Source organism: Sulfolobus sp. E5-1-F (assembly GCF_009601705.1).
Taxonomy (GTDB): domain Archaea; phylum Thermoproteota; class Thermoprotei_A; order Sulfolobales; family Sulfolobaceae; genus Saccharolobus.
Window position 1 is genome coordinate 1,911,065 of the sequence record NZ_CP045687.1, and the last position, 57,671, is coordinate 1,968,735.

The 57,671-nt window shown below is 33.1% G+C and carries 63 protein-coding genes and 2 tRNA genes (2 of these 65 running past the window's edge); 29 read left to right on the forward strand and 36 right to left on the reverse strand.

Annotation, left to right across the window (positions count from 1 at the left end; genetic code table 11):
• From GFS03_RS09910 to thiI, 3 genes are all read left to right on the forward strand, one after another.
• Positions 1-412: the final stretch of a transporter gene (locus GFS03_RS09910; RefSeq protein ID WP_153423924.1), read on the forward strand. It extends 632 nt beyond the left edge of the window; the window shows 412 of its 1,044 coding nt (coding positions 633-1,044); its start codon lies off the left edge, out of view; the stop codon is at positions 410-412.
• 93 nt (positions 413-505) lie between these two features.
• Positions 506-2,875 (forward strand): hypothetical protein, encoded by a 2,370-nt coding sequence (locus GFS03_RS09915; RefSeq protein WP_153423926.1) that lies wholly within the window; start codon positions 506-508, stop codon positions 2,873-2,875.
• A 259-nt stretch (positions 2,876-3,134) separates the two neighbouring features.
• The gene (gene thiI, locus GFS03_RS09925) at positions 3,135-4,253 is read left to right on the forward strand and encodes a tRNA uracil 4-sulfurtransferase ThiI (RefSeq protein WP_153423929.1); all 1,119 of its coding nucleotides are present in this window, start codon (positions 3,135-3,137) and stop codon (positions 4,251-4,253) included.
• A gap of 110 nt (positions 4,254-4,363) precedes the next feature.
• Here the strand turns inward: thiI and GFS03_RS09930 are convergent, their stop codons facing one another.
• From GFS03_RS09930 to GFS03_RS09985, 12 genes are all read right to left on the reverse strand, one after another.
• The gene (locus tag GFS03_RS09930) at positions 4,364-5,398 is read right to left on the reverse strand and encodes an inositol-3-phosphate synthase (RefSeq protein ID WP_153423931.1); all 1,035 of its coding nucleotides are present in this window, start codon (positions 5,396-5,398) and stop codon (positions 4,364-4,366) included.
• A complete protein-coding gene (nuoN, locus tag GFS03_RS09935; protein WP_153423933.1) occupies positions 5,391-6,785 on the reverse strand; it encodes an NADH-quinone oxidoreductase subunit NuoN in 1,395 nt (464 codons plus the stop codon). Before nuoN ends, GFS03_RS09930 begins: the two co-directional genes overlap by 8 nt.
• Positions 6,785-10,171 (reverse strand): proton-conducting transporter membrane subunit, encoded by a 3,387-nt coding sequence (locus GFS03_RS09940; protein WP_153423935.1) that lies wholly within the window; start codon positions 10,169-10,171, stop codon positions 6,785-6,787. The genes nuoN and GFS03_RS09940 overlap by 1 nt, the downstream gene beginning before the upstream one ends.
• Position 10,172: 1 nt before the next feature.
• The gene (locus tag GFS03_RS09945) at positions 10,173-10,460 is read right to left on the reverse strand and encodes an NADH-quinone oxidoreductase subunit NuoK (protein WP_153423937.1); all 288 of its coding nucleotides are present in this window, start codon (positions 10,458-10,460) and stop codon (positions 10,173-10,175) included.
• Between the two features lie 2 nt (positions 10,461-10,462).
• Complete coding sequence (locus GFS03_RS09950; protein ID WP_153423939.1) at positions 10,463-10,966, reverse strand: NADH-quinone oxidoreductase subunit J; 504 nt, start codon at positions 10,964-10,966, stop codon at positions 10,463-10,465.
• The gene (gene nuoI / locus GFS03_RS09955) at positions 10,947-11,450 is read right to left on the reverse strand and encodes an NADH-quinone oxidoreductase subunit NuoI (RefSeq protein WP_153423941.1); all 504 of its coding nucleotides are present in this window, start codon (positions 11,448-11,450) and stop codon (positions 10,947-10,949) included. The genes GFS03_RS09950 and nuoI overlap by 20 nt, the downstream gene beginning before the upstream one ends.
• Positions 11,438-12,496 carry an NADH-quinone oxidoreductase subunit NuoH gene (nuoH, locus tag GFS03_RS09960; protein ID WP_153423942.1) on the reverse strand — a complete coding sequence of 353 codons (1,059 nt, stop codon included), beginning with the start codon at positions 12,494-12,496 and terminating at the stop codon, positions 11,438-11,440. The genes nuoI and nuoH overlap by 13 nt, the downstream gene beginning before the upstream one ends.
• Positions 12,496-13,728: an NADH-quinone oxidoreductase subunit D gene (locus GFS03_RS09965; RefSeq protein ID WP_153423944.1), complete on the reverse strand. Its 1,233-nt coding sequence runs from the start codon at positions 13,726-13,728 to the stop codon at positions 12,496-12,498. The genes nuoH and GFS03_RS09965 overlap by 1 nt, the downstream gene beginning before the upstream one ends.
• Complete coding sequence (locus tag GFS03_RS09970) at positions 13,706-14,200, reverse strand: NADH-quinone oxidoreductase subunit C (RefSeq protein WP_153423945.1); 495 nt, start codon at positions 14,198-14,200, stop codon at positions 13,706-13,708. Before GFS03_RS09970 ends, GFS03_RS09965 begins: the two co-directional genes overlap by 23 nt.
• Positions 14,197-14,586: an NADH-quinone oxidoreductase subunit A gene (gene ndhC, locus GFS03_RS09975; RefSeq protein WP_153423946.1), complete on the reverse strand. Its 390-nt coding sequence runs from the start codon at positions 14,584-14,586 to the stop codon at positions 14,197-14,199. The genes GFS03_RS09970 and ndhC overlap by 4 nt, the downstream gene beginning before the upstream one ends.
• Before the next feature lie 79 nt (positions 14,587-14,665).
• The gene (thyX, locus tag GFS03_RS09980) at positions 14,666-15,448 is read right to left on the reverse strand and encodes an FAD-dependent thymidylate synthase (RefSeq protein WP_153423947.1); all 783 of its coding nucleotides are present in this window, start codon (positions 15,446-15,448) and stop codon (positions 14,666-14,668) included.
• 127 nt (positions 15,449-15,575) lie between these two features.
• Positions 15,576-15,908, reverse strand: a complete 333-nt coding sequence (locus GFS03_RS09985; RefSeq protein ID WP_153423948.1) for a DUF2175 domain-containing protein — start codon at positions 15,906-15,908, stop codon at positions 15,576-15,578.
• Positions 15,909-15,948: 40 nt separating this feature from the next.
• Here GFS03_RS09985 and GFS03_RS09990 point away from each other — a divergent pair, with 40 nt between their 5' ends.
• A complete protein-coding gene (locus tag GFS03_RS09990) occupies positions 15,949-17,133 on the forward strand; it encodes a hypothetical protein (protein WP_153423949.1) in 1,185 nt (394 codons plus the stop codon).
• Here the strand turns inward: GFS03_RS09990 and GFS03_RS09995 are convergent.
• From GFS03_RS09995 to GFS03_RS10005, 3 genes are read right to left on the reverse strand one after another with little or no spacing between them, the layout of a single operon-like run.
• A complete protein-coding gene (locus GFS03_RS09995; protein WP_153423950.1) occupies positions 17,120-17,824 on the reverse strand; it encodes a Rossmann-like domain-containing protein in 705 nt (234 codons plus the stop codon). The two genes, GFS03_RS09990 and GFS03_RS09995, sit on opposite strands and share 14 nt — an antisense overlap.
• A 14-nt stretch (positions 17,825-17,838) precedes the next feature.
• Positions 17,839-18,924, reverse strand: a complete 1,086-nt coding sequence (locus GFS03_RS10000; RefSeq protein WP_153423951.1) for a sugar phosphate nucleotidyltransferase — start codon at positions 18,922-18,924, stop codon at positions 17,839-17,841.
• A gap of 33 nt (positions 18,925-18,957) precedes the next feature.
• Positions 18,958-19,593, reverse strand: a complete 636-nt coding sequence (locus tag GFS03_RS10005; RefSeq protein WP_153423952.1) for a superoxide dismutase — start codon at positions 19,591-19,593, stop codon at positions 18,958-18,960.
• A gap of 64 nt (positions 19,594-19,657) precedes the next feature.
• Between GFS03_RS10005 and GFS03_RS10010 the strand changes: the two genes are divergently transcribed.
• Positions 19,658-21,565 (forward strand): hypothetical protein, encoded by a 1,908-nt coding sequence (locus tag GFS03_RS10010; protein WP_153423953.1) that lies wholly within the window; start codon positions 19,658-19,660, stop codon positions 21,563-21,565.
• A 5-nt stretch (positions 21,566-21,570) separates the two neighbouring features.
• Here GFS03_RS10010 and GFS03_RS10015 read toward each other — a convergent pair whose 3' ends face one another.
• The 4 genes from GFS03_RS10015 to GFS03_RS10030 form a co-directional block, all read right to left on the reverse strand.
• A complete protein-coding gene (locus tag GFS03_RS10015) occupies positions 21,571-21,789 on the reverse strand; it encodes a sulfurtransferase TusA family protein (protein ID WP_009990607.1) in 219 nt (72 codons plus the stop codon).
• A 64-nt stretch (positions 21,790-21,853) separates the two neighbouring features.
• On the reverse strand, positions 21,854-22,648 hold the full coding sequence (locus GFS03_RS10020; protein WP_181443755.1) for a thioredoxin family protein: 795 nt from the start codon (positions 22,646-22,648) through the stop codon (positions 21,854-21,856).
• Between the two features lie 7 nt (positions 22,649-22,655).
• Entirely contained in the window at positions 22,656-24,308 is a 1,653-nt protein-coding gene (locus GFS03_RS10025; RefSeq protein WP_153423955.1) for a helicase C-terminal domain-containing protein, read from the reverse strand.
• Between the two features lies 1 nt (position 24,309).
• Positions 24,310-24,603 carry a hypothetical protein gene (locus tag GFS03_RS10030; RefSeq protein WP_153423956.1) on the reverse strand — a complete coding sequence of 98 codons (294 nt, stop codon included), beginning with the start codon at positions 24,601-24,603 and terminating at the stop codon, positions 24,310-24,312.
• A gap of 218 nt (positions 24,604-24,821) precedes the next feature.
• Here GFS03_RS10030 and GFS03_RS10035 point away from each other — a divergent pair, with 218 nt between their 5' ends.
• Positions 24,822-25,175 carry a Rieske (2Fe-2S) protein gene (locus GFS03_RS10035; RefSeq protein WP_153424580.1) on the forward strand — a complete coding sequence of 118 codons (354 nt, stop codon included), beginning with the start codon at positions 24,822-24,824 and terminating at the stop codon, positions 25,173-25,175.
• Here the strand turns inward: GFS03_RS10035 and GFS03_RS10040 are convergent.
• From GFS03_RS10040 to GFS03_RS10085, 10 genes are read right to left on the reverse strand one after another with little or no spacing between them, the layout of a single operon-like run.
• Positions 25,136-25,798 carry a type I 3-dehydroquinate dehydratase gene (locus GFS03_RS10040; protein WP_153423957.1) on the reverse strand — a complete coding sequence of 221 codons (663 nt, stop codon included), beginning with the start codon at positions 25,796-25,798 and terminating at the stop codon, positions 25,136-25,138. The two genes, GFS03_RS10035 and GFS03_RS10040, sit on opposite strands and share 40 nt — an antisense overlap.
• Positions 25,795-27,039: a 3-phosphoshikimate 1-carboxyvinyltransferase gene (aroA, locus tag GFS03_RS10045; RefSeq protein WP_153423958.1), complete on the reverse strand. Its 1,245-nt coding sequence runs from the start codon at positions 27,037-27,039 to the stop codon at positions 25,795-25,797. Before aroA ends, GFS03_RS10040 begins: the two co-directional genes overlap by 4 nt.
• Positions 27,008-27,814: a shikimate kinase gene (locus GFS03_RS10050; protein WP_153423959.1), complete on the reverse strand. Its 807-nt coding sequence runs from the start codon at positions 27,812-27,814 to the stop codon at positions 27,008-27,010. Before GFS03_RS10050 ends, aroA begins: the two co-directional genes overlap by 32 nt.
• Positions 27,784-28,959, reverse strand: a complete 1,176-nt coding sequence (aroC, locus tag GFS03_RS10055) for a chorismate synthase (RefSeq protein WP_153423960.1) — start codon at positions 28,957-28,959, stop codon at positions 27,784-27,786. Before aroC ends, GFS03_RS10050 begins: the two co-directional genes overlap by 31 nt.
• Complete coding sequence (locus GFS03_RS10060) at positions 28,937-29,746, reverse strand: shikimate dehydrogenase family protein (RefSeq protein WP_153423961.1); 810 nt, start codon at positions 29,744-29,746, stop codon at positions 28,937-28,939. The genes aroC and GFS03_RS10060 overlap by 23 nt, the downstream gene beginning before the upstream one ends.
• A complete protein-coding gene (gene aroB / locus GFS03_RS10065; protein WP_153423962.1) occupies positions 29,731-30,795 on the reverse strand; it encodes a 3-dehydroquinate synthase in 1,065 nt (354 codons plus the stop codon). Before aroB ends, GFS03_RS10060 begins: the two co-directional genes overlap by 16 nt.
• Positions 30,792-31,787: a 3-deoxy-7-phosphoheptulonate synthase gene (gene aroF / locus GFS03_RS10070; RefSeq protein WP_153423963.1), complete on the reverse strand. Its 996-nt coding sequence runs from the start codon at positions 31,785-31,787 to the stop codon at positions 30,792-30,794. Before aroF ends, aroB begins: the two co-directional genes overlap by 4 nt.
• Position 31,788: 1 nt before the next feature.
• Entirely contained in the window at positions 31,789-32,829 is a 1,041-nt protein-coding gene (locus GFS03_RS10075; protein WP_153423964.1) for a chorismate mutase, read from the reverse strand.
• Positions 32,830-33,771: a transketolase family protein gene (locus tag GFS03_RS10080; protein ID WP_153423965.1), complete on the reverse strand. Its 942-nt coding sequence runs from the start codon at positions 33,769-33,771 to the stop codon at positions 32,830-32,832.
• Entirely contained in the window at positions 33,740-34,564 is an 825-nt protein-coding gene (locus GFS03_RS10085; RefSeq protein WP_153423966.1) for a transketolase, read from the reverse strand. Before GFS03_RS10085 ends, GFS03_RS10080 begins: the two co-directional genes overlap by 32 nt.
• Here GFS03_RS10085 and GFS03_RS10090 point away from each other — a divergent pair.
• The 12 genes from GFS03_RS10090 to GFS03_RS10145 all read left to right on the forward strand — a co-directional run bounded on the left by GFS03_RS10090 (position 34,467) and on the right by GFS03_RS10145 (position 42,273).
• Positions 34,467-35,510, forward strand: a complete 1,044-nt coding sequence (locus GFS03_RS10090) for a HesA/MoeB/ThiF family protein (RefSeq protein WP_153423967.1) — start codon at positions 34,467-34,469, stop codon at positions 35,508-35,510. The two genes, GFS03_RS10085 and GFS03_RS10090, sit on opposite strands and share 98 nt — an antisense overlap.
• A complete protein-coding gene (locus tag GFS03_RS10095) occupies positions 35,510-36,406 on the forward strand; it encodes a lysylphosphatidylglycerol synthase domain-containing protein (RefSeq protein ID WP_153423968.1) in 897 nt (298 codons plus the stop codon). Before GFS03_RS10090 ends, GFS03_RS10095 begins: the two co-directional genes overlap by 1 nt.
• Positions 36,379-37,458, forward strand: a complete 1,080-nt coding sequence (locus tag GFS03_RS10100) for a DHH family phosphoesterase (protein WP_153423969.1) — start codon at positions 36,379-36,381, stop codon at positions 37,456-37,458. Before GFS03_RS10095 ends, GFS03_RS10100 begins: the two co-directional genes overlap by 28 nt.
• On the forward strand, positions 37,427-37,672 hold the full coding sequence (locus GFS03_RS10105) for a KEOPS complex subunit Pcc1 (protein ID WP_153423970.1): 246 nt from the start codon (positions 37,427-37,429) through the stop codon (positions 37,670-37,672). Before GFS03_RS10100 ends, GFS03_RS10105 begins: the two co-directional genes overlap by 32 nt.
• Positions 37,673-37,713: 41 nt before the next feature.
• Positions 37,714-38,250 carry a 50S ribosomal protein L16 gene (locus GFS03_RS10110; protein ID WP_153423971.1) on the forward strand — a complete coding sequence of 179 codons (537 nt, stop codon included), beginning with the start codon at positions 37,714-37,716 and terminating at the stop codon, positions 38,248-38,250.
• Positions 38,247-39,248: a diphthamide biosynthesis enzyme Dph2 gene (dph2, locus tag GFS03_RS10115; RefSeq protein WP_153423972.1), complete on the forward strand. Its 1,002-nt coding sequence runs from the start codon at positions 38,247-38,249 to the stop codon at positions 39,246-39,248. The genes GFS03_RS10110 and dph2 overlap by 4 nt, the downstream gene beginning before the upstream one ends.
• A 5-nt stretch (positions 39,249-39,253) precedes the next feature.
• Entirely contained in the window at positions 39,254-39,823 is a 570-nt protein-coding gene (locus GFS03_RS10120) for an exosome complex RNA-binding protein Csl4 (protein WP_153423973.1), read from the forward strand.
• Positions 39,813-40,091 (forward strand): DNA-directed RNA polymerase subunit L, encoded by a 279-nt coding sequence (locus GFS03_RS10125; RefSeq protein WP_153423974.1) that lies wholly within the window; start codon positions 39,813-39,815, stop codon positions 40,089-40,091. The genes GFS03_RS10120 and GFS03_RS10125 overlap by 11 nt, the downstream gene beginning before the upstream one ends.
• Positions 40,088-40,360 carry a DNA-directed RNA polymerase subunit M gene (locus GFS03_RS10130; RefSeq protein ID WP_153423975.1) on the forward strand — a complete coding sequence of 91 codons (273 nt, stop codon included), beginning with the start codon at positions 40,088-40,090 and terminating at the stop codon, positions 40,358-40,360. The genes GFS03_RS10125 and GFS03_RS10130 overlap by 4 nt, the downstream gene beginning before the upstream one ends.
• Before the next feature lie 18 nt (positions 40,361-40,378).
• The gene (locus GFS03_RS10135) at positions 40,379-40,714 is read left to right on the forward strand and encodes a transcription factor S (protein ID WP_153423976.1); all 336 of its coding nucleotides are present in this window, start codon (positions 40,379-40,381) and stop codon (positions 40,712-40,714) included.
• A gap of 43 nt (positions 40,715-40,757) precedes the next feature.
• Positions 40,758-40,847 (forward strand) — tRNA-Arg (locus tag GFS03_RS10140).
• 70 nt (positions 40,848-40,917) lie between these two features.
• Entirely contained in the window at positions 40,918-42,273 is a 1,356-nt protein-coding gene (locus GFS03_RS10145) for an MFS transporter (RefSeq protein WP_153423977.1), read from the forward strand.
• 284 nt (positions 42,274-42,557) lie between these two features.
• Here GFS03_RS10145 and GFS03_RS10150 read toward each other — a convergent pair.
• Positions 42,558-42,632: transfer RNA gene (locus GFS03_RS10150), tRNA-Arg, on the reverse strand.
• 377 nt (positions 42,633-43,009) lie between these two features.
• Between GFS03_RS10150 and GFS03_RS10155 the strand changes: the two genes are divergently transcribed.
• From GFS03_RS10155 to GFS03_RS10180, 6 genes are all read left to right on the forward strand, one after another.
• Complete coding sequence (locus GFS03_RS10155) at positions 43,010-44,818, forward strand: ribosome biogenesis/translation initiation ATPase RLI (RefSeq protein ID WP_153424739.1); 1,809 nt, start codon at positions 43,010-43,012, stop codon at positions 44,816-44,818.
• Between the two features lie 31 nt (positions 44,819-44,849).
• Positions 44,850-45,998, forward strand: coding sequence for a fructose-1,6-bisphosphate aldolase/phosphatase (gene fbp, locus GFS03_RS10160; protein WP_153423979.1), 1,149 nt, complete (start codon positions 44,850-44,852; stop codon positions 45,996-45,998).
• 10 nt (positions 45,999-46,008) lie between these two features.
• A complete protein-coding gene (locus tag GFS03_RS10165) occupies positions 46,009-46,248 on the forward strand; it encodes a 30S ribosomal protein S17e (RefSeq protein ID WP_153423980.1) in 240 nt (79 codons plus the stop codon).
• A gap of 1 nt (position 46,249) precedes the next feature.
• Complete coding sequence (locus GFS03_RS10170) at positions 46,250-46,501, forward strand: hypothetical protein (protein WP_153423981.1); 252 nt, start codon at positions 46,250-46,252, stop codon at positions 46,499-46,501.
• 125 nt (positions 46,502-46,626) lie between these two features.
• Positions 46,627-46,908, forward strand: coding sequence for a hypothetical protein (locus GFS03_RS10175; protein WP_153423982.1), 282 nt, complete (start codon positions 46,627-46,629; stop codon positions 46,906-46,908).
• A gap of 26 nt (positions 46,909-46,934) precedes the next feature.
• Positions 46,935-48,557: an ATP-binding protein gene (locus tag GFS03_RS10180; RefSeq protein WP_153423983.1), complete on the forward strand. Its 1,623-nt coding sequence runs from the start codon at positions 46,935-46,937 to the stop codon at positions 48,555-48,557.
• On the opposite strand, the gene thsB is transcribed toward GFS03_RS10180, so the two are convergent.
• On the reverse strand, positions 48,554-50,212 hold the full coding sequence (thsB, locus tag GFS03_RS10185; RefSeq protein WP_153423984.1) for a thermosome subunit beta: 1,659 nt from the start codon (positions 50,210-50,212) through the stop codon (positions 48,554-48,556). The two genes, GFS03_RS10180 and thsB, sit on opposite strands and share 4 nt — an antisense overlap.
• 55 nt (positions 50,213-50,267) lie before the next feature.
• Positions 50,268-50,780, reverse strand: coding sequence for a TFIIB-type zinc ribbon-containing protein (locus tag GFS03_RS10190; protein WP_153423985.1), 513 nt, complete (start codon positions 50,778-50,780; stop codon positions 50,268-50,270).
• A gap of 1 nt (position 50,781) precedes the next feature.
• On the opposite strand from GFS03_RS10190, the gene GFS03_RS10195 reads away from it, so the two are divergent.
• From GFS03_RS10195 to psmB, 3 genes are read left to right on the forward strand one after another with little or no spacing between them, the layout of a single operon-like run.
• Positions 50,782-51,204, forward strand: a complete 423-nt coding sequence (locus tag GFS03_RS10195; protein WP_153424581.1) for a hypothetical protein — start codon at positions 50,782-50,784, stop codon at positions 51,202-51,204.
• Positions 51,205-51,210: 6 nt separating this feature from the next.
• A complete protein-coding gene (gene hisS / locus GFS03_RS10200) occupies positions 51,211-52,491 on the forward strand; it encodes a histidine--tRNA ligase (RefSeq protein WP_153423986.1) in 1,281 nt (426 codons plus the stop codon).
• Between the two features lie 35 nt (positions 52,492-52,526).
• Positions 52,527-53,117 (forward strand): archaeal proteasome endopeptidase complex subunit beta, encoded by a 591-nt coding sequence (gene psmB / locus GFS03_RS10205; protein ID WP_153423987.1) that lies wholly within the window; start codon positions 52,527-52,529, stop codon positions 53,115-53,117.
• Here psmB and GFS03_RS10210 read toward each other — a convergent pair.
• Positions 53,114-53,512, reverse strand: coding sequence for a DNA-directed RNA polymerase subunit G (locus GFS03_RS10210; protein WP_153423988.1), 399 nt, complete (start codon positions 53,510-53,512; stop codon positions 53,114-53,116). The genes psmB and GFS03_RS10210 overlap by 4 nt on opposite strands.
• A gap of 46 nt (positions 53,513-53,558) precedes the next feature.
• On the opposite strand from GFS03_RS10210, the gene GFS03_RS10215 reads away from it, so the two are divergent.
• Entirely contained in the window at positions 53,559-53,999 is a 441-nt protein-coding gene (locus GFS03_RS10215; RefSeq protein ID WP_153423989.1) for an Lsm family RNA-binding protein, read from the forward strand.
• Positions 53,996-55,504 carry a tRNA guanosine(15) transglycosylase TgtA gene (tgtA, locus tag GFS03_RS10220; protein ID WP_153423990.1) on the forward strand — a complete coding sequence of 503 codons (1,509 nt, stop codon included), beginning with the start codon at positions 53,996-53,998 and terminating at the stop codon, positions 55,502-55,504. Before GFS03_RS10215 ends, tgtA begins: the two co-directional genes overlap by 4 nt.
• On the opposite strand, the gene GFS03_RS10225 is transcribed toward tgtA, so the two are convergent.
• The 3 genes from GFS03_RS10225 to GFS03_RS10235 all read right to left on the reverse strand — a co-directional run.
• On the reverse strand, positions 55,472-56,194 hold the full coding sequence (locus GFS03_RS10225) for a proteasome assembly chaperone family protein (RefSeq protein ID WP_153423991.1): 723 nt from the start codon (positions 56,192-56,194) through the stop codon (positions 55,472-55,474). The two genes, tgtA and GFS03_RS10225, sit on opposite strands and share 33 nt — an antisense overlap.
• Positions 56,187-56,633: a PUA domain-containing protein gene (locus tag GFS03_RS10230; protein ID WP_153424582.1), complete on the reverse strand. Its 447-nt coding sequence runs from the start codon at positions 56,631-56,633 to the stop codon at positions 56,187-56,189. The genes GFS03_RS10225 and GFS03_RS10230 overlap by 8 nt, the downstream gene beginning before the upstream one ends.
• A 64-nt stretch (positions 56,634-56,697) precedes the next feature.
• Positions 56,698-57,671: the 3' portion of a proteasome-activating nucleotidase gene (locus tag GFS03_RS10235; RefSeq protein WP_153423992.1), read on the reverse strand. The gene runs 208 nt beyond the window's last position; 974 of the gene's 1,182 nt are visible here — the last part of the coding sequence; its start codon lies beyond the right edge, outside the window; it ends in the stop codon at positions 56,698-56,700.

A 57,671-nucleotide genomic window follows, 5' to 3' on the forward strand; every position in this document is an offset into this window, starting at 1 on the left:
TCTACTGGGAGAGAATAACGCAATCGAGGAAACAATAATCGCTTATTCTATTTCGTTTATAGCATATATAATCATGCCAATTTTTAGGAACATTAGAATTTCATCGTTACTAAGTTCTCTACTAATCGGAATTTTAGGATTTATGTCATTTATTGCACTAAAAGTATGGTTATTCATACCTTTTACAGTATTAGGATTAGGTCTTAATTCGTTATTGCCTATTATAATTAGATCAATAAAAGTTGAAGTAAGAAAAATAGGGCCTAGTATGAACCTAGCCTCATTAAGTGGATTTCTAATACCTTCTTTAGTTAGTATTGGAGATATAGAAATAAACTCAGCGATATTAACGCTAATATCCTCAATTTCACTTGGAGTCATAGTATACAAAAATCTTAAGATTGCAACCTAGGTTTAACACAAATCAAGAATTGATTTTAAATGCAAATAACTAGATTTGGGTAAAAACTTTTTAAATAAGTTTCAACTTTCTTCTCGATCCAAAATGGCAGACATGAAAACTATTGCATTCTCTATAGTAACAATAATTTTAATTGTAATAGCCGCTATAGGTTTTTATGAATATTCAGTAGCTAACTCGAGATACTCTAGCGTATATAATGAGTATCAAAGTGTGAATAGTCAGTACATGGCATTACAAGGAAATTATACCAAATTAAATCAAACATATTCACAACTAGCCTCTCAATACAAAGTATTAGAAGGCATGTATAACGCAGTGCTAGCTGAGGCTGAGAATAATTACACCTTGTACAAGCAGGCAGAGAATAACTATACTTATTATAAGACCTTATATGAACAAATGCTACAACAAATAAGTAAGTTAAATGTCTCGGGATATAAACCCGGTGCGGCTCTAGCTACGGTATTACAGTTCTATGACGGTATTGCAATAGAATCTCCATCTGATGTTTTACCGTTCTTAGCACCTAACTTTACTGCATATATAATGGGACAGCCATTCGCAGGAACATACAACTTGACTATGTTTAATACAACTTGGTTAGCTAACTTCTTCGGAACTTATGAAACAGTATACTTTTACACTACAGCATTACCTACTGTAACACAAGTTAATGGAAATACGTTTAATATAACTGACGTTGTACAATACTTTGTAGCACCTACAGCAGACCCAGTATATTTACAAGTTTTTAACGCTAGCAATACGATAATGGTGCAATACATACACGGAATTCCGGAAATTACTAAACTAGTATGGAAAGGAAATGAAGTTTCTCCATCAACTGTAATTGCAGGGTATCCATCTCAACACTCAATGCAAGCGAATCAAGTGCTTGAGGAATTCTTGTCGCAAATGAACGCATTAGGAGCAGAATTTCCAAGTAGTACAATAGTGCAGAACTTCGCACCAAATGCACAGTTAGTGTTAATTGGTCAATTACCTTCAGTATTTAAAGTGGGAACTTATACTGGAGTTTCTAATATAGCAAATGTTTTCAATACTTGGGATCAATACTTCATCTTTGCCTTAACATATGTGCAAAATCTATTACCTAACGGAACAGCTATTCCACCAATAGTTAAAGTATATTTATCTCCCTCAAATGCATCTGCTGAAGTTATAGCTAACGACACAGTATTCTTTGGATTTGTAAATCAAGGCCAACCTAACTTCCCAATGATTTATGATCTACATGTTGCAATAACTGCATATTTTGTTTACAACACCACTACAGCAAGCTGGCAAATAACTAAGGAAGTCTGGAACTCAACCGAAATTAATGCATTATCTGATACAATTTATTATAACTTAAATGAGCCAATCATGAAAGTTAATGGAGAAGAAACTGTGACTGTAAACGCTACTAGCGGTCAAGGATATACATTACAAGTTGGTAATATTATAGTCATAGTTAAACCAAATACTTATGCAGAGTTAGCAAATGGCACAATGTTATCTGTATATAACTTCTCATTAGTAACCTTTAGTCTAGAAGCAATATACTCACCTCCTACCGCATTAAACTTAACACCACTTTATGCATTTGCATTTGCTGTTAACAATCAGATAACACCAAGTATTTCATTAGTAACAATGAGTAATGGAAAAGTTGTAGCGCAACCACCGATAACAGTTGTATGGGGAGCTCCGAATACTTGGACTTCATGGACCTGGTTTGGTGGAGTATTCAATGGTACTGCGTACATAGGTGGAAGCTATAAGTTTGTAGATCATTGGTTGTATGGAAATGATGTAATGGTAAATATACAATTCTTTAAACCAGTTATATGGATATTTGAATCTGCGCCAAGACCAATTGCACAGACACCTAAACCAGTACAAGTGAGTGTAGGTAGCGCATATGGGCTAACTCCAGTTAACGTATATAGCTACGAAATAAATGGCACACAAGGAGGAGTAGCAGTAGCTGGTAATATGATAGTTGCAATACAGCCAAACACTAAGATAGTAACGCCTAGTGGCAACTTGACAGTATTTAATTTCTCAGTAGTATTTTACAATCCAGCAAATGGAGGAACAGCACCAAATGGACAAGTACCGATTTTAGCATTTGCCTATGCTATAAATGGAAATGTAACATTTAGTTATTCATCAATAAACTCTCTCACTGGGCTAGCAAATCCATTTATAACTGTGATATTTACGCCAAGCCAGAATGTAACAATGTGGACATGGGGAGCTAAGGGATATATATTTAAAGATCCAATAATAGTCGGTAACGGTGTAGTGATTAACTTAACATTCTTTAAACCAGTACCATGGATATTAACAGCACCGGAAATATCTTCTTCATCAAGCACATCAATGAGTACGTCTTCTTCAACTTCTACCACTACTACCTCCACATCTACTCCATACTGGGGATAAGTATTAAAGCCAGATACTTATCACATAAAGATAAATAATCTTTTTTCTTTGCATACTCCTTTTTATATTATGATAATTATTACGGCTATGAATAATAATATCGTAGAAGGACTTGTAAGTGCTAGATGTGCAGTTGGTTACTATAAGGTAAAGATAAAAGTTGATGGATTTAAAATCGTTGATTCTGAGTGTGAGTGTGGACAAAAATTTTGTAGGCATACAATACAATTATATTTGCACTACATAAGAGTGAGGAATAATGATAATCATAATAAGGCCATCGGGTGAAATTGCACTAAAATCTCCCAGATCCAGAAGAAATTTTGAGCATACTCTAGCCAATAATATAAGAAATATTATAAAAGAAGGAAAAATATGGAAATCACAAGGTATATTATTTTTGGAAGTTAATGATGATAATAAGAACATAGAAGAGCTTAGTAAGGTATTTGGAATAGCCTCCTTTTCACCAGTTATATTAATTAAATCCTATAATAATTTAGAAGATATAGTAAATGAAGCTAAAGAAGTCTTTTCTGAAATAGTTAAAGGTAAGATTTTTGCTGTAAGAGCTAAAAGAATAGGTTCTCATAATTTTACCAGTTTAGATATCCAAAGAAAAGTTGGTGAGGCGCTATATCCATTTTCTAGAGGGGTTAATTTAGAGAATCCTGAAGTTGAGGTATTCATAGAAATTAGGAATAATATAACGTATTTTTACCATAAAATTATTAAAGGTCCTAAAGGTTTACCTGTTGGAGTCGCTGGAAAAACTGTTGTCTTATTTTCTGGGGGAATTGACTCGCCAGTAGCCACATGGATGATGATGAAAAGAGGCTCAATTCCCATTATTTTAAACTTCAATTTAGGTGGAAACATACATAGGAAATTTGTATTAGAGGAATTAAGTATACTTAGAAAATGGAGTGGAGGACATAAATTAAAACTATTTATCGTAAATGGTACAGATGTGCTAATTAAATTATCACAGATTGAGAAAAGAAATCGTGTAGTTATGTTAAAGCGAGTAATGTATAAAGTGGCTGAAAGATTATGCGACAAGACTAACGCTAAATCGATAACTACCGGGGAATCCCTATCACAAGTATCATCACAAACTATGACTAATTTATACGTAACCGAATATGGCATAAAATATCCAATTTTTAGACCTTTAATTGGGTTTGATAAAGAAGAGATTATTGAACTCGCAAGGAAAATTGGAACTTACGAATACTCAATTAAGCTACCAGAATATTGTGCAATATCAACTAAAGCTAGGACGTCTATAGAACTTAATGAAGTATTAAAGGATGAGGAGAAAATAAACATTGATTACGAGAAAATACTTGAAAACTCAGATGTAATTGAACTATGATCAGCCCTCACACGCGCACATCATTAATCAGTCCGGGGTTCTCACATCACTTAAACTACCTTAAACGACAAAGTCCATTTTCATTCTTTTACTATTAAAAAATAAGGCTTCTATCCTAAAAGCTTATTTAAAAGAGAATCCAATGATTTTTTAGCATCTAAAATACTCTTAGCCTTTTCAGGAGGATCCTTAAAGTAATAATAACAAACCTCATTAACGGCACCGCTGATACCGTGCTGTACTAATAGTTTTGCAATTCTTATCAGATCTATTAAAGGAGCCACTGCATTAAAAGAATCATATGTCTTCAGAGAAATATCAATTCTTACTGGGATTCCAATTCCGTATAGGCCTTCAATTACCATATAACTTACTCTTCTATCTTTTAGAAATTCTACATAATCAGATGTCCCAGCTACGACCTCAGCCCCGTTTGCGTATGAAGAAATAAGAGACGACTTTATACTTTTTTTAAGGTCTTTTCTCCAATCTTCTAACGTAACTAATGCTTCTGTAGATCCGGCAATGTCTATTTGATAAGACTTCAAAACCTTTACACCTCTATTTTTTAAAAATTCGATTATCCCGACATGTGTTATAGTTCCTCCTATTTGACTTAATAAGTCGTCCCCTAGGATTACAAGACCTTTTTCCCTAAATTGATCTTTAAATTCCTTTGCGGTTGGAGAAGGAGTGGAGTTTATGAAAGAAGAACCAGCCTCTAATGATGCAGTAGCATAAAAACTGCTCGCCTTTGTAGCTCCAGTAGGTAATAAGTTCAATACTACATCTACTTTTTCTCTCTTTAAGATATCCACTACATCAACCGGTTCCTCTTCAGATTCCTCAATAATGTTTGAAAGAATTCCAACTCTTCCATCTAGTGTAGGACCTCTCATTACAATAACATCGCTCCTAACTTCTACATACTTATCAACAACATTTGGTTTGGTAAAAATTGCTTCCCTGAGCTTCTTATTTATTTTCCTCTTATCGATATCAAAAGCCGCTACTATATCTATATCATATGGTTTTATTGGAAGATCCAATATTCCATATATCTCCTTCCCGTTTTTAGCTAATTCTATAGCTTGTACCAATGCAGAAGCTACATTGCCTACTCCAATTAATGCAATTCTAACCAATCTGACTCACCAATATCTGGAACACAATTGGAATAACTATACCTAATATTGTACTTAAAATTGCCGAGACTACTGCTATGTCTCTCTCTGAGCTTTTTACAACCTCAAACTTTCCTTCTCTAAAAACTTCTCTGATTATTGGTATATAATATCCTGCGGATATCGCACTATTAAGAACAGCTATTATGGTAAGCCAAGGATAGGTAAACGAACTTTCGAATAAGAATAATTTGCCCCAAAATCCAAAAAGTGGTGGTATTCCAAGCAGACTTAGTATAAGAACCACTATAGCAAAAGCTAATGGCTTATCTTGAGATGATATGCCTCTAAGCCCAGAAATGTCAGAAGTTCCAGATATTTTCTCTACGTGACTTACTATACCAAATAGACCTACCTGGGCAATTCCATAAGCGAGAGACTGTACCAGAATACCGATAATGGCTATAGCTGGAGATATCGTAAACATCGCAAAACCTATTAAAATATACCCAACTTGTGTTATTGAACTAAACGAAAGTATTGCTGCAACATCTCTCCTTGAAAAAGCTGTTATATTTCCTACTAACATACTGCCTATTGAAATAACTATGAATATCACTACTTCTACTATGTTAGGATCTGATAGATATACTACTCTAAATAAAGGAATTATACCTACGAGCTTACCAACACTCGAAATGAACGCTACTGATATTCTATCAGCATCTGTATAAACATCTGGTAACCAGGCTTGAAATGGAAAAGCTCCCATCTTAAATAGAAATGCTATTGAAATGAAAGATATAGCGAAAAAGAAGAGATTAGGATATATTACAGATGTAGTAAATATTAGAGAACCAGTTGAAACTAGATATGAAGCAAAACCAATAATCATTATTGAACTTGACAATAATCCCATGATAAGATATTTAATACCAGCATCAACTGACATATAATCCTTCCTAAGCATAGTTATCGCATAACTTGCGGCAGATGATATTGCCCAAGTGGTTAGAATAATAATGATATTGTTAGCAAAGGACATATAGAATAAACCTAGTAAGGATAATAGCATTAACGATAACATAGAGGAGCGTGTAGACCAAGATATTATATGATCTTTACTTAATAAAATGCTAAGTATACCTATGCTAAACACGGTTATTGAAAAGAAATAACCAGGTACGTCTATAAATAAAGACTTAGAGAATAAGGTATAATTTACAATACCAGCTACCCAAGAGTAAACTAAAAATACTAAGCTAATCCCTACTAGCACTGCAGAAAGTATCAGTGATAATCTAAACCTACTTTCACTAACACCATTATCTATAAATAAAACTGAGATTGAGGAAAATAAAATCAAAATTGATGGTATTAGAATTGGTAAATAATAATCTAAGTTCATTATCCAATCACCCCGAATATAACCAAAACAATAATTAAAAGTAAAACTATACCCCATGCATATAACATGATATAATCCCCAAGGATGTGATCCTCAACCGCATTATATATTCTTGAGCCAAAGCTAATCACAGATTTAGGTAATTTCTCGTTTAGTCCTATGTCAACAATCCCTCTCTCAAAGTTTTCAAATAAAGCATTAGCAAAACCTTTAAAGAGATATCCAAATTTGTCAAAAGCTGGATTTACGTACCAACCGTAATATGCAAAATCTATCAGAAACATTACAGAACTTAAGTTTAAACGTCTAGTATAAACAGCAAAGGCTATTATCCAACCTATTATAGATAATAATAAGCTAATTAAATCTATATCGGAAAATTGTATAACATTAAAGAAACTCGCTAGATTAAAGTAAAATATACCTAATATTACTGATGCTAATATTAAGAATGCAGGGCTTATAATCATTAAAGTACTCAAGTGTCCATGTTCATGACTTTCATGCGCCTCACCTTTCCACATGAACGTTCTCGCAATATATCTTAATATATAGATTGAGCCTAGGAATTCTAGAATTATATATAAGTAAAATATCATGGATGAAGCACTACTAGCTAAATTACCTATAATATTGTGGGCCCAAAACCCTATTAAAGGTGGCAGATTAGCTAAATTTAGCGCAGCAATTAACTGCAAAACAAATACAGAAGGAATTTCCTTGTATAACAATGGTTTTGAAGCTACATACCTACTTTCCGTATAATGTATTACGGAACCTGCATTCATGAAGAGAGACGCCTTATAGATTCCATGTGCAAACATTTGTATAAGTCCTACTATTATTCCTAAACTCACATTTCCAAGTAGAGCACCTAAAGAAGATGAGAATATCATCAACGATATTTGATCTGCCGTAGAATAGGCTAAAATCACCTTCTGTTCGTTTGAGGCTAGAGCGTTTATACTTGTATATAACGCTGTAAATAAGGTTATCCCTACCATTATTGCGAAGAACAGAGAAGTGTTAGTAGTAAGTGGTATAAATTGATAAGTAAGGAATGTAAGGATAGCCCCTAAATTAACCATAGTAGCTGCGTGTATTAGAGCACTTACCGGCGTTGGACCCGTCATAGCAGTCAATAACCATTGTGTGAAAGGAAATTGCGCACTTTTAGCAAGTCCCCCTAAAAACAATATTAGTAATATTAACCACCCGTCCGGACGCGAAGCTAAAGTAGACAGTGCAGAAAATACAGTAGATAATACATTTGATATAGGATATAGGATATAATTGTAACCTGATAGCGAAAGCAAATAACCTAATACTGCTAATAAGCCAACATCACCTATACGAGTGAAAATTAAAGCTCTAATTCCGCTAGTGGTTGGTTTAGAAATGTTTTCAATTCCAAATATTCTTCTTCCAAAATCTCCAACTACATTCCTTTCATTATCATCTAACCAATAGCTAATTAGACCATAGGATGCTAGGCTAGTTCCTTCCCATCCCGCGATAAATAGTAAAACATTATTTGCTAAGACAACAGATAGCATTGATGTCACGAAAAGCCCAAAGAAACCCCAATATCTTCTTAAAACGTTATCCTCTCTCATATATCCTATACTATATAATGCTATAAAGAATGATAGCGATGATACGAAAAGGGACAAAATGGCTTGAAGTAAGTTTGCACTAAATTGCAAATAACCGAATGAGTATGATAACTGAGGATGACCAAATAATGGTTGTCCTAAATTATTTACTAGCAAAAACGCAGATAACACCATTGAGATACCTATTGTTAATACTACTATTGCTCCTCTCAAATCTTGATTAAATGACTTCGGAGTTACCAGTGCGATTAATGAACCTATGACTGGCAAGAATGCTATTAACGGTAAAATTATAGAATTTGAAAAGAGTAATGTAAATGTTAAGGATGGACTTATATACTGAGGAATAAAGAAGGTAATTATACTCAGTGCTCCAATTAATAGCATTGGAATTGAATACTCTTTTAGATTGTCAAGATTCTTATTTTCCTTTTTGCCAGCATAAACAGTCTTGAACAGGTAACCTATATAAGCTGAAGAGGTGCCTATTGCAATCATTATAAAGGCTACTATTATCACAAACGCTGATAATCCTATCTTATCTAATATCGTACCTACTGAAAATATTAATAATGCTTCGCTTATTAAACCAATAGTTGGAGGTAGACCTAAGAGATTTAACGTCCCTATAAACGCCATTGTGGAGTGAATAGGGGAGGACAGATAAAGCCCGCCTAGTTTTTCAATATTCCTTTCATTTAGTTCAGTTATCGATGCACCAGCACTCATGAATAGAATAGCTTTTCCGAATCCATGAGAAACATAAATAAGGATACTTGCCAATATTCCTAAAGGCAATGAAGTAATAGAACTTGATAATCCTCCCAAAAAGGCAATAGAAGCGCCTAATAACATATAACCCATTTGAGAAACACTGGAATAAGCTAGAAATCTCTTGAAGTCTTTTTGAGCCAAAGCGTTAATTCCACCATAAATCATTGTTATGAGGGCCCACGCTATAAATATAGGAGCTATGAAGGACATAGTAGGGAATAGATAATAGTAAATGATAACTACGAATATTCCCAAACCAACCATATTTGGACTTAATAGTACTGAAATGGGGGTTGGAGCTTCGCCATGAGCATAAGGTAACCATATATTAAAACCAGCCTGAGCACCTTTTATAAACATTCCAATAACCGCTATTATAAACACCAAAATGGAGTAAGGTATTGCGGAATAGTTCGCAAAAGTATAGGCATTTGTATAAATATTCATCGAGCCCGAAGTAAGACCTATTATTATGATTGAAGCCAAAAGTAGTATTGTACCAATATGCGTCCATATGAAATACATAAGACTTATCCTACGTCTATCACCGTAGCCATAAAGTGCTATTAACAAAAATGAGGAGATTAATGAAATCTCCAAAAATATGTATAGCTCCAATAAATTAGTGGATAATACAGTATATAGCATGGAAAGACTAAAGAGAGTGTATAAAGCATAGTAAAGACCCCAATTATATCTATTATCTTCCTTGAACTTATGTTCCATATACCTTAATGAATATACAGTAGTCAACAAGGTAATTATTAGAATAGTAATTAGAAATGGATAATTAATATTGTTTATAACAATTCCAAAATCTTCTATATATTTTGAGACAAAGATATACTCATAACTTCCTTTTAAAAATAAAAATGGAATATTAATAGCAATCGAGAGCAGACTTACAATAAATGAAGCTATTCTTGATCTAATAAAAAATATTGAGACTGCCAATATGAATGAAATTATTAATAATATAAAAGAGAAATAAACCATTTTATTCCACCTCCAGTTTATCTTTTTGCCTATAATATAAGATAACAGCTGCGAACGCGACTACAACTTCTGTTAAGGCCATACCTATTGAGAAAAGAGAAAATATTACAGGCTTGTAGACCATACCCACAACACTAGAGTAGGAGAAAACAAATAAAATTGATGCATTTAACACAATCTCAGACGATAATAACACTCGGATAATATTTGATGTTGAGGACAAACCATATATGCCTATCCCTATCAAGAGGCCAGATATTATAATACCCAATAAACCAAGATCCATCATTTCTAATCCCTCCTAGCTAAAGCTATTGCTTCAATTAATGTAGTTAATAGAGCTATGATAAGTATAATCAATGGAAACCAATAGTTTTCTAAAAGATCATTAGCTAGTAATTGGAAATTAATTGGTTGCAATGCTGCTGGAGAAACCCTAAAATTAGATATAAAAATTGTAATTAAGAATAGAAGAGTCACTGCTCCTCCAGCCAATATTCCCAATGATCCTCTACGAATCCTAACTTCTAAATCCTTAAACATGACTAGCGAAATAGCTAGGAAAGTTACAGTAGCTCCCACATAAAGGAGAATGTGAAACACTGAGTATATACCATAAGTTGAAGGTGCTATTAACGCTATTAATGCAGCTATGCTTAAACCTAGAAATGCTAGACTTACAGCACCATAAAATACGTTCTTAGCTCTAATTATGTATATAGAAAACGCTATTGCCATAATCCCAAAAAACCCAAACAGTATATATTGTAGTATTTCACTCGTCTGCAGGTACATATTTTATCCCCTTTTTCTCATCTACTACTGCTTTTACTTTTCTCACTGGCTTATTTTCTAGTGGAACCTCATCAACATCTACGTTAAATCTATCAGGATCAAAAATTAGTTGTTTTCTAGAATTAAAAACTAGATCATGAACTCTAGTTTCTTTTAACGCATCTACTGGACATACGTCTACGCAGAAACCACAGAATACACATCTACCATAATTTATTTGAGGGAATTTCTTTCCACTTTCCGTAACCATTTTCATAGCATCCGCTGGACATATTAATGCACATAAAGTACAGCCTATACATACATCTTTGTAAAGTCTGATCATTCCTCTATATCCTGTAGGAAGAGTGAGACTATCCTCAGGGTATTGCAGTGTTATTCTTTTAGGTTTTATAAAGTACTTTATACCCGTAGCTATTGACTGTATATGTTCTGCAAATAAACTTGCTATATTTTCTTTCTTATATTCTTTCACCTTATCCATAGATAACCCACCACCACACCTAATATCAAGGAAGCTAAGGCAAGAGGGAAGAAATATTTCCAACTTCCCCTTAAAGCCTGATCTATCCTATACCTCCCATAAACTGCTCTAAGAAAAACAGAGAAAAATACTACTATTGCGGCTTTAAAAACTGTAAATACAGCACCGGCAAATCCACTAAATGGTAGCCAACCACCTAAGAATAAATCTACAAAAAGAATTGCATATACTAAGTTCGCTACATAAGACCCTGCCATAGTCAATACGAATAGAAAACCACTATACTCTGTGTACGGACCTATAACTAATTCAGTTTCAGCTTCAACTATTTCGAAGGGAAATCTTGAAGAACCTATTAACATTGCAACTAAGAAGACGAATGCCGCGATAGGATTAGCTATAAACCCTGGTATTCCTGAAGTTACGATCTTAGCAACGTCAAGCGTATGGTACTCTAATGCTAACGCAAGCGTAGAAATTATAATTAAAACATCATAAGATACTGACAGATAAGCTTCCCTTATAGATCCTACTACAGCAAATCTATTGTTAGTATTCCATGCCAAGAATATAACAAGAATTGGATATAAAGATTCCAGTGCGATTATTCCTATTAAATTATACTCGATAAAATATGGAACTAAAACTCCTTGATGAATCTGGCTGTCATAAAATATGTTATGATACACTGATAATATGGAACCTTGAGATGGTATAGTAGAAATTGGAAGAAGGGCCATAGGCAAAAACGCAAATATTAACACTAGGATCGGGGATAGTGCATAGAGTGTCTGATTTACTCCATTGGGAATTATTATCTCTGAGAAGACAAACTTTATAGCATCCGCAAATAACTGCAGTAATCCTCCTAGCCTTTTAGATGCATAATAAGGACCATATCTAAGTTGGACTATTGCTGCAGCTTTTCTTTCAAACCATATAGTAATTAAAAGAAAAATCAGAGTGAATATTAGACCAGGGAAAATTACTGTTAAAAAAAATGAAGGATAGAAGAAATAATATTGTAAAGCTGAGAGAACACTCATTACCTATCTGCCTCCGGTGGGAAATAATCTAGGCTACCATAAATCGAAACTAAATCAGCATATCGGGAACCTTTACATAACTGCTTAAAAACATATATTAACCTATAAGAGGGAGTTATCATTCTTAACCTATAAGGCTTAGGAGAACCATCACTTACTACATAATATGCCAGCTCTCCTCTTCCAGCCTCTACTCTAGATATAGCTTCACCCTTAGGTGGCCTAAATGAAGCATAATATCCTGGCAATACAATTCGTCGATAAGTCTCCCAATACTTCTTAAGTCTAGTAGGAGGTATCTGTTTGAAAAACCTGTCTGACAAAATATTACCCTCTGGTATATTCTTTATTATCTGCTCTAATATTCTCATACTTTGTTCGATTTCTTCTAATCTTACTAAACCTCTTGCTAGACCATCTCCCTCTTTGTATACAGGAATTTCAAAGTCTAATTTATCGTAAGCTCCATAAGGTTCTATCTTTCGAACATCATAATATACTCCGGAAGCTCTTAAATTGGGACCAACTGCACCCCATCTGATAGCGTTTTCTTTAGTCATTACCCCAACGTTTTCGAGCCTTGCTCTAATTGATGGATTATAAAAGAAGATCTTTTTCCAATCTTCTAACCTTTTACGTTGATATGATATGGCCTTTAACGTCATATCTTTTATTTCTTGTGTTATATCTCTTCTAACTCCGCCTGGTATTATATATGAATTCGTAACTCTTGCCCCCGTTAATGCTTCCAATATTGTTACCCATACTTCTCTATCACCAAAACCCCACATAAAACCAGTAGAGTGACCCAAGAATATTGACAAAATGCCTAGCCCATAGAGATGACTAGCTATCCTATTTACCTCTGCCGCAAAACTCCTTAAGTATTGTGCCCTTTCTGGAACATCAACCCCTAAAATCTTTTCCACTGCAATAATGTAACCTAAATTCATATGTATAGAATCTAAAATTGCTGGTCTCTCTACTAAAGGTATAAGGTGCATATAATTTCTATTTTCCGAAAGCTTTTCCACTGCTCTATGAACATAACCAACGTCTAAGTCTACATCCTCTATGATATCTCCATTTAATTTTACAAATATCCTCATATGACCAGAGCCAGGATGTTGTGGACCTACATTAAGCTCCCCTTGAATTGGTATAAATTCTACAGACATCCCAGTAGCTGCTAGAAGTTGTTCTTGTATTTCATTCTGTGGTTGGCTTGTCAACGAAGATCCCCTCCAACCTAATCTTAAATGACTTTCTTAAGGGATATACGCCTTCAAAATCTTCATCCAAGAAAAGTCTCCTAAGATCAGGATGACCTTCAAACCTAATTCCTAACATCTCATAAGTCTCCCTTTCTCCAGTCCAAGTACTTTCAAATATTGAATACAGTGAAGGCAAAGAAGGATCTTTGTATGTTACAGTTGTTCTTAAGGCTAATATTATTTTGGCCAGGTCCAAATTTGAGTATGAAGATATATGATAAACTACCTCTAGTTTCTCCTGCTCGGGATAATCTATACCTGTCACTGCTTTAACATGATCAAACCCAAACTCTTTCAAGTAATTAGCCACATCCTTTATAACCTTCTTATCAGTTACTACAACAGTTATCCGTCTATCATTTTCAACTTTAACTTGGCATTTAAACTTAGTCTGCAAATCATTTACAAGATTTTTTAATGCTTCACTCATCTTCTCATCTCCCACTGATATAATAAATTAATTTGTTTAATAGCGTAATATAGAACAGGGTACATTAAAACAATAAACACCACAACTACCAATAGTAAATCCCTGAAAGCTACCGGCGTCGTATAATAATCAGAGAATGCAATAGGAAGTAATAATACAATTATTGGCTCTAATGTAACATAAAGTAATAAATAACCATAATACTGCAAGGGGAACCAAAGTCTTCCTAATCCTGTTGGAATATTTCCAGCCTCAAATCGGCTAACCTTTAAGGGGTTAGGCTTCGAAGGGAGCACTAACAGCAAGAGCTTGTAAAGACCATATCCAGCAGCCAGGAAAACTACAATAGGAATCCCGAATCCTAAAATAGCTTGTGTAAGTGACATCGCATGTGTATATAAAAGATGTTCATTTAAATACTCTTCGTTAAAAAGTTACAGTTAAGAGTTCAATACTACAGTAAAGTTATCTAATATTATCCACTACTGAACGCGAATTTATAACGCATTTTCTAATCCCATCTCTCACCACTCCCTCAATGCATCTTTGAGATATAAACTCTAATCTGTAATCTTTAAATATATCTTCTAAAGTTATTGATTCGTTTTCATTTCTTATGAAGTTTTCATGTATAATACAATTTGGTCCAGCGTATTTAAACAAGCGTGGATGGACTTTCTTTACCTCCTCAAGCATCATCCATGCTATTGCTCGTATCTCCCACTGAGCTCTACTACAAAGCCTTAACGCGAAAAAGTTATATAGTTCTCTAGCGTTCATTGTTACTACTATATTTGTGTTTACTCCGTTAGGTAAAACGTATCTAGCATCTTCCTCTGGAACACCAGATTGTAAAAGGTTAAAATAATTATTATAGGCTTCCTTATACGCTTTCTCTATTAGCTCTTTATCTCTCTTCTTAGCTGATAGTGGGATTATTGGCTGATAATACTCGTCAATTGGCTTAGCGAAACGATGAGACGTTTGAGTATATGAGGCTATCCTATGCCTAACAAGTTGATGTGATGCTACTCTCGAAATCCCCTCAATTGAAAATGTATATACAGAATGCTCAAGAACACTCCAATAACCGTGAACTATTGCATCCCTAATCCATATCTCGACCTCATCATCAGTCATTTCCTTCTCGTGATAATCCCAACCTTTTCTGGACCTCGACATTTTTGCAGCTATAGCAATGACTTTCTCCCCATCATTAGTATATGAGACTAACTTAACAGAGATCATATCAAATACTATTCTTTCTTATTCAATTTTTAAGAAATGTGGTTCATCGCTCTATTGAAGGTTTACTTGATTCAAAAATAATCACATAATGTTAATAAAATTAACTTCGTACAAATATTACTATAGTTTATTGAGAAAGATCACTAAACTTCTCAACTAATCTGGTTAAAATGCCAGCGTTCTTCTCTGCATCCTTTTCAATTTGATCTAGCGTCTTTTTTGCCTCTTCATTTTGTAATGATGACAACTTTTGCTTATAAGAAACTATTGATTTTAATTCTTCCTCCAGAGAATCTAAAATCAAAGTTAATTCTTTAATATCGATCTTAGCATTTTTGATTGCTCTATCTCTCAAGCATGTATAATGAGTAACGCCATTTTTTAAATAAGTGAATAATTCATCCCAATATATTGTATTATTACATAACACACACTTCCATTTTGTAGCGGGACGACTCATAGATAGTAGAAGTTTTATATGTAAATAAGCCTTACGGTTAATGATGATACTAAATTCACGCATACTTGATGACGCTAAGTTCTTCGACAAACCCATATTATTATTTTTTACTGACGAAAACTGCAAGGACTGTGATGCTATTTATTCAAAATTACAAGAGTTAACAATTTTTTCAAAATACATAGGCAAAAAGGTAGATGCACTAGAGTACATTCCGTATACCATCAGACTAACACGAGGAATAATACCAACGATTGCCATTCTTACTCCTACTCTAAATTTATTAGCAGTAATAGAATCTAAAGATATTAAATTTATTGAGACAAGACTGAGAGAATTAGTGGATCAGTATAAAAGAAAAGTGATAAAGGGTATAAAGCTAGACGGGTACATCCCCGAGCCTATGGAACCCAATCCTAGCATAATATATGAGACAGTAAATAGAGTAATTGAAGGTTATGAAGCGGATAGCAGAATGATAGAAGTCTATTTAACATATACAAACGTATATAAGGATTACCTTAAGATAAAAGACAAAATAAAATATTCTGACGATTTAGCTAGGTATCTTTTGGAAGGAAAAAGAGAGGAGATAAAAATTGATGAAAAATACTCTACAAATATTGCAATGTTGGTAAATTATGGTGTAATAAGTATACAAACATTACTAGATTTTATGGATACCAATAGTGGTGAGGTATATAGAAGTAAGAGAAAAGAAAGTAAGGGAATTTTACTTGATGAAGCCCTAACAGGTAATGCATTAGTTAGTGAATATGAAAGGACCTTGAACGAAGACTATCTTAATCTTTCTATAAAAATAGCAGAATATATAAAGGATAATTTACAGCATGAAAAAGGTTTTAGAGACATAAAGGAAGTTGATGATATAACTAGAATACCTTATTTGGAGCCAATTTCAAACTCTGAAGCTTCAATATTCTTTTCCCGATTATGGAATATAACTAATAATGAAACATACAAAAATTTAGCTCTTAAGGGATTAAGTAGTGCGTTAGGAGGTGCTCTAAATAATCCTAAGGTAATTGCAAGAACAGCAATAGCTTACCTCAAACTTTTTGAGAGTATAAAAGCTAATAATTACCTTAATATTATAGATGCAAGAGTTACCGTAGTAAAGAATAATAGTTGCCAAGATTCTATGCTATATTATAATGGGAAATGCTATTCAAAAATTGACGAAATACAACCTACAACTTTTTAAAATATCTTGCAACGTATTTACTTAATAACCTATTACTACCCCCTTCACAGATCGTTCGAAACACTCGGTATTTCTCTATTGGAAATAATTTGCCTAGAGCTTCAAATCCATGATTTTTAAGCGTAATTGGTGCATCTACTGAAGAAATACCAGTTAGAATTAGGTGATTAGCAGAGATTTGAGTAAGAATCTTATCTATTGTATTATTGACTAGAGAAGATGCGAAAATTAGCGCAGTAGTGCACACTTCATGAGATAGTAAAGAGAAAGGTCTTATTTCAGTATTACCTACCCTCTTATTTTCTGTAGATAAGAAATCATAGACAACTACGCTATCAAAATTACTATATGATAATTGGGGTGAAAAGCCAAATACGCAAAGCTTTCCTCCAGAGTATAAATTAATCGGATCACCTTGTGTAAACCCATTCATTTCTCCTAAAGCATTTAGAATTGCTAGAGATAAAGATCTTTGTAAATTTGAGTCCAGATTGTTTATTACGACATCATATGCATTTTTCCCTATTATCTCACCTGCATCTTCTATCTCGCCATCCGTTATAGTATGTGAAATTCCTATGTATTGGTTATCTAACATTACAGATGTATAAGTAGGGCCAACACATACGTTAATAATCCTCCTTTGCTTTAAACGATATGATAATTCATCAATAATTTCTCTAAGGATCATAATTATCATCACTCTTACAATATTATTTTACCTTTATCATAAACATGTTCTTTTACTTCCTTATTAGGCAAAATTATCGTGCGACGATTTATAAGAACTCCATCACTAGTAATTACCTCTTCGCCTAAAATAGACCCATCTAATATATGATTCCATCTTCCAATCTTACTTTTGTCGGCAATTATAGACCCAGATATATATGTGTACTCTTTAACCTTTACTTTGTTCATTAGAATACTCTCAGATATGTAAGTTCCTTTTCCTACCTCTACATCATTACCCAAGATAGTATTGGATGTAATGTAAACGTCGTCTTCAATGACATTTTTTGAACCAATATAATAAGGAGGAATAAGTGTACACTTTTCACTAACCTTAGCTGATGAATTAATATAGCCCTTAGGGTATTTTTGTACTAGTACTTCGAAATTAAGCCTAAGATAGTCATCGGGAATTCCTATATCTGCCCATATTCCGTGATACTTATATACCGCAATGCATTTAGTTCTAAGTAACTTAGGTAAGAAATCTTTACTTATAGAAGATGGAGTATCCACTAACTTGAACAGACTCTTTTTAAAAATATATACTCCAGCATTAATTAAATTACTTATAGGTTTTTTAGGTTTTTCTATTAATTCCACTAATATGTCATTCTCGGTATAAAGTACACCATATCTTCTAGGATCTTGTACCTCCGTACCTACTATCACAGCATCACAGTTCTTTTTATAATAAAAATCAAGAAGCGATTTCATATCTATTTCACTATATATATCCCCATATATAACTAGAACATCGTCGTCTAAATTATGCTTCTCAGAGATCAGTCTTAAAGGACCTGCATCACCTAAAGGTTCATCTTCAACTTCAATTTTAACCTTATCTAGCATATTAATACCTTTTAAGTAATCAATTATCTTGTCAGCCATTACCCTTAATGATAAATATATATCAACAATACCAGAATTGGTAAGATTTTCTAGAATATAACCCAGAATAGGTTTATTTAAAATAGGGAAAAGAGCTTTCGGTTTGGTTAGACTCAAGGGCCTAAGTCTAGTAGCATAACCTCCTGCTAGTACAATTGCGGATACCATACTAAGAAATATGTGATAATAGATAAAAAACTATTACTTCGTTAAATATTTCTGTAACTTCTTTTCCGCTGCATCCCAATTTACTACATTCCACCACGCATTTACGTAATCAGCTCTCTTATTCTTGTACTGTAGATAGTAAGCGTGCTCGAATTCATCTAATATTAGTATTATAGGTATTTCTGCTATATGATTTTGGAAGTGATTTTCAAACGTCATAATTTGTAAATTGCTTGTCTCAGTATCATAATAGAGAACAGCCCAACCCGTACCTGGTAGTGAATTAGCAGTTTCAGTAAAAACTTGCTTAAACCTATCAAAACTACCATATTGTTTATTTATTAAGTCTGCTAGTGCACCACCAGGTTTCCCACCGCCTTTCCCACTTGGTGCCATATTTTCCCAATATAAGGCATGCAATTTGTGCCCATTAATGTTAAACGTAAGACCACGTACGATACCTTGAATATCATACTGTCCAGCTTGTAAATCTCCTTTTACTACTTTTTCTAGTCTTTCTAGGAGTGAGTTAGCTCCATTTACATACCCTTTATGATGCCCATTATAGTGTACATCAATTATATCTTTACTTATATATGGTTCTAATGCATCTATCTTGTAAGGTAATGGAGGTAGCTCGTACTTTTTAAACTGAATTTGGAGAGTCATAGGTATAGATATGAAGAACCATTTATATCTTTAACTTACTAAAGCTAGTAAACCATATATATCTTTGAGAGATAATATTATCTTAAGCATGTTTATAAAAAACCCGGAGCCAAATAGTGATACTATATATGACTATATGAATAGAGTAATAGTCGCTATTATTAACGCAATTCTATCATACAAAATCTTCCTTTCGTTTTTGCCTATTGATTATATATATTTTGCCATAGCTATTATCTCGGTAATTTCATTTTTCTTTCATAAACCTCTTTCTATAACTTTTTTGTCAATATACATTATAGACAGTGCTGCGGTTTATAAGATACTATACAATATAACACTATATCCTCTGATTCAAGGCTATTCAATTAAATATCTAATAGAAATACTGTTAATGTTAATTTTTATATTTATAATCCCTCTACTTTGTATTTTGAGATATGGTTCTGTAGGAGGTGCAATAGCGTCTGGTTCAATACTTTTATCAATTTACAATCCATTCTTTTTGTTGTTTTTGCCTTTTGGTATTGCAGAAAAGAATAGTAAAATTATAGTAAATATTCTTTCTGCTTTACCTTTACTAGTAATACCTATTACTCTATATTACGACTCGTCACTGTATAGTTATTTACTCTGGCTATCTATCATATTAGTTCCGATATCTGGTATGTTATTTAGTATAAGACAGTTATTTAGCTTAACTGGAATCTTACCATTTTCTATATTTCTTTATATAAATAGCCAGAGTTTAGAAGTAATAATCTCAATTTCACTGTTAACATTGATTTTAAATATAATTCCTTCTATAGTTTCACTGATTAAAGCTAATTTCTATATTAAAAAAGAAGTAATCGAGATGAAAAATAGGATAGACGAAGATATAAATGAAACTAAAGGAATATTGGAGAAGATAAAATTACTCGCAAAGGATGCAAATGATATTGAACTAACTCCTTTAATTCAGAAGTATAATAAATTCTTTGCTGATATTTCAAACAACTTGGAAAATATATCTGATATAAAGACTTTGCAAAATATTGAACTAGAATTAAATGCCAAAAGATTAGAGCTAGAGAGAAGTATTAATGACTATCTATTTGATCAGATCTCACGATATAACGAAATTGTAGATGAAATCAAAAATTATGGCATTGTGCTAGATAAAATGGAACAACTTTCTGAGCCTATAAAAATTAATGACGAGGGAATTATTAGGATAAATAAACTAATGACGAGAATGAAGGAAAATCTCCACTTATTATATAAATATATTGAAACTATAAATAATTCGTTAGTATTATTACTAGGCAAGAATTACGAAAACGAGATAATTGATGTAAGACTTAATATAGAAATGTCAATTAAGTATCTAAAGATACTACTTAATAAAGAAAATTTAGAAAATTGCAAGACGTGTACAGAACTGATGCTTAAGTTTTTACAACTATTCAATAGTATAAATTTAAATGTGAACCAGGAATTATTGAAGAGCATAATAAAGCTTAGCGATGAAAAACCTGCCATCTACATAGTAAAAAGTAGGGAAATTTTAGAGCAAGGTTTAAAGACAGCTTCTAGTATATTAACTAAAATTAAGGAGGATTATGAATACATCAGAAAAGAGATACCTTCATTAAGTCGATATAAGGAATTTGATCTCATTAACTTACTTGAAAAGGAGATAAATGATTCCACTAAGCCAATATGTAAGAGAATAGAGACGTTATCTTCATCGATTCAAGTAATTCAAGATTTGTCCAGTATAATAACTCATAAGAATGAAATAGCTGATGTTATTAACTTGATTAATGATAACTATGAACTTATCTTGCAAAAAGTAATTGAGGAAGGATGTATAAAACTTAATGAGTTAGGAATAGCCTTAGATTATGGTAAGTTTATAGATCTTGTACTACAAGAAAAAGGTACAAACTTAAGAGTGGTTAATGATTCAATTTGTTACATTAGATAAGTGTCTTATCTTAACCTTTTTATAGTAATCTCTGCATGATCATCAACTAGATCTGCTTTAAAAAGATATCTAGGGGCATTTCTTAGGAGTTGATGAGTACATAGAACTCTATCTTTATCTGTTAGTATCAATATACTATCACCTACTTTCATAGCCACCAAATATTTTGAAATTTCTAGAATAAATTCTTCACATGGTTTTCCTCTAAGATCTAATTTCTCCATAAAATGACCTATTTTAGCAGAGATTAAAAAGTTTAAAAACATTTTAGCTTTCATGGTTAGGTTTTTAAATTTGGAAATACCTTACTTGGTACCTATTTTTAGCCTTTAGTTCAGTTTGTTCTTTTTGAACCTTATTAAATATTTCATCGTAATTCACTAACATGAAGTTGTACGCATCTAATATCCTGCTCATTACTGTAGAATCAGAAAGCGGATAGATCCTTAGGCCAACTCTTCCTAATGTGCCACCTCTTATCATTAGCCAATGGGCGAAAACTTCGACCGGATATTTCTGCATGATTGTTTCTTTACTTATTTTTCTCTCATACAACCAAAATATTTCCCTGATAAAATTGGATGATATATTTCTTAACATTCTAGGTTTCCATTCCTCTAGGTACTTCTCTCCTTCTTTTATCATTATATTTCTTAAATAATTGTAATATTCCTCTTTTTCCTTCTCACCCAAAAGTGACAATCCAGTTACAGCCATTACGAAATCTTTTTGAGCTAGGAATGAGTCAAAGTCCCTATTAATATATAACCAGGCTGTAGCAGCGAATGAGTCAACTATCCCAAGCATTAATTTTTCAACTAACTTATCCTTATCTATTTGCTTAGTTATTTTTTCTCCACTTAAAATCTTTTCAAACTCCTCAAAATCCACAATCCCTGCATATACCAATTTTCCATCTATGAAAATGGATGGTGTTGAAATTACACCTCTTTCAAAGGCTAGAAATGGATATAATTCTGTATCAATGATTTTTACTTTCCCTAATAATCCTTTATTCTCTAAGTATTCAAGAAGCATATTACATTCTACACAGTTTTTATGAGTAAAAATCTCTACTTCCATTTCTCTTTCACAGTTTAATTTTCCTTGCATTCAAGCAATTAAGTTCTTTCTTCCACCACAGACTATCATATCTTTTATCGAGAAGCCATATAGTCGCACTATCCATTGGACCTCTAATAGCTCTACCTATAGATTGTTTTACCGCGATCAATGCTTGTATTCCAATTAATTCGTTACTGATATCCTTTTTCAATCTCTTTGATATTTCCTCAATACGTATTTTTAAGTAATCGTCTATTGGAGGATAAGGGATACCTACCATTGCGACATCTGATATTAAACTAGTTCCGTTTTCGACTATTTCAATTCCTTCAGCTAGCTTACCCCTTGCTATACCCATGATAATTGTTTTTTCTTTTTTCACATTATTCATCATCTCTTCAATATTTGTTTCTGCATCCTCTGCAAAATATCTTATGTTTAGAAATTTAGATACAATTCGCATAAATTCATAGCTAGGAAATATAGCCAAAACATTCCTTTTAGAATTGTAGAAAATTTTTAATAAATACGATGCATATTTACGTGCCATCTGTTCCGACCTTAGGCTATAAGTAGTTGTTACATCTGTAGCTATAAGACACTCATATGTTCCAGTTAATCTCTTTCTCATAACCTTCTCCGCATCAATATACAATATTTTTCTATTAATCCCTATAATATTTCTAAGATAATCTAAGGGTTGCATAGTACCTGACATTAACATATAAGTAATTTTCTCATCGTTTAGTATATCAGTAAAGTAGGATGGTATTATATATTTAGCGACTAGAGAATTTGAATATGAAAAAACTCTAACTCTTTCATCATTAACTAAATCAAAAAACCTTAAAATCGAGCCAAGATAATTTCTACTTATTGTCTTATTTTTTATCATACTTTTCCTAATTTCTTCATATTCCTCTGCTATACTATCAATTTCATCCTCTGAAGGAACTATATTAGCCAATTTCTCCTTTTCAATAAGTATATATTTCTCTTCTGAATAAATTACTTTTTCTATATTTTCCTTAAGCCTCTCTAATATTAATCTTACATTCTGTGATTTAGTTTGAGAAATTGCCATCTCTATGATTCTTTTGTTTAGTTTTTTCTCTTCTATATTAGAAACATTCTCAATATTGTGAGCCTCATCTATTACAACAACATAGTTCTCCCAATTAATATCTAAGGATTCTCTAAGCCAGGGTATAAACAGATAAGGATATGTGAGTAGTACTACATCAACATTTTTTATACTCTCCAAGAGCGAATAATATGGGCAAAATCCTAATTCTTTACCCTCCTTCTTTAGTTTATTCAGACTCGACTTTGGTGAATCAGTTATAGTAATTGTGGACGCGTTGAAAATTTCACATCCACTACAATATATATCTTGAGGATCAACGTCGGAAGAACTAAAAACACACGCAGAAGATTTCCCAATTAAAAATCCGTATTTTTTATCTTTAAAATGCAAAGATAGTTCTCTGTAAACTGGGAAAAACTCATTATGAGTTCTGACAACGAAGGCCACTTTTGGCTTAACCTTGAATGAAGCGTAAAGAGCAAATAGAGTCTTACCACTACCAGTAGGTGCTTGTAATGAGACTAAAAAATTATTTCTTAATGCCTCAACAACCTTTTCAGCTATCTTACTTTGCCACTCTCTAAGTTCCACATTAGATTAATTGTGGAGTGTTTACTATAACTTCTTCTAGCATTATGTATTTTACAAAAGACTTATCGAGCAAGGATGCAATAGCCTTCGCCTTTCCTCTAACTTTAACAACGTTCATTATATTAAATACTCTTTCTATCTTTAATGACTCTTTTTGAATCTCATTTATTACCTCGCTAGATGGTGGTAAAGAGGTTATGATTATGGCTCTAATTTCGGTTGCAGGTGAATTTTGAACTATCTCAAAGATTCTATAATCAAGTTTTGCTTTAAGATCTTCACTTATTTCTAACATCTTTGATTTCCTCTACTCTACTTAATTTGCTTCCAATCTTATAAATTGTTTGTTCATAATCTTTCAAGTGGTTTTTATTATTCAACGACTGCCATGTTTAAATCTTACAATTTAATTAATAAGATTAAATAACTGCCAAGAAAAAAATTTTTAGTATTAGATGCTAAGAATTGTCCATTAAACTCAATGTTACTGTATTAAGAGTATTTTACTTATATATAGTTTGCTTTAATTTCTCATTAGGTCATATTAAACACGTGGAGATTATAAGGATAAGTAAGACTAGTTTTAGAACAGGAGAGAAAAGAAAAATTACACTACCCAATGGCCAAGAATTAGTTATTTTTTATCTAGGAGCAGACAGATTTTTTGTTTTCGATAATAGATGCCCACATTTGGGATGTGATCTTTCAAAATATGGCGTTATCATAAAAGAGGAATTGGTATGTCAGTGTCATTTTTCTCACTTTTCTATATATACTGGAGAACCTAGGAAGGGAGCTGCAAAAAAGCCTATAAAAATATACAAAGTTCAAGTAACTGAAGACGAAGTTATTATATCGTTAATATAATTAAAAATCTGGATTACTTTTTTATAGTAAAGTTGGCCCTGTGCTAAAGGTTCTATTGCATACGAATAGATGAGCTTTGAGCCTAGTAGACCAACTGCTATCCTATCTAAGGGATTGTTACTCATTGGAATTACCGTTATGTTTTCATATTCAAGAAGAGGTAATATCACCTCCTTATATCCTTTCAGACCAGGTACTGCGATCTTGACACTAAACGCTTTTTCGGAAAACTTACTGACAATCTCCTTTACCTTTCCTAAAGCTGGAAGATAGTTAAAATAGTGAATAGAGACTATCACATTATCGTATGGTACGCTATGTTTTTCGAGAAATGAAACCTCAACATCATATAGAAATTTTTTGTCATAAAGTTCTTTTAAAAGTTTTATCTTTAATTCATCCTCTAATTGATTTATCCCCCCTTCTGTCTTATCTCTTAACGTTATTATTAACTTATTTTTGTATTTATCTAAAAACTCATAATAGTCAGATATCACACTAACCTCTCGATCCTTTAGATAATCTAATCTTAGCTCTATTAGATCTGCATCTAAAAAATTTGGTATAAGTTTTAAGTCTTCTATCTTTTTAATCGGCAGTGAGGCTACTATTAAAGGTCTCATTCAATGGAGATTTTTGCATTTAGCGATAATAAGTCTTGCCAGTAATTAGGATTACTCTTACTTACACATTCAGCTGATGTAATTACTCCACCATTTACTAAGGCTAAAGCAGACGACATCATAGCCACTCTGTGATCATTAAAACAGTCTGTAACTGGAGAGTTTAACAGATTTTTGTTAATTCCAAATATCAAAATGGAGTTAGACTTAACTTCGCTTCCTACACCATATAATTCTAAAATTTTCCTTATGCTTTCAATTCTATCACTTTCCTTAATCCTCAATCGTTCAATCCCTGTAATTTCGCTTGTTCCCTCTGCTATAGCAGCTAATCCAGCTATTGTCATAGCTAAATCCGGTGCATCGTCTATATTTATTTTTATGGGAGAATATTTCTCTCTAGCCTCCACATACCATTTACCGTCTGAATACTCACTAGTAGCACCCATCTCACGAAATATTTTAACAATGCTATGATCACCGAAATAGTCTTTTGGTTCCCATAAATTAACTATTGTAACTCTACCACCGCTAACTAATGCGGAAAGAGCATAAAATGAAGCTAAACCATAATCTCCAGCTACTTCACCTTGGAATTCAACCAAATTATTGGGATTAACATGAATCTTATTACCATAAAACTTAACATCTGAACCAAATCTATTAAATAAATCTACCGTAAGCAGTATATAACTTTTAGATGATATTGGAGGCAGTATTTCAATACTGCCACCATTTAGAATATGAAGAGCATATATCAAGCCAGAAATATATTGACTACTCTCGTCGCCAGAAATTTTTATTTCGTTACTACTTAACTTTCCGGTTATGGTTAAAGGCAAGCTATAGGAAGAAAATGATATACCATAACTACTTAACGCTTCCACGATTCTTTTTAAAGGTCTTCTTCTTAAACTTTCTTCAGCATCAATTGTCACTTCTCCACCTATTGCAGCTACTATTGGAATAAGCATTCTAAGAGTAGTCCCTGAACCTTTCAATTTTATAAACTTCTTCTTGATTTCTAATTTCTCTGGAGGTATGAATTCGGAATTGTTTTTTACTTCAACTCCTAATGCTCTTACTGAATTTATAGCATCTATAACATCTTCCGATAAAACTAGACTGTGAAAATGTATTCTAGTAAAAAGTGAAAGAAAAATTAGTCTGATTGCTAAACTCTTTGATTGGGGGGCTTTTATTATCCCATTAATCTTTGATGGGTAAATCTTTACAATCAAGGCTTACAGGCCTAGCTATAATAACATCTCCAAACCTCTTAAGGCTTTCGTATACTGGACCTTCTTCTCCGTACTTAGATACTGCAAAGTATGACGGGCCATTCCCGCTAATCCCAGCAGCTAACGCTCCATTTTTCAAAGCGATCTCTATTGGATCTAAAGGATAACCTAAAATATTAGCAATTAATATTCCATTAATCTTCATAGCAGTCAAATAATCCTTAAGTGCTATTCTAAAAATCTCCTCAAAGACGTGATTGTATTTTCTCAACTCGTTTAAATTGACAGATTTTTGCCTTCCTCCCCTAGCTAATATGAGAACTGATAAGTCGCTCCCTGGGTTATCCAACTTTACTATTCTAAACGTTTTATTATAAGTGAATGCTACTCCCCCACAATATGCTGCAGTTGCATCATCAAGTGCTCCTGTGTATGATACTCCAGCTTTCAACGAAAGTATTGCAGACAATACTGGAGGGTTAATATTCTTTAGGTTATATCGCTTTGCAATCTCTGCTATTAGAGCCACAGAAACTGCACTGCTACTTTTTAATCCGCTCTTCTGTGGAAGTTCCGATTCGATGTCGACTACAATATCTGGTATTGAGTACTTCTCTTTAAAGTAATCAATAATGACCCTAATTAGGTCACTCTCTTTAGAGTAGTCTCTTCTACCTTCTCTAATTTCTACCTTAACCTTCAAATTAACTGCCATAGACGAGCCATACCAGGATGGTAACGCGTTTATGATCGAGACTCCTCCATAGGCTTGCATGATTTCACATACCTCTCCCAACGCTGTTGTATTATATTACCTTGCTCTTCTGTAAGTTTAACTAGTGGAATAACTCCTGCACGCATAGCATGGTCTACTAAGGTTAATGCTACCATTGACTCTACAACAGTAACTCCCCTAATCGCTACTGCTGGATCATGTCTACCAATTACCGAAATATAAGTCTCCTCTAAGTTCCTTAAATCTAGGGTCTTTTGAGGCTTTCTAATCGAACTAGTAGGTTTAAATGCACATCTGACTATAAGATCTTCACCATTAGTTAAACCGCCTAAAATTCCTCCAGCATAATTATATTTCCAACCGATTCTATTATCCTTTCTTATAATCTCGTCATTAGCCTCACTCCCTTTCATTTTGCTTGCTATAAAACCTAAACCGTACTCGAAACCCATTACAGCTGGGATTGACATTACTGCTTTAGCTAAGTCAGCCTTCATCTTATCAAACACTGGTTCTCCTAATCCTATTGGTGGATTTTTAGTTATCACCTCAGCAATCCCACCGTAACTGTCGCCCTCTTGAGTAGCTTTCTTTATCAATTCTTCATACTTTTCCTCAAGAACCTTTTTACTAGCTCTCACTGGACTATATTTTGAACATAAAACTTCCTCAAATGTTACCTCCTCCTTTAACTCTTCTGGTCCTAAACTCCTAAGATGACCTGCTATCCAAGTATCTGTCAACATAAGTAACTTCTTAGCCACTGCTCCTGCTATCACTCTACTTACAGTCTCTCTAGCGCTTGCTCTTCCACCTCCTCTATAATCCCAATTTTCATATCCATATTTCATTATATATGGAAGATCAGCATGTCCGGGTCTTGGCTTATACTTAATCTCCTCGTAGAAACTTGATATTACATCAGTATTTCGCACTATAACTGCTATTGGAGATCCAGTAGTCCTATTATTAAAGATACCACTTAATATCTCTGGCTCATCTTTTTCCCTTCTTCCAGAAACGTATAATCTGCCAGGCCTTCTAAACTCTAATTCAAACTTTATATCTTCAACAGTTAATGGTAGACCAGCTGGAACCCCATCTATAACTACACCTACTGCAGGACCATGGCTCTCTCCAAAAGTGGTTACTCTAAATAGTTTACCAAACGAGTTTCCTGGCATAAAGATACTCTATAATCTTTTCATCTGGTAAACTCTTATTAAACCATATCTTTTCTGCTTCTACAGCCTGATTCACTAATATTTCTAGACCGTCTATATATTTTATGTCATATTTTTTAGCATTTTTAATTAGTTCAGTCTCAACTGGTCTGTAAACAAATTCTATAACTAGTACAGATTTTTGAATACAATTCTCGGGGACTACTGAAGGATTAGGAGTACTGTTAACAACGATAATATTGCTACTACTATTACAATTCTCCTTAATTGATGCATAGTAACCGTTCTTAGTTAGTAATTTAGCTAACTCATCAGCCCTTGACCTAGTTCTATTTACAATACTAATACTAGAGCATCCTAATTCAGATAATGCAAAAGCTGCTGCTTTTGCCGCACCTCCAGCACCATATATATAACATTCATAGCCAGATATATTCCCAATTTTCTTTCTTACAAGATTTTTTATTGCTAGATAATCAGTGTTATAGCCACTCTTTTTGTATATTGTATTTACAGCTTGAATTCTTGTAGAGTATGGATCAGTATTATCTAAATATTTCATTACTTCCTCTTTATACGGTATGGTAACGTTAAGCCCATCCATAATTTCCAATATACCATTAATTACACGATTAAATTTCATTTCATCTAGATCAAAAACTAGATAAACTGCGTTTATTCCCAAGGTTCTAAATGAGAAATTATGAATATAGGGGGATAACGTATACTTTATGTTTTTACCTATTAGGCCGAATAATTTAGTGTCATAATTTATCTCTTCAAGCATTGCTCAGCAAACCCCATTATAGTATCTAGAGGAACTTCGACTCTTTTCCAACTACCTATTCTCGTGGGAAATGGCATTAAGATTACATTTTTCCTATGCTTTTTATCCATATTAATTGCATTTAACGCAAGTTTAACATCTATTGGAGCATCTATTTGAGATATATCATAAGGCAATCCATAAAGTTGTAATAACCATAAGACGTCTTCTACAACTCCTTCCTCAGCATAACCTAACTCCTCAGCAATTTTAGCCTCACAAACCATTCCTACAGAAATAGCGTAACCGTGAGGAACATTAAAAGAGGAACCAGCTTCTATAGCATGACCTATCGTATGACCGAAATTTAGAACTATTCTTATCCCTTTAGTCTCTTTCTCATCTTCTTTTACAATGTTTAGTTTGTCCAACGTAGACCTAAAAACTACCTCTTCTAGTACCTGCTTATCTTTACCTAGTACCTTATCTTTATTTAAAGATAGATAATCATACAATTCTTTATCTAAAGTTATGCCATATTTGATTACCTCAGCTAATCCCTTCTTTAATTCTTCTATAGGTAAAGTTTCCAAAAATTCTAAATCAGAGATTATCATACTAGGTTGATAGAATGTTCCAATTAAGTTCTTTATATTATTGAAATTTACTCCATTTTTACCTCCTATTGCCGCATCTACCATACCTAAAAAGGTCGTTGGTACGTTTACTAGGTTCAATCCTCTTAAGTATATCGATGCTACGAAACCTGCTACATCAGTTACTGTTCCCCCACCCACAGCAATAACATAATCCCCTCTATCAAAATTCTTTTCAAATAGCTTCTCTACTATGGAGATTACATTAGATAATTCTTTAGCGGTCTCACCATCATTGACGGGAATAAAGTATGCATTTGGTAAATACTTATTAATTTTATCCATTAAATCAATTTTCCTCGAATAAATAATAACAGCATTATTATCTTTAATCTCGGACAATTTTGAAAGTGAACCATCTCCAACTACTACCCTTACTTTAGAGCAACAGATGTCTTCAAAGGTTTCTCTCATGCATCTCTCCCTAAGGCTCTAGCTAGCGCTCTAATTCTATCCATTAGAACTTCAAATGATTCTGGTGTTAGTTGTTGCTCTGAATCACTTAACGCCTTTTCTGGATGTGGATGAACTTCAATTAATAACATATCAGCACCTGCAGCGACTGCAGCTAGCGCTAGAGAATGGACTAGTTCTCTTTTTCCTGCAGGATGACTTGGATCAGCACAAATGGGTAAATGCGTCATTAGCTTAGCAGCCACCATTCCACCAATGTCCAGTGTAAATCTAGTCGATTTCTCAAAGGTTCTTATTCCTCTTTCGCATAACACCGTATTGCCATTTCCCTCTAGTAAAATATATTCTGCAGCTTGAAGCCATTCCTCTACTGTATTTCCCATACCTCGCTTAAGTAGTACTGGTTTGCCTAACTTCCCGACTTCCTTCAATAAGGAGAAATTCTGTGCATTCCTAGCTCCAATCTGAATCATATCAACATACTGGTTAAATATAGCAGAGTCTCTTGTATCCATTATTTCTGTGACAATAGGTAAGCCTACTTCGTCCCCTACCCTCCTCAAAATTTTAATCCCTTCTTCCCCTAAACCTTGGAAGGAATATGGACTTGTCCTAGGTTTGTAAGCACCTCCTCTAAGTAGCGATGCACCGGCTCTTTTGACAGCTTTAGCAGTAGTAAGAACTTGCTCTTCGCTTTCTACTGCACAAGGACCTGCAGCTACTATTACCTTTTTACTACCAATTTCCACATCTTTTACATTTACTACTGTCGGTTGTTTTTTCCAATCATTACTAGCTAAGACATAACTTTTCTTAACTTCCACAGCTATTTCTATACTATTATCGGTAATGCCTTTTATGTTTTGATCAGGCCAAGCTAATACCAAGTTCTTACCATATAAATTCAATACTTTAAAAGATGCTGATTTTTCGTTTAACTTTTCTACCAATGTAGAATAATCACTTTTATCTTTAAGGACGTATAAGATCATTCTATTTACCTCCTTCTATCTCTTCTTTAATCTTTTTAAGTTCCTCTAAACCTATATTTCTAACTTTATAAGAATAAGGGTTTTGTTTTTGTATTTCAATAATTACATTTTTAAGATCTTTGATCCTTTTTAAAATCTTACTTAATTCTCTAAAGTTTGTAGTATGAAAATTACTATAATCTACGCCTAATTCTAATGATAAAGTTTCAATTGCATTAGATAAACCTAAAAGATAAAAATGTGTTAGAACTTGAACAATAGCCATCGCTTTTTCATGAGTCTCGACATCTGTTATAATAGGTACTAAACCACTTTTTCTCCAAAAATTCTCTATCCTTGTAATATCATTATTAGAACTAGTTTGGGAAGGAATAATTACTACTCTCTCACCTACGGGATATTCAATTGGACCGAAAAGTGGATGAGTAGAAATATACTTGAATTCAAATTGTCTAGACAATTCCTCTAAAAACTTGAAAATCTCAAATTTGGAGGAACTTATATCCATCACAATTTTGCCTTTTAATTTATCTGAAAATAACTCATTAGAATTACTTAATATTGCATTAGGGGGTATTGCAAATATAATTATATCCCCCCAATCTATCGCTCTTAATAGAGACATACTTACACATCTAAACTGATTAGCTAAACTTTCTGCTTTGCTTAAATCTCTTCCAGTAATAGATACCTCATGACCAGCTAATGAAAGGAGAGAAACAATCGATCTAGCCATTCCACCGTATCCATATATCACTACCTTCTCTTTCTCTCCAGGGTTTATCTGAACTAATTTAGAATAGGAAAAAATTAAAGGTAATATAGATTCGACTAAGCTACTCGGAATGTTATACTTTTTCGCATTAGATATCCACTTTTCTTTAACTTTCGTTTCCCTATTCTCATCAGTAACGCTTATGTTAGAATTTAACTTAACTTTACCTATTTTTCTAGATAATTCTAATCTATATGAGAGTAGTTTTACTAACTGCTCATCTACCTTATCTATTTCTTCCCTTAGTCGTGCTATTTCTTCAGTCATCTATTTCAATAAATCAATCGCCTCCCTTATAATAGTTTTATAGTTTATATTATAGTAATCTAATAGATCCCTTTGGCTTCTAGCAGATCTTCCAAAAGTAGTAGCGCCTATGAATCTTATGGGAACTGGATAACGCCTAGCTGTAACCTCTGCGACGGCAGAACCAATACCTCCATATATACTATGTTCTTCAATTGTAATTATCTTACCAGTTTTTCTAGCATAATACTCTATAGTACTTTCGTCTATTGGCTTTATTGAGAATAAATTTATAACTGCCACACTTATTCCTAACTTCTCTAATTCCTCAGCTGCCTTTAAGGCATCCCATAAAACAACACCCGCTCCCATTATAGCTAAGTCACTCCCCTCCTTAATTACGTAAGCTTTACCAATCTTGAATTCATATTCTTGGCCTACAGTAATTGGTGGTGAATACTCTCTACCTATCCTATAATACAATGGACCTCTTTCCTCATTGATTATTATCGGTAAACTTCTTTCAATATCCTTAGGATCTGCTGGCACTATTACCTTCATGTTTGGTAAAACACGCATTAACGCAATATCTTCAAGAACTTGATGACTAGATCCATCACCATGATCACTATATCCAGTGTGGGTTACAAACATCTTAACATCTAGATTCATTCTAGCTATACTATTCCTTATTTGCTCCCAAGCTCTCATTAAGAACATCCCAAAATTAACTATAGCAGGTTTTTTTCCTACAGCAGCTAGGCCGGCAGCAAAATTTACCATATCTTGCTCTGATATGCCCACATTAAAGTATCTATCCTTAAACTTCTCTCTAAAGTATAGTGCTCTGGTAGAGTCTCCTACATCTGCAGTTATTACAATTAGATCTTTGTTCTTGTCTCCTAGGTCTGCTAACAGTCTTCCGAAAGTTTCACGCATTGAGTAAGTATTTCCTTGCATCATCTGGACTAGACCTCTGTTTATGAGTGTTTTCTATCGCGGGGAATCCCTTTCCTCTTACAGTTTTAGCGAATATTACTACAGGCTTACCTGCCTTATATGCCTCGTTGATTGCATTAGTAATACTTATGAAATCATGTCCATCACAATTCAACACTTTCCAACCTACGGCTTCCCATACCTTAGGTAAGAAGTTCTTTGGTTTTATCTCCTCTGTTGAACCATCAAGCTGGAAATTATTCACCTCTACAAATGCGATTAGGTTATCAAGATTTCTAACCACCGCATGTGTCATAGCCTCCCATATTTCTCCCTCATCTTGTTCTCCATCACCCATTATCACGTAGACTCTTCCATTTCCATTAGACATTTTTATACCAGTAGCAACACCTATTCCGAAACTTAATCCCTGCCCTAAACTACCAGTCGACATATCTACACCGGGAATAAAAGTCTCTGGATGACCTTGTAGTAATCCCGTTATATCTTGAATTCTCCAAAGTTCCTCTTCCTTTATATAACCTTTTTCAGCTAAAACAGCATAAAGAGCTGGTGCAGCATGACCTTTACTTAAAATTAGCCAATCTTTATTTACCAGACTTGAATCAGTCCTTATATGCTTAAATATTAATGTAGTTAATATCTCTATACTACTTAGGGAAGATCCCACATGGATTGTTTGATCATAAAACAACATTTTGATTACATTTCTTCTTGCCCTTTCAGCTATTTGTCTCAACTTATCTAATTCTTCTATTGATATTGGGGCTCCATCACTTCCTCCACCTTTTTCCATTGGAACAATATCAATCCCCACTTTTAGTAGGCAACACTTATTTTTAAAGATTATTCTACATTATAATCTTGTGGAAAGATATTCTAGGCAGCTCTTAGTCTTAGGATTAGAAATTCAACAGAGGTTAAATGAGTTAAAAATATTAATAGCAGGTTGTGGAGCTTTAGGTACTTCTATTGCAGAGCTCCTAGTTAGGCTAGGAGTTGGAGAGATAACTATAGTTGATGCGGATGTAGTAGACATAACTAATTTGCATAGGGTTCATTTGTTTGATGAGAATGATGTGGGTAAGCCTAAAGCAGAGGTTTGTGCCAAAAAGTTATCTCTTATAAATTCCTCAATCAAGCTAAATTATATTATAGATATACTCGATGAGGAGAACGTTGAGAAACTAATATCTGACAAGGATTATGTATTCGACGCTTTAGATAGCTTGTATTATAAGTTACTACTAAATGATGCTGTGGTAAAATTGCGAAAAATTCTAATATATGGAGGAATTAATGGTGAATATGGCTCTGCCAAATTAATAGATCCTAATCAAACTTCTTGCCTATCTTGTTTTGTTAACTATTCAAATCAAGATGAAATCGGAAATTCATGTGATGTCATTGGAACTACTCCACTAATCGTGGAACTAACAGCCACGCTTCAAGTTAATTTAATGCTTAATCATTTGAGAGGTAATGCTGATTATTCGTTATTCTATATAGATTCTAGAGAATTAAAAATTGAGAGAATAAACGTCGAGAAAAACTTTCAATGCAAGACATGCGTATTAAACGAATATCCTTTTCTAAATCATAGGGTAACTAAACCTAACTGCGGAATATTTAGGGTTAATATGAAAGTTCCTGAGTTAGATAGACCTAAAATTTTTAAAAACATTGGGAATATAATTTTATGTTATCCTAATATTGGATGTTTTGAGAAAAGGGGAAGATAATGGATAAGAAATATATTGCAGCGATTATTCTTCCATTTGTTGTTATTATAATCTATGCATACATATTTAAAATCAATGTAGTATATGTATTAAAGGAAGATCCCAAATTCTTTCTAGTTTTTCTTCTAGCTTACATTGCTCAGAATTCCATCTCTTCATTTAAGGATTCACTGCTAATTAAGCGTAGATTAGATATAGCAGTAAGAGCTAGATTATTAGGTAATTTCATAGGTTTACTAATACCTGGATGGGCTGGACAGGAACTAGTTAGAAGTTTAGTTTATAACAAACATGAAGTAAATTTGAGGCAAGCATTCAGTTATTCTATCCTCATAGGATCCATAGATGTACTTGCAATATGTTTAGGTTATATTTTACTGTTACCATTCTTTTTTAATCCATTAGAGTTTATATTCATTTTAATTGTATTATTGAATATAGCTGGATGGATAGCTGCACTATCATATTTTTACTTACAGCATGATAAAGTAAATAAAATTGAACAATTTATCTTTAAGATAGTTAAAATGGAACGAATTGTAACAGATTATATGGAATTTAAGTATTATCTTAGGCAGGGGACTACAAAGGATTTTTTAATTTATATCATAATTGATATACTTGGTTTTGCTAGTTATGGTGGATATTTTTATTATATAACACATAATATCTTTATATCAGTTTTTATCTCTTTTTTATATCAAGTATCTATATTAATACCAATACCATCTGCTGCAATCGTAGGAGAATTAGCCCTATCGATATTTTTAAATCCCTCTTACGTGTTTATAACAAGATTAAACTATATTATATCAAACCTACTAGGATCTATTTTCTTAAAGGATATGAGCTTTGAAGAGCTTAAAAAATGGTCAAAAGAAATTCTAAAGAGATAGTAATGGAAATATTCTTAGGAGAGCCCAATAACCAAGAAATAAGGGAAGTAGTTAGGAATATATACTCTAAGGACAGTTTGTGCGTGTCTACATACTATTCTATAGAGCCTATCTTATTTTCATTCATTATTTCCAAGAATACTAAGAGTTCTTTTACTCTTTCATTCATTCCAGAAGAATGTGAAACACAAATTAGACTCGACGCTAACGGTAAATGGATAATAGATGATAAGAAAAAGTATTTCTTGGGTCAGAACTCCTTTTGTTCATATCTACCTATAACTGCTGAAGATGTTTTACCAATTGCTAGTTGTATTGCAACATCTACAATAGTGGATAGAAGACCGTTTTCGAAATGGGAACTAGAAATAATAGGAGAGATGGAAAAATTTGATATAACTTCAGAAAAAAATCTGAAAATTCCTGCATATAAAACTTTACCACTCTTTTTATCATTAATGTATTCTCTGGATCCTTATATACCAAGTATATCTGGAAACAGAGAAAATGCGATAAATCTTATAAGGGAAATAAATACTAGTGAGATGGCAAAATTGGAAGATTTGAATGAGAGTCAGCTAAATACATTACTTTTCAGAATAATTTCTACCATCATAAAAGAAAATCCTAAATTTACTAAAGATGATATAATTACAGATAGATTTTTTTATCTCGATTACGATATATTAGAGTTAGCTTTTTCGTTAATTTATTCATTTGATACTATTGGTAGCAATGAAATTTTGCAGTTTGTTTTATCATCATCTTATGCTGAGGCACTAATCAGCAGATTTAGACAAACGCTCTCCAAGGGATTCTCAATTAATTTAGTTGAAAATAAGCAGTCATATTATATTGTTGAAACAACTAATCTCAATTCTCCTATTTTAGTGCAAATAATATTATTACAATTACAAAAGATAAGAAGAGATAAAGCGATAGTGATAAAGGATGCTGACAAACTTTACACTAGTAGATTTTTTACCCCGTCAATAAAGAAAGAAGGACTGATTAAAATTGATGATAGAATTAAGAATCTTATCGGAATGTGAAGATGCAGAACTAATTATGAGAAGTTTGAACGTTGATAATATAAATTTACCAGAAGGAATGTCAATCCAAATCAGAGTAGAAGGCAAAAAGTTAGAGATTACAATAAAGATGAAGATTACAAAGCCAAATGACTTAATGACCGTCAGAAATACTGCAGACGAGATATTAACGCATATAAAGGCACTTCAATCGTCAATGGATGCTATAAGTTAAATATTTAGTCTTTAATACAAAAGTCTATATCGTGATGTTAAATGCCACTAAGACCTGGAAGATGTTATAGACATTTCTCTGGTCCTGCCTATACCAGGAAAGAATATATACCTGGCATCCCACAACCAAAGATAACCAAGTTTACATCTGGAGATCCAAATGGAGATTACGACTATGAAGTTAGGTTAATTACAACTGAGATAGGACAAATAAGACATAACGCTCTGGAAGCTGTTAGGACTATTACTCTAAAGACATTGGCTAAGAGAACCGGAAATGAAACTTCGTTCTTTATGTGGATCTTAAAGTATCCCCATCATGTATTAAGAGAGAATAAGATGATGGCGTTTGCTGGAGCTGATAGATTACAAGACGGAATGAGACTGTCTTTTGGTACACCAATTGGTACTGCTGCTAGGATTCAAAAACTAGGAGAAATTTTGATGGTAGTAAAAGTTAAGAAGGAGCATCTGGACTTCGCAAAAGAAGCGTTAAAGATAGCATCAAAGAAGTTACCTTTGCGTACTAGAATTGAGATCATTCCATTAAAGCCCATAAGACAGGAGGTTCAAAGTTGAGCTATAATTTTGAAGAAGAACGAGTAGTCAAGGAAATACGTGAAAAGAACGCAAAACGTGTTCTTTTACAATTTCCGGAAGGTTTGAAATATTTTTCTATAGATATAGTAAAGAAATTAAAGGAAAAGTTGCCCTACGTTGATTTTATCATATCTGGTGAACCTAGTTGGGGAGCTTGTGACATAGCTGAGGATGAAGCACAACAAGTAAATGCTGACCTTATAATTCATTTTGGTCATACTCCTTATACATGGTATTATCCTAAGTTTCCTACGATATTTATTAACGCTGAAAGTAATTTAGATATTTCTGAAAGCGCTCTTCAATCTCTAGAAAATGATATCAGTAAATATAATGGAAGAAAAATCTCATTAACGGCGACCTTACAGCACGTAAGATTATTACCTAAAATTAAGCTCTTCTTAGAAGATAAGGGATATAAAGTAGATATAGGTAAACCATCTAATAAATTCATGTTCGATGGTCAAGTTTTAGGTTGTGACTATAAAGTAGCCGAAGTAGAAGCAGACATATATGTTATTGTATCAGGTGGACTATTTCATGCTTTAGGTTTAGGATTAGCTACAAATAAACCAACTATAAAGCTTGATCCATATTTACAAAAAAGTGAGGATATAACTAACGAGGTTAGGAAGATACTAAAAGTTAGATATGGTAAAATCCTACAAGCAATGGATAAACGCACTTGGGTAATTATACAAGGTGTTAAGGTTGGACAAAATAGACCAAATATGATAAAATATTTCTATGATGAGTTAACTAAAAAAGGATATGACGTTTTTATAGTAACAAATAAAGTGTTAACACTAGATGTACTTAGAAATCTAGATAGAAGCTATATAGATGTATTTTTAGTTACGTCTTGCCCTAGATTACCAATAGATGATTTATATAACTATGAAAAACCAGTGTTAACACCTGGAGAGGCCAAAATGATCATAAATAGTATTATGGAACCCTATATTTTCCCGTGGTGAAGTAAATGAGAGTTCAAGGTGAATTAACCCTACCTGGAGAAGAGTTAGCAGTAATTGAAGAGTTTATAGCTGGCGATGGTACGTATGAACAAAATGGCATAGTTAGAGCAGCGGTTGTAGGAAAGATCTTCTATGACATGCTAAATAGGAAGAGTAACGTACTGGGATTTAAGAAAATCGTATTTCAACATTTAAAGAAGGCTAAATATGTGATCGGTATTGTAAATTCTATTAAAGAAGATTCAGCACTAGTTTCAATAGTAGGGATAGAGGAGAAAAGTCTTGCGTCATCAATTTCAGCTTACTTACATATCTCTCAAACAAGTAATAAAAAGCTTAATAGTATAACAGATGCTATAAAAATTGGAGATGTAATTAAAGCTAAATTACTCTCATACACTTTTCCTTTAGCTTTAACTATTAAGATGAAAGATCTTGGAGTTATTTACGCTAGATGTTCAAGATGTGGATACTTATTGATCAAGCAAGACGAAAATAATTTAAAATGTCAGAGATGCGGAAATATTGAACAACGAAAAATAGGATCTTATATGGTGAAGAAAGGTGGAGATTAAAATCATAAAAAGTGAAAGCAACTATTTAGAATTAGAGATAGAAGGGGAAGATCACACGTTAGGTAACTTAATTGCTGGTACCTTGAGGAAAATTAGTGGTGTAAATTTTGCTTCATATTATCAACCTCATCCCCTAACTGATAAAATAATAGTTAAAATACTAACTGATGGTTCAATAGCTCCTAGAGATGCTTTGTTAAAAGCTATCGAGACTATAAGAGTAATGGCCTCACATTATATAGACGAAATAAAGGGACTAACTAAGTGAAAAAAGAGGCAAGGATAGCAATATTAGTTAAAGTTGATCACTTATATGCAATATGTATATTTAGGGGTAATTTCTTAGAAAAACTATTTTTAGATATAAACGAGGATAATCTAATTAAGCAAATAGTTGCGTCTTCCATAATTCATGAAATCAGATATTCTAATATTGGAATTGGCGAAAATTTTAAAGAACAAGCGCCAAAGAAAATATGTGAAAATCTCATAAAGAAACTATCAGAAAAGTTAAATATAGATAAAGTAAATGGTTAAGCTTGTAGCGTGATATTAATGAAGTTCTGTCCTAAGTGCAACTCTATGATGGTTCCAAAAAAAGTCAATGGTAAGAACGTATACAGATGCATGAAATGTGGCTACGAAGAAGAGGTTCCAGAGACAACGATAATTGTAACAAACAAAGTAAAACATAGTATAAAAGAAAAAACGCTAGTATTAGAAGAGGAGGAAATGCCAACTGGAGCACAAAAAATAAGAGGTGTTCTATGTCCTGCATGCAAAAATGATGAGGCCTACTTCTGGATATTACAAACTAGAAGGGCAGATGAACCACCAACTAGATTTTATAAGTGTACAAAATGCGGTAAAGTATGGAGAGAGTATGAATAAATGAATGAGAAAATCTTATTTTATTGAATTCTCATTTTATGTTGGACCCGTAGCTCAGCCAGGACGGAGCGCCGGCCTTCTAGCGTCTAAGGAGGATAGCCGGCGGTCCCGGGTTCAAATCCCGGCGGGTCCGCACATATTATCGCTTGGTATATACTAATTCTAGATACTCTTATAATCTCAACAAAATACATATAGCATAAATGGACTATAGTAAACCGGACTTTTCCACACTAGAATTCAAGAGCATCTTGACAGCGGGTATGGGAGTGTTCACTGATGGATATGAACTTTACGCGATCTCTTTAGTTTTCTATTATATACAAAAGGAATTTTTATTAAATGGACTTGAGGAAGGAATAGTTATAGCTGGTGCGTATTATGGTGCAGCAGTTTCTGCAATTCTATTAGGCTTTTTGGCAGATAAACTAGGAAGAAAGCTTATCTATGGTCTCGATGTAGCATTAATGAGTTTAGGAATAGTATTTCAGTCAATATCAGCGAATTTTACAGAGTTGGTTATAGCTAGAATAATCTTAGGTTTTGGAATTGGAGCAGATTATGTTCTTTCTCCTATAATTACTGCAGAGAATTCAAATCCAAAAAACAGAGGAAAACGAATGATAGTAACGTTTGCAGTACTTTGGGGAATCGGCGCTGTTGCTGCTGCATTTGTAGAGCAAATCTTACTATTAATTAATATAGGGAATGATCTCATATGGAGAATAGTATTGGTTATGGGAATTCTTCCAGCAATTTCTGTATTTTACCTAAGGAGAAAACTCCCTGAAACGTATAAATTCTTGACTAGAATTAAACCAAAACAAGAAGAATTAAAGAAGCTGGAAAGAGAAATAAAAAGTAAAATCACAATTTCTCTAGATGAGGTTCCATTCTCAAAAAGATTCATATCAGCTTTAGGGATTACAATTATATCTTCTGTACTTTGGCTTCTTTACGATATGTATTCATCTACATTTGCAATCTACGGGCCAATAACGATAGCGGGAAATCTAGGTTTAAATCCCATAGAATTCACATATTTAGCACAGTTTCTTGCAGGCCTACCAGGTCAGATAATTAGCATTTACCTAGTGGACAAAATAGGAAGGAAACCATTAATTGTAATAGGTTATGCTGGTGTTGCGTTTTGGCTTTTTATGTATACAATGCTTCTCATGAATCCATACTTTTTTGGACTTAACATACATATAAGTAATCCGTTAAAAGCTGCAGAAAGTTTAACTGGAGAGGCAGCATTGTTGGGATTATTATTTTATCTTATGAACTATTTGTCATCAGCAGTTGGACCGGCCTCTATAATAGGATCAGCGATGTTAACTTCAGAGTTAGTTCCAACCAAAGTTAGGGGAACCAGCCAAGCTATTAGTGTGGCAGCAGATAGACTGGCCGCAGCTTTTAGTATTACTGCGTTTCCTCTGTTATTAGTCAAATTTGGACTCCCTGCATTACTAGCAGTGTACTCAATAATTGCCCTAGTATCATGTATTATAACTCTATTTCTAATACCAGAAACTAAGGGAGTAGAGTTAAGCTGAAATTATTTTTACTTAAATACTTTATTCTTAGTAACAATAGTCTTAAGAATTTAAGCTTATCATGTAATAGTAACAAAACGGAGAAATCTTAGACTAGGGTTATTATTTGTAAAGATTCTAAGAAATACAAGATGAAGTCTAGATATAAAGATTTTACAAGAAGTATGATAAGCTTAACTACTTTTTATAGTATAAAGGGGCAATTGTAAATTTCTCATAAAACCTAGATCAAATTATCATTGCAATAGATAGTTGTAAATCTTGATCTAGCTCGAAAAATTGTGCGGACCCGCCGGGATTTGAACCCGGGACCGCCGGCTCCGGAGGCCGGCGCTCCGTCCTGGCTGAGCTACGGGTCCAACAGAAATATGCCTCATACGATCTTTTAAACTGTTATACATGTTATATTTGTAAAATCTAAGGAAGAAAACTTTGCCTTTTTAGGTAATTATGACCATTTACCTTTTTAAATCATAAGCGAAATTTCGTATCCATATTTGAGAGGATCTCTGGATCTTATGAATAATCTCAAAATTTCTAATTATTAATTAGAGTAATCTTTAAGAAAAAGTTAGAATGATCTTGTATTGAGGGTTTTCCCACTAAGTTATATCTTAAGAAGGATTAAAAGTAGGAAAAATATTAAAAGTAGAGGAAGATTTATTAAATAACATAGAGGGTAATTTTATAGGATGTAAGTATTCTAACAACAAGTATATTTCTACATAGTAGGTGAGTGTTCGTGAGAGTTGCCGTAATAAATTATGACTTTTGTAAACCAGATAAATGTAACTTAGAGTGTATAAATTTCTGCCCTGTTGACAGATCTGGTGGGAAAGCAATAGAGTTATCAGAAATAGTAAAAGGAAAACCAGTAATTTATGAAGAAACATGTATAGGCTGTGGAATATGTGTAAAGAAATGTCCATATGAAGCGATATCAATTGTAAATCTGCCAGATGAGTTAGAAGGGGAGGTTATACACAGATATAAAGTAAATGGATTCAAACTATTTGGCTTACCAACACCTAAAAATAATATAATATTAGGAATATTAGGAAAAAATGGAGTAGGGAAAACTACAGTCCTTAAAATATTGGCTGGTGAATTGGTTCCGAATTTTGGAGATCCTAATTCCAAATTAGGTAAGGATGAAGTGTTAAAAAGATTTAGAGGCAAAGAAATATATAATTATTTTAAGGAATTATACGATAATGAGCTAAAAATAGTACATAAAATTCAATACGTTGAATATGCCTCAAAATTCCTTAAAGGTACAGTAAATGAAATTTTAACAAAAGTAGATGAAAGAGGGAAAAAAGATGAAGTTAAAGAACTTCTAAATATGACTAATCTTTGGAATAAAGATGCTAGTGTACTTTCCGGAGGAGGTCTTCAACGATTATTAATAGCTGCTTCACTATTGAGAGAAGCAGACGTATACATATTTGATGAACCTTCTTCTTATTTAGATGTTAGGGAAAGAATGAATATGGCTAAAGCAATTAGAGAATTACTAAAGAATAAATACGTTATAGTTGTCGATCATGACCTGATAGTTTTAGATTATCTTACGGATTTAATACATATAATTTATGGAGAAAGTTCAGTATATGGAAGAGTGTCAAAGTCATATACAGCGAGGGTAGGTATAAATAATTTTCTAAAAGGATATTTGCCAGCAGAAAATATGAAAATAAGACCAGACGAGATAAGGTTTATGCTAAAAGAAATTAGTGATATAGATCTTTCTAAGGATCTGAAAACAAAAATGAAATGGACAAAGATAGTCAAGAAGTTAGGTGATTTTCAGCTAATAGTAAATGAGGGAGAGGCTAAGGAGGGAGAAATAATCGGGATTTTAGGACCAAACGGAATAGGGAAGACAACTTTTGCCAGAATATTAGTTGGTGAAATTTTAGCAGATGAAGGGTCTGTAAACCCTGAAAAGCAAATATTATCTTATAAACCACAACGAATTTTACCTAATTTTAATGGAACTGTTCAGCAATATTTAGAAAACGTAAGCAAAGATGTACTCTCTACGTCATCATGGTTTTTCGAAGAAGTAACTAAGAGACTCAACTTGCATAGGTTACTGGAGTCTAATGTGAATGAACTAAGCGGAGGTGAGTTACAGAAATTGTACATAGCAGCGACTTTAGCAAAAGAGGCTGATCTTTATGTTTTGGATGAACCTTCCTCTTATCTTGATGTTGAAGAGAGATATATAGTTGCTAAAGCTATAAAGAGAGTTACGAGAGAAAGAAAAGCAGTAACTTTTATCGTAGATCATGATCTTTCAATACATGACTATATAGCTGATAGGATTATCGTTTTCAAGGGAGAGCCAGAAAAGGCAGGATTTGCAACATCTCCAGTGACACTAAAAGCTGGGATGAACGAATTTTTGAGAGAATTAGAGGTAACGTTCAGAAGAGATGCTGAGACCGGAAGACCTAGAGTAAATAAGATAGGAAGTTACTTAGATAGAGTGCAGAAAGAAAGAGGAGACTATTACTCAATGGTTCTTTCTACCCAGTAAGATTTTTAGTTATGTATATCTAAATTAAATTATGAAAACTACACTTAGTGTAATCAAGGCCGATATAGGAAGCCTAGCTGGACATCATGTTGTTCACCCTGATACGATAGCTGCAGCTAACAAAATATTAGCGGAAGCTAAAAGGAATAACATAATTTCCGATTACTATATAACCTATGTTGGTGACGATTTACAATTAATAATGACACATAACAGAGGAGAACTAGATACTAAAGTTCATGAAACAGCTTGGAACGCATTTAAAGAAGCTGCAAAAATAGCTAAGGATCTGGGATTATATGCTGCAGGACAAGATTTACTTTCAGATTCCTTTTCTGGTAATCTTAGAGGTATGGGTCCTGGAATCGCTGAAATAGAATTTGAAGAGAGACCCGCTGAACCAGTAGTTATTTTCATGGCCGATAAAACTGAGCCTGGCGCCTATAATCTTCCATTATACAAGATATTTGCAGATCCATTTAATACTGCGGGACTCGTAATAGATCCAACTATGCATGAAGGGTATAAATTTGAAGTTTTAGATGTATATGAAGGAGAGTCAATAACTTTAAACACACCAGAAGAAAGTTATGATCTACTTGCATTAATAGGAACACCTAGTAGATATATTGTTCGAAGAGTTTATAGGAAGGCTGATAATTTACAAGCGTCAGTTGTATCTGTAGAAAGATTGAACCTAATAGCTGGAAAATACGTAGGCAAAGATGATCCAGTTATGGTAATAAGAGCTCAGCACGGTTTGCCTGCTTTAGGAGAAATTTTAGAAGCATTTACAGTACCTTATTTGGTACCAGGATGGATGAGAGGTAGTCACTATGGACCTCTTATGCCAGTATCACAAAAAGACGTAAGAGCCACAAGGTTCGATGGTCCTCCTAGGTTAGTAGGTTTAGGATTTAACATCAAAAATGGAAAACTAGTTGGACCTACTGATTTATTTGATGATCCTGCATTTGACGAGGTAAGGAGAACAGCCGTAATAATTGCAGATTATATTAGGAAACATGGTCCATTTATGCCTCATAGATTAGAGCCGCAAGAAATGGAGTATACCACACTACCATTAGTAATAGAGAAGTTAAAGAATAGATTTAAGAAAGAGACAGATATGTATAAAACTAAACCAAGCTTATATTCACACGAAAGTTCGCACGAGTAAGGTGAGTCGAATGGGTAATATATATACTAAAGATATAAAAAGGGTAGTAAAGGAAATATATAATCAATATAAAGATGAAATAAAAGAAGATTATAATGCAAATAAGCAAATAGTTGTTAAATATGTTGATGTAAAGTCGAAGAAAGTGAGAAACAGGATAGCAGGATATCTTACAAGGTATTATAAAATCATGAAAGAAAAAGAGACTTCTCAGACTGAAGAGAAAGAGGAAATATCAGAAGAGATCTAGAATGCCGAAAGTGATATTAAAGGGACCACTAGTTTCTCAACTTAATTGCAGAGAATTATATGTAAGTGATAAAGAACTCTTTAATATATTACTGAAGATAGATGGCAAGAAGTATCTGATATTAAACCAGAACAATCAAATAAAATCTGGAATTATAATATTAATAAATGGAAAAGATTGGAGATTGTATAACAATCAGCTTTTAAATGAATATGATACAATTGAGATAATACCAATAAATCATGGTGGTTAGAGATATTAAAGGTCCAGGTAAGTAAGTTAAACAGGACACATATAGATTCTGCTAAACTTAATAACTTAATTAAAAACGATGAGAATTACATTAGTCAAGTCCTACCTCTAGTACCGTATGAAGGAGTGCTAAGACAAGCTTGTTTTTTATACTTTAACTATAATTCGTATACAAATAAGATAAAGAGTCCGACTATGTTCTTCTTACTTCTCTTACTACCATATGAACAAATAAAGGATACATTAGATTATATTAAAAATGAAATTATTAAATCAAATGAATTATATTTAATAGAATGCAGAAAGCTTGTTAATACCGAAGAAGATTACTTATCATATCAAATTGTAGGAAATAAAGAAAGATTAATTCTAACTAAGAATGCATTACTTTTAATCGACTCGCTGTAGTTAATAGTGATTAGACTCGTTTTAAGATGAATAAAAATCTATGGGTTCCTATATTACTCATATGTCTGGGAATTGGAATTCTACTTCATAATTTAATTAATATTGATTTACTGTTTTTAATTTTTTTAGTAATAATAACAATGATTATTTTATTTATTTTTAAAAATTCTTTTAAAGTAAAAATAGATAAATACATTCTTAAGAATGGGATCTTCCAAATCGTTTACGATAATACTTGTATTTGTGGTGTTGCTATGAAGATAACGGGTAAAATTGAACCAACTTCAAATAGAAACGACATAGAAAAAGAATTTAAGGATTTCATAAATGCAATAGCCCGAAAAGACTCTGAATTTAAGTTTACAATACTCACTACAGTAGAGAAGAATAAGTTAGGATCTTCAATTATAATTTATAGGATATTACAAAATTCCACTGATATAGGAATAGATAGTTTTATGGAAGAAGTAAATAATTTGTTAGTGTTAGCAAAAGCTATAGCTCCACATTTGGAGTTTAAAATTATTCAACCATCAAAGAATGTGCTTCCAATTCCAATGACCTTTGGGAACTACCCTTTTTTAACAGTATCCGAGATAACCTACACCAATCCTATCAACTCTAATATAATATCTGAGGATTTTGACGTAGAGATAGGAGAGGCTACAAATGGGACAGTAACATCAAAGGTAGGTATAAGAGTAAAGGATGTAACAAGACATATAGGCATATTTGGAAGTACCGGATCTGGTAAGACAAATACAGCGATACTTTTAGCTTCTCAATTGCACACCAGGGGTGTAAAGGTGATTATATTAGATTGGCATGGTGAATATGCACAATTCCTTAAAAACGAATTTAGAGTTTACGATGAGGAAACTATAGTAAAAATAAATCCGCTGCACTTAATTGATTTAGACGTAGAGGATACAGTAGACATTATTGGAGATGTATTGCAATTAACAGATCCACAACGATTTTTACTTTATACTATATTATTAAAACTAAAAAGTTATAGAAAATTCTCAATTAATAATTTACTAGAAGTTATTAATAGTATTGAGGACACTTCATACTGGATGAGAGACGTAAAATACGCGCTTCTTAGAAAAATATTTATCTTATTCACACCAACTGCCTCAAAATTATTCTCGAGTATAGATGAAATTTCCCTTAATGAGTTCCCAGACTATTTGACGACTTCTACCATCATAAACTTAGGATTTATTTCTAACCTTAAACTTAGAAAATTATATTCATTATTTCTAATAAAACTTCTAGTGGAAAGTTATATAAGATATAAGATAAACCAGCAGACTCTTATTATTCTAGATGAAGCGCAGAATTATTTCAATAAAGAAGGAAATGAATTTATAGATAGATTAGTTTCTGAGATAAGAAAATATAATGTAGGTCTATGTTTTATTACGCAATCACCTTCATTACTTTCACAGAACGTGTTAAAAAATACAAATATAAAAATTATTCACTCAATAAAATCAGATAGTGATAAAAAGGCTATCAGAGATACGTTATCACTTGATGAAAGGCTTACTCAAAGTTTAGATAAACTAGACATAGGAGAAGCAATAATAAGCGCACCGAATCTAAAAATTCCTATAATAATTAAAATTAAAAAAATGTCTTAATCTTCGGATGACTTCTCTTCTTTATCTTTCTTACCGCTCGGCTCACTACCACTCTTCTTTCCAGCTGCTACAATGTCGTCTATTCTTAATACCAATGTTACAGCTTCTGTTGCAGCTTTAATTGCATTCATTTTCACTAATGCTGGTTCAATAACACCTGATTTCCACATATCCTCTGGATTTCCAGTGAATAAATTAAGTCCATACCATTTATTGGCCTCATTTTCGTGAAGACTTCTTAATTGCATTAATTTATCTATAGGATCTAATCCCGCGTTTTCCGCTAATATCATGACAAGTCCTTCTATCGCGTTTGCATAGGCTTCAATTGCTAATTGCTCTTTACCACCGACTTGTGGAGCATATTTTCTTAGTCTCTTAGCTATCTCTATCTCAACAGCTCCACCACCAGCTACTGCTCTACCATCTCTTATTACATCTGCCACAGTGCCTAAAGCATCTCTAAGAGCTCTTTCAGTTTCATCTACTACTCTCTCTAATCCACCTCTTATTAGTATGCTAACTGATTTTGGATTCTTTGCACCTTCTACGAATACCATCTTATCCTCTCCTACTTTTCTCTCTTCTACTAAGGCGGCATAACCTAGATCTTGTGACGTTAATTCGTCAATGTTAGATATCACTCTACCTCCAGTAGCTCTAGCTAATTTTTCTAAATCGCTCTTCTTAGCTCTTCTAACAGCTAATATACCCTTCTTAGCTAAATAATGTTGTGCAACTTCATCAATACCTTTCTGACATATTACAACATTAGCACCAGTAGCTGCGATCTTATCTACTTTCTCTTTCAATATGTTTTCTTCTTCTTCCAGGAATTTATGCATCTGTGTGGGGTCGTTAATTCTTATTTCCGCATCTAATTCTGGTTTCTCAACTTCCAATGAAGCATCCAAAAGTGCTATCTTAGCGTTTTCAATCCTTTTTGGCATACCCGGATGTACAACTTCTTTGTCAACTACTATGCCATATACTAATTGAGTATCGTTAATGCTACCACCATGTTTTTTAACTATCTGCACATTATCTAGATCAACGTACCACTTGTCTCCCCTTAATTCTGCTACTTGTGCTACGGCCTTAACTACAAGGTCAGCTAAATATTCTCGTGCACCTGCTACTGCTTTACTACCTAAGGATGTTAACGCTACTCTCCTTAGTACGTCAGTATCATTTATACTGACTGGTTGTGCTATATCTTGGATAGTCTTTAATGCAATTTCTTCTGCCTTCTTATATCCGCTTACAATTATTGTGGGATGGATCTCCTTGTATAACAGATCTTCTGCTTTTTTAGCTAATTCTCCAGCTAGAATTACGGCAGTCTTAGTGCCATCAGCTGTTTCCTCGTCTTGTCCTTTAGCTATCTGAACTAAAAGCTTACCTGTTGGGTGTTGTAAATCCATTTTATCAAGAATTGTTGCTCCATCATTTGTTATTGTGATATCTCCTAAGCTATCGACAAGCATTTTATCCATTCCACGTGGACCGTAGGTACTTTTTAATGCCTCTTCAATTGCCTTCACTGCAGCAATATTAGTCCTTAAAGCTTCTTTTCCATATGTTCTACTTGATCCTTCCTTTAAAATTATTACAGGTATACCTTCGGGTGTAGTTGCAACTGTAGCTGTTGCCATTTCACGCACCTTCCACTCTGTCTTAAAAAAAGGTTATATAAAAATTTTACTCAAATCAGATACGATCGCTTTCTTCGTTAAGTTTATCAAAGATTAACGTTAAACGTCTCCAACCAATTCTTCTAAGTCTTTTCTTAAGATTTTCGTTTTTTATACCAAATTGCTCTAATTGATGTAAATATTGATCATTTAATGCAAATCTAAAATAAATCAGAAGACCGAGTTTACTTTTAGCCTTCAAACCACTTAGAATACCCTCGTTATAAAGTACTTTATATATTTTTTTGTATTGACTATCAAGCAATATAGATCTTAAGATAATTTCGTATCGATCCGTTTTCTTATTCTCAATACGATTATTCTTTAGGAAATTTTTTATTCGTAATTTTTTAATTAATATTTCATCCTTATAGAACTTATTATTTATTATGATCGTCTCTGTACTCTCCGGTTCGTTCTGCTCACTATAATAAATACTATCAATAATTGTACCACAATTGCTACATACAACTTCCCCGTTCTTGTTATCCCAAATTATTTCACTGGAACCACACACAGGGCATTCCATGATCAAAACAATAACTTTTATGGGGAATATACTTATTTTTGATAATGTGACTATAATGTCTGAGAAAAGCGAAAGTACTTTAGATAAGATATATACAGCGTTAAGCTCATCTAAACAGTTACCTAGTGAGATAATTTATCTTGTAAATTGGGATAAAGTTGACGTATTTGTTGACTTAAAACAAAGGGGAAGAATTACAATTGACGGTATAGATGAACAGTCGCTTATAATAAAGGATAAGGAAAATGGAAAATATACTGCTATGGTTTTAATAGTAGATGAAAATGAAAAGGTAAGTTTTAAGAAAATATTGGATAAACTACACCAGTCAAAATCAATGAATTTGGAACTTTATCTTTCAATTGTGGATAAATATGGAGATGTTACATATTACACATTATCTGAGATAAAAATGTCAAAGTGACTCGATATGGTGAAATTTGAAACAGTAAGGGGTATGAAAGATTATATTGGAATAGATGCAGAAAAAATTAGATATTTGGAATCTACCTTTAGAGACCTAGCAATAAAATATGGATATTCTGAAATTATAACACCAATAGTGGAAGAATTTAAACTGTTTGCGTTGAAGGGTGGAGAGGAGTTAAGGGAAACAATGTATGTATTTAAGGATAAGGCAGATAGGGAACTATCATTAAGACCTGAAATAACACCTAGTGTAGCAAGAGCTTACATACAAAATTTACAGAGTTCACCCAGGCCGATAAGGTTATTCTACTTCGGTACCGTTTATAGATATGATGAACCACAATATGGTAGATATAGGGAGTTTAGACAAGCCGGAGTAGAAATGATAGGCGATTCTTCTATTTTAGCCGATCTAGAAGTATTAGACTTGTTGTATAATTTCTATGACAAGCTAAATCTTTCCAATGATATAACTATTAAACTAAATAATATTGGCATATTTAGAAAAATAATGGATAAGTATAATATCGAAGATAATTTACAAGAGCATATCTTGCATCTAATAGATAAGAACAAGATTAACGAAGCTCTAGATATCCTTGAAAAAAACATAAAGAATAAAGATATAGTAGACTTTTTTAATGAAATTCTAACTAAGAAGGATGCAAAATTGGAAGATATAGAGTCTTTAACTAAGTTGGAGGAGGTTTCAAAACTAGATATTAAAAATGAATTTTTATATCTATTTCGATTATCTAGCCTTTTAAACAACTTAAATATAAAATTTAAGATTGACTTAGGTTTTGTAAGAGGATTAGCGTATTATACTGGTCTAATATTTGAGGTTCTTCATCCCTCGGTACAGTTTAGTATTGCCGGAGGAGGGAGATATGATAAACTTATAGAACTTTATGGTGGCTTACCCTCACCTGCAATAGGATTTGCAATAGGAGTTGAGAGAACTTTGTTAGTAGTTAGAGAGTTGAAAGTGGAAGAACCAATAAATGTGATAGTAATAGGCATGTCCGAAGACGCAATTCCATCAATGTTTAAAGTATCGAGGATACTAAGAAAGGAAGAATATAGGGTAGTAATAAATACTAAAGATCAACCTCTTTCAAAACTATTACCTTACTATGCATCACAAGGATTTAAGCTCGCGATAATAATAGGTAAACAAGAACTGGAGAAAAACATGATAACAATTAGAAATTTAATTACACGAAAACAGATTTCAGTTCCATTGGAGAACGTTGAAGATGCAATAAAACAAACGTTATAAATGACATTTAGAAGTATATTTATGGGTAAACTAACATGGAAGAATTACCTGCAACTGCTGTTGGTTTAAAGGTAAATGACGGAGTTATATTAGCTTCTGAAAGACGATTAAGCTATGGTGGTTATGTATTAAGTAAACAAGCTAAGAAAGTACATAAGATAGGTAAATTTCTCATAGCAGGGGCCGGAATATATGGTGACTTACAGACTTTGATGCGCATAATGAACGTAGAAATAAAGTACTATGAGATTTCAACCGGTAAATCAATCTCTGTTCACGCTGCAGCTAAATTGCTTTCAGTAATACTATATCAGTATAAAGTAATGCCATTCATTTCCGAAATTCTATTTGGAGGAATTGATGAAAAAGGTCCACAACTTTATGTATTAGACCCTATAGGCTCATTAATTGAAGATAATTACGCAGCAGTGGGATCAGGAGCCAAGATCGCTATAGGAGTTCTTGAATCTGAATATGATCCCACTATGAATTTAGACATGGCAACACAATTAATAACAAAAGCAATAAAAGCATCTATAGAACGTGATATTACATCTGGAGATGGAATAGATTTAGCGATAATAGATAAGAAAGGAAACTATGAGAACAAATTCATCCCATACTAAATATTTTTCTTAACGCAGAAGTAAATATGATCCATAGCATTTAATTGATATGTTTTAAGAAAACTTTCTTTATTACTTATTATCTTTACTAGCAATCCAAATAATGAAATTATCGTTGTGTATCTATCTCCGTTGCTCGAAGAAGAATCTTTTAGCTCAGTAACTACATAGCCGTGTCCACAGAAGTCATCATTAGTATATGAAGGTCTACTTTTAGAAATTATAGCTTTCACTTTTTCTTTTTGGCTAAATATATTTATGCTATCGATTATATCAAAACTTATATTAAAGTCGTTGCAAGACATATGTATTATGGATAAATTCTTTAAGCTACCTCTTTCAATACTATTTATTTCACAACTTAGAATTATTTCTTGTGCCTTTGATTCCATCATATTACTATTTAAGTTTTAATTTATTAACGTTATTGGGGACTATAATATGAGTAGTGGAAGAAGGATCTCGAGCGAATTAAATAACCTAATAGATAAGACTATAATTGTAAAAACTACTAATGGGAAAACGTATACTGGTCAACTTTATGCATATGAACTTTCGCCATTTATTATTAGTTTAACAAATGTTAAAGACGATAATAATAATGCTTTCTATAAAGTAATGATAAATGGAAATACAATTTCAGAGATAATAATTAAGAATCCTCCACTATTTGAGCCAAGAGAGTTTGCGGAATTAGTTGAAAAATCCTTAAATTTAAGGCCAGCTGATATAAAAGTTTACGAAGAGACGGGAGTAGTGACAATTTTAGAAAGAATTAAGGTATCACAAAATGGAGTAGAAGGAAGTGGACCAATGGCTCAAAGAATTTATGATCTATATAATGATTATATAAATAAAAAGAAAAAGGAATTAGGTCTATGACTGTATTTGAAGTAAAATACGAAGATCTTGCGGGAAGAATAGGTATCTTAAAAACAAGAAGCGGTAACTTAGAAACTCCAACATTCTTTCCAGTAATTAATATATTAAAAGATGAAATATCAATAGATGAGATAAGAAATATAGGATTTAAGAATTTTATCACGAACTCATATATACTATATAAAAATATGTATATAAAAAATGATATACATAAAGAGCTAAACTCTGAAGATATGATCATAATGACTGATTCGGGAGCATACCAAATTCTAGAGTACGGAGACATAGGAATAACCAATTATGAGATCGTGAATTACCAGCTCATGATAAAACCAGATATCGCTGTAATATTAGATTTGCCTACTGGAAATACAGACGATTATGAAAGTGCTAAAATGACAATATATGAGACTCTAAAGAGAGCAGAAGAAGCCTCAAAAATCATAGTAAAAAACCAAGATAACAATATTATTTGGGTATATCCAATACAAGGAGGAAAATATCTTGATCTAGTTAAGACTTCTGCTGAAGGACTATCTAAGTTTGAAGATATATACAATATGGTCGCGCTTGGTAGTCCAACAGTTCTCTTAGAGCGATACATGTATGATACTGTAATTGACATGATTTATACTGCTAAATCTAACATAAAAAGAGGAATTCCATTTCATTTATTTGGAGGAGGGTTACCTCATATTATTCCATTTGCAGTAACGTTAGGAGTGGATAGTTTTGACTCTGCCTCATATATAATATATGCTAGAGATAATAGATATATTACTAGAACACGTGTATACAAATTAGAGGATTTAGAATATTTTCCATGTTCTTGCCCAATATGTTCTAAATATACACCTAAAGACTTGCTTGAAATGAATGAAAAAGAAAGAACAAGAGCATTAGCTATTCATAACCTTTATACCATTTTAGAAGAATTCAAAGCAACCAAACAAGCAATTAAGGAAGGGAGACTATTTGAATACCTTCAAGAGAAAGCTTACTCTCATCCTGCAGTATATTCTGCATTCAAGAGATTGATAAAATATAAAGAATATTTAGAAAAATATGACCCTAGAGTAAGGGGAGATCCAAAAGGTTTACTTTTGTTTGATAATAAATCTTTACATAGGCCAGAAATTATACGCCACTCAAGATTTTTAGAAAGGTACGTGCAAAAGAAAGACAAAATACATATATACTGTTATGATAAGACGATAAGCGATACTGCTTATGATTATATTAAAAGTATAAAGGAAACAATACCTAATCATAATACCGGCGACATATTTATAGCAATACCATTTTTTGGTTTAATACCATTAGAGGTCTCAGATTCCTATCCACTATCTCAATTCGAGATTCCTAACGAAGTAGATGAAGATGTAATAGCTGACATGAAAACTAAAATCATTTCATTCTTAAAAAGTAAAAACTATCAAAAAGTAGAATTAGTCAACTGTGAAAAACTAGGTTTACATATAGACTCTATCAGCACTTCCCCTTGATAATTCTTTCTGCAATAACTCCATTTGTTTTTGTAAATCCTCTTCTATTCTTTTTGCCTCCTCGTATAATTCATCTACGCTAACATTTAAACTAAGCATTTTATTTAAGACTTCTATTGCAATTGCAGCTGCTACTGGATCTGTCCTTTCACGATCCGCATATGGTAACAAAACTAATGCCGGCAAGTCTTCAATTTCAGAATGCAAAGTAAATAACGCTAATGGACCTACCATTAGTAATTGTTTGTCTAATTGAGGGTAATCTAGATTCAAATTGCATTTTGATGTTTTAAGCCATTTTAAACTCTCATTTCCAACTTTATACCTCTTATCTAGCGCTCCTACAAGAAGTATATTATTAATTGATAACTTCTTAACCCATTTTATAACTTCTGAAGCAAAATCATTCCATTCACGTTGAAATGGCAAAATATGATTAAGTAATAATACTAAATGTTTATCCTTGTCATAAAATATATCGAAAGGCGTCGCGATACCGTAATCATCTACAAACGTGACATCTCTATAATATTTAGTTACAACATACCCTATTCTTTCCATTTTCCTTTTTAAGGCTAAATGTCTTGTGGCTAAATAGCCTACCTCCCCTATCGTCCTAAATCCAGTTATAAATGTAGAACCTTTTAGCTCACTTAAGTCTTTCTTTATTATTATCTTAACATTACTCATCTAATACACCTCTTTTCACGTGAACTGCCATACCTCTCTTATACTCCATCATTTCTTCTCCGGATAATTTAGCTTTACCTATTGCTATCAGCTCGTCATTTTCATTTACAACTATTACCTCATCCCCAGCCCTTATTCGCTTATCAACTGCTATTACGTGTTTAGAGAAAACATTTCTTCCATTTTTTATGAATTCTTCTAAATTTTTGGGTATTACAACTCTATATTCTGGAAACTTTGAACAGTTCTTAATTACACCCCCACTTAACAAGGTAAGGGAAAATAAAACATCTTGAGCCCTTAGCACCAAATACAATTCTCCCTCACTTGTTAGCACGTTTCTGATTTTCTTTGTATTTAAGGATCTTTGAATTAAAAAACGCGCATCCTCAGGAAACAAACATCTAGAAATATTATAATCGAATTGATATTCTGCAATACAACGCAAAGTTGAGATCTCGCTATAGCTTGCTTCTACCGGTTTACTTAAAAACTCCTTATATCTAGCTATACTTCTCCCGCCTCTCTCTCATATTTTCCATACTATTCCTTTTAACATTAATCTTGTTTATAGCATCAACTAGATCTTTCATTGTAACGTTATTCCTATTATCCCTAATTGCCATATATGCTGCTTCAACACAAACATTTTTAATATCAGCACCACTGAATCCCTCAGTAAGCTGAGATAATAATTCAAGGTTTATATTATTCTCAACTTTCATTTTCTTTAAGTATATGTTAAATATCTCAATTCTTCCTTTAAAGTTGGGCAAAGGAACCTCTATTATCCTATCAAATCTACCAGGCCTCAATAACGCGGGATCCAATATGTCTATCCTATTCGTAGCTGCAATGATCTTAACGTTGTCCAATGGATTAAATCCATCAAGCTCAGCCAAGAGCTGCATTAATGTTCTTTGTATCTCCCTTTCTCCGCTTGTTCCTATATCTATTCTCTTAGCACCTATGGCATCAATTTCATCAATGAAGATTATTGATGGTGCCTTCCTTTTAGCCATTTCAAATAGCTCTCTAACTATCCTAGCACCTTCCCCCACAAATTTTTGTGCAAATTCTGAAGCTACAACATGAATAAAGACAGCGTTACTCTCAGTAGCTACTGCTTTTGCTAACATAGTCTTTCCAGTACCTGGTGGGCCATATAATAAAACTCCCTTTGGCGGTTCTACTCCTATCTCCCTAAATATCTCAGGCTTCTTTAAAGGCAATTCCACAACTTCCCTTAATTCCTTTATTTGTTCTTCTAATCCGCCGATTTCAGAATAAGTTACATTAGGTTTTTCCACAATCTCCATTGTCTTTACAATTGGATCTTCCTTCTGTGGCAAAACCTCTAATATTGTAGATCCTCTTTGATTTAAGGCAACGGATATTCCAGGTTTTATTAACTTTTGATTAATATGACTGGCTACATTTACTACTAAATTTGGTCCAGACGAACTTCTAACTAATA

What these genes read in the sequence shown, in the direction of transcription:
- GFS03_RS09915 (WP_153423926.1), top strand. Translation starts at nt 506, where the DNA reads ATGGCAGACATGAAAACTATTGCATTCTCTATAGTAACAATAATTTTA.
- thiI (WP_153423929.1), top strand. Translation starts at nt 3,135, where the DNA reads ATGATAATCATAATAAGGCCATCGGGTGAAATTGCACTAAAATCTCCC.
- nuoN (WP_153423933.1), bottom strand. Translation starts at nt 6,785, where the DNA reads ATGAACTTAGATTATTATTTACCAATTCTAATACCATCAATTTTGATT.
- GFS03_RS09940 (WP_153423935.1), bottom strand. Translation starts at nt 10,171, where the DNA reads ATGGTTTATTTCTCTTTTATATTATTAATAATTTCATTCATATTGGCA.
- GFS03_RS09945 (WP_153423937.1), bottom strand. Translation starts at nt 10,460, where the DNA reads ATGATGGATCTTGGTTTATTGGGTATTATAATATCTGGCCTCTTGATA.
- GFS03_RS09950 (WP_153423939.1), bottom strand. Translation starts at nt 10,966, where the DNA reads ATGTACCTGCAGACGAGTGAAATACTACAATATATACTGTTTGGGTTT.
- nuoI (WP_153423941.1), bottom strand. Translation starts at nt 11,450, where the DNA reads ATGGATAAGGTGAAAGAATATAAGAAAGAAAATATAGCAAGTTTATTT.
- nuoH (WP_153423942.1), bottom strand. Translation starts at nt 12,496, where the DNA reads ATGAGTGTTCTCTCAGCTTTACAATATTATTTCTTCTATCCTTCATTT.
- GFS03_RS09970 (WP_153423945.1), bottom strand. Translation starts at nt 14,200, where the DNA reads ATGAGTGAAGCATTAAAAAATCTTGTAAATGATTTGCAGACTAAGTTT.
- ndhC (WP_153423946.1), bottom strand. Translation starts at nt 14,586, where the DNA reads ATGTCACTTACACAAGCTATTTTAGGATTCGGGATTCCTATTGTAGTT.
- thyX (WP_153423947.1), bottom strand. Translation starts at nt 15,448, where the DNA reads ATGATCTCTGTTAAGTTAGTCTCATATACTAATGATGGGGAGAAAGTC.
- GFS03_RS09985 (WP_153423948.1), bottom strand. Translation starts at nt 15,908, where the DNA reads ATGAGTCGTCCCGCTACAAAATGGAAGTGTGTGTTATGTAATAATACA.
- GFS03_RS09990 (WP_153423949.1), top strand. Translation starts at nt 15,949, where the DNA reads ATGATGATACTAAATTCACGCATACTTGATGACGCTAAGTTCTTCGAC.
- GFS03_RS09995 (WP_153423950.1), bottom strand. Translation starts at nt 17,824, where the DNA reads ATGATCCTTAGAGAAATTATTGATGAATTATCATATCGTTTAAAGCAA.
- GFS03_RS10000 (WP_153423951.1), bottom strand. Translation starts at nt 18,924, where the DNA reads ATGGTATCCGCAATTGTACTAGCAGGAGGTTATGCTACTAGACTTAGG.
- GFS03_RS10005 (WP_153423952.1), bottom strand. Translation starts at nt 19,593, where the DNA reads ATGACTCTCCAAATTCAGTTTAAAAAGTACGAGCTACCTCCATTACCT.
- GFS03_RS10015 (WP_009990607.1), bottom strand. Translation starts at nt 21,789, where the DNA reads ATGGAGAAATTAGATCTTAGAGGAAAACCATGTGAAGAATTTATTCTA.
- GFS03_RS10020 (WP_181443755.1), bottom strand. Translation starts at nt 22,648, where the DNA reads ATGGAAGTAGAGATTTTTACTCATAAAAACTGTGTAGAATGTAATATG.
- GFS03_RS10030 (WP_153423956.1), bottom strand. Translation starts at nt 24,603, where the DNA reads ATGTTAGAAATAAGTGAAGATCTTAAAGCAAAACTTGATTATAGAATC.
- GFS03_RS10040 (WP_153423957.1), bottom strand. Translation starts at nt 25,798, where the DNA reads ATGAGACCTTTAATAGTAGCCTCACTGCCGATTAAAAAGATAGAAGAC.
- GFS03_RS10050 (WP_153423959.1), bottom strand. Translation starts at nt 27,814, where the DNA reads ATGCAAGCCTATGGAGGAGTCTCGATCATAAACGCGTTACCATCCTGG.
- aroC (WP_153423960.1), bottom strand. Translation starts at nt 28,959, where the DNA reads ATGCCAGGAAACTCGTTTGGTAAACTATTTAGAGTAACCACTTTTGGA.
- GFS03_RS10060 (WP_153423961.1), bottom strand. Translation starts at nt 29,746, where the DNA reads ATGCTTGAAGAGATAAATTATGACACTAAATTATTCGGCCTAATAGGT.
- aroB (WP_153423962.1), bottom strand. Translation starts at nt 30,795, where the DNA reads ATGAGAGAAACCTTTGAAGACATCTGTTGCTCTAAAGTAAGGGTAGTA.
- aroF (WP_153423963.1), bottom strand. Translation starts at nt 31,787, where the DNA reads ATGATCTTATACGTCCTTAAAGATAAAAGTGATTATTCTACATTGGTA.
- GFS03_RS10075 (WP_153423964.1), bottom strand. Translation starts at nt 32,829, where the DNA reads ATGACTGAAGAAATAGCACGACTAAGGGAAGAAATAGATAAGGTAGAT.
- GFS03_RS10080 (WP_153423965.1), bottom strand. Translation starts at nt 33,771, where the DNA reads ATGATGCAAGGAAATACTTACTCAATGCGTGAAACTTTCGGAAGACTG.
- GFS03_RS10085 (WP_153423966.1), bottom strand. Translation starts at nt 34,564, where the DNA reads ATGGAAAAAGGTGGAGGAAGTGATGGAGCCCCAATATCAATAGAAGAA.
- GFS03_RS10095 (WP_153423968.1), top strand. Translation starts at nt 35,510, where the DNA reads ATGGATAAGAAATATATTGCAGCGATTATTCTTCCATTTGTTGTTATT.
- GFS03_RS10100 (WP_153423969.1), top strand. Translation starts at nt 36,379, where the DNA reads ATGGTCAAAAGAAATTCTAAAGAGATAGTAATGGAAATATTCTTAGGA.
- GFS03_RS10105 (WP_153423970.1), top strand. Translation starts at nt 37,427, where the DNA reads ATGATAGAATTAAGAATCTTATCGGAATGTGAAGATGCAGAACTAATT.
- GFS03_RS10110 (WP_153423971.1), top strand. Translation starts at nt 37,714, where the DNA reads ATGCCACTAAGACCTGGAAGATGTTATAGACATTTCTCTGGTCCTGCC.
- GFS03_RS10120 (WP_153423973.1), top strand. Translation starts at nt 39,254, where the DNA reads ATGAGAGTTCAAGGTGAATTAACCCTACCTGGAGAAGAGTTAGCAGTA.
- GFS03_RS10135 (WP_153423976.1), top strand. Translation starts at nt 40,379, where the DNA reads ATGAAGTTCTGTCCTAAGTGCAACTCTATGATGGTTCCAAAAAAAGTC.
- GFS03_RS10145 (WP_153423977.1), top strand. Translation starts at nt 40,918, where the DNA reads ATGGACTATAGTAAACCGGACTTTTCCACACTAGAATTCAAGAGCATC.
- fbp (WP_153423979.1), top strand. Translation starts at nt 44,850, where the DNA reads ATGAAAACTACACTTAGTGTAATCAAGGCCGATATAGGAAGCCTAGCT.
- GFS03_RS10165 (WP_153423980.1), top strand. Translation starts at nt 46,009, where the DNA reads ATGGGTAATATATATACTAAAGATATAAAAAGGGTAGTAAAGGAAATA.
- GFS03_RS10170 (WP_153423981.1), top strand. Translation starts at nt 46,250, where the DNA reads ATGCCGAAAGTGATATTAAAGGGACCACTAGTTTCTCAACTTAATTGC.
- GFS03_RS10180 (WP_153423983.1), top strand. Translation starts at nt 46,935, where the DNA reads ATGAATAAAAATCTATGGGTTCCTATATTACTCATATGTCTGGGAATT.
- thsB (WP_153423984.1), bottom strand. Translation starts at nt 50,212, where the DNA reads ATGGCAACAGCTACAGTTGCAACTACACCCGAAGGTATACCTGTAATA.
- GFS03_RS10190 (WP_153423985.1), bottom strand. Translation starts at nt 50,780, where the DNA reads ATGGAATGCCCTGTGTGTGGTTCCAGTGAAATAATTTGGGATAACAAG.
- hisS (WP_153423986.1), top strand. Translation starts at nt 51,211, where the DNA reads ATGGTGAAATTTGAAACAGTAAGGGGTATGAAAGATTATATTGGAATA.
- psmB (WP_153423987.1), top strand. Translation starts at nt 52,527, where the DNA reads ATGGAAGAATTACCTGCAACTGCTGTTGGTTTAAAGGTAAATGACGGA.
- GFS03_RS10210 (WP_153423988.1), bottom strand. Translation starts at nt 53,512, where the DNA reads ATGATGGAATCAAAGGCACAAGAAATAATTCTAAGTTGTGAAATAAAT.
- GFS03_RS10215 (WP_153423989.1), top strand. Translation starts at nt 53,559, where the DNA reads ATGAGTAGTGGAAGAAGGATCTCGAGCGAATTAAATAACCTAATAGAT.
- tgtA (WP_153423990.1), top strand. Translation starts at nt 53,996, where the DNA reads ATGACTGTATTTGAAGTAAAATACGAAGATCTTGCGGGAAGAATAGGT.
- GFS03_RS10225 (WP_153423991.1), bottom strand. Translation starts at nt 56,194, where the DNA reads ATGAGTAATGTTAAGATAATAATAAAGAAAGACTTAAGTGAGCTAAAA.